55 protein-coding genes and 1 other annotated feature (2 of these 56 running past the window's edge) are annotated in these 57,671 nt (G+C 45.9%); of the genes, 50 read left to right on the top strand and 5 right to left on the bottom strand.

The genetic code is table 11. The annotated features are described in order from the left end of the window. From clpX to AC58QO_RS21495, 3 genes are all read left to right on the top strand, one after another. A protein-coding gene (clpX, locus tag AC58QO_RS21505; protein ID WP_497269069.1) for an ATP-dependent protease ATP-binding subunit ClpX crosses the window boundary here: on the top strand, nt 1–252 show its final stretch. It extends 1,017 nt beyond the left edge of the window; only the last 252 of its 1,269 coding nucleotides appear in the window; its start codon lies beyond the left edge, outside the window; it ends in the stop codon at nt 250–252. Between the two features lie 97 nt (nt 253–349). Then, nucleotides 350–1,450, top strand: a complete 1,101-nt coding sequence (gene ispG / locus AC58QO_RS21500) for a flavodoxin-dependent (E)-4-hydroxy-3-methylbut-2-enyl-diphosphate synthase (RefSeq protein ID WP_497269068.1) — start codon at nt 350–352, stop codon at nt 1,448–1,450. A 212-nt stretch (nt 1,451–1,662) separates the two neighbouring features. Beyond that, nucleotides 1,663–2,466, top strand: coding sequence for a divergent polysaccharide deacetylase family protein (locus tag AC58QO_RS21495; RefSeq protein ID WP_497269066.1), 804 nt, complete (start codon nt 1,663–1,665; stop codon nt 2,464–2,466). A gap of 1 nt (nt 2,467) precedes the next feature. Here AC58QO_RS21495 and AC58QO_RS21490 read toward each other — a convergent pair whose 3' ends face one another. Further along, nucleotides 2,468–3,151 carry an N-acetylmuramoyl-L-alanine amidase family protein gene (locus tag AC58QO_RS21490; protein ID WP_497269064.1) on the bottom strand — a complete coding sequence of 228 codons (684 nt, stop codon included), beginning with the start codon at nt 3,149–3,151 and terminating at the stop codon, nt 2,468–2,470. 194 nt (nt 3,152–3,345) lie between these two features. Here AC58QO_RS21490 and lonB point away from each other — a divergent pair, with 194 nt between their 5' ends. The 15 genes from lonB to hemG all read left to right on the top strand — a co-directional run bounded on the left by lonB (nt 3,346) and on the right by hemG (nt 20,740). Further along, a complete protein-coding gene (lonB, locus tag AC58QO_RS21485) occupies nt 3,346–5,064 on the top strand; it encodes an ATP-dependent protease LonB (protein WP_497269063.1) in 1,719 nt (572 codons plus the stop codon). A 162-nt stretch (nt 5,065–5,226) separates the two neighbouring features. After that, a complete protein-coding gene (gene lon / locus AC58QO_RS21480; RefSeq protein ID WP_497269061.1) occupies nt 5,227–7,578 on the top strand; it encodes an endopeptidase La in 2,352 nt (783 codons plus the stop codon). Nucleotides 7,579–7,595: 17 nt separating this feature from the next. Beyond that, nucleotides 7,596–8,255 (top strand): ribosome biogenesis GTP-binding protein YihA/YsxC, encoded by a 660-nt coding sequence (yihA, locus tag AC58QO_RS21475; protein WP_497269059.1) that lies wholly within the window; start codon nt 7,596–7,598, stop codon nt 8,253–8,255. A gap of 243 nt (nt 8,256–8,498) precedes the next feature. Beyond that, nucleotides 8,499–9,086, top strand: coding sequence for a non-ribosomal peptide synthetase module (locus AC58QO_RS21470; protein WP_497269058.1), 588 nt, complete (start codon nt 8,499–8,501; stop codon nt 9,084–9,086). A gap of 307 nt (nt 9,087–9,393) precedes the next feature. Beyond that, nucleotides 9,394–9,801 (top strand): adenosylmethionine decarboxylase, encoded by a 408-nt coding sequence (gene speD / locus AC58QO_RS21465; protein ID WP_056610310.1) that lies wholly within the window; start codon nt 9,394–9,396, stop codon nt 9,799–9,801. A 116-nt stretch (nt 9,802–9,917) separates the two neighbouring features. Then, a complete protein-coding gene (locus AC58QO_RS21460) occupies nt 9,918–10,454 on the top strand; it encodes an S-adenosylmethionine decarboxylase (RefSeq protein WP_497269056.1) in 537 nt (178 codons plus the stop codon). A 154-nt stretch (nt 10,455–10,608) separates the two neighbouring features. Then, the gene (gene hemA / locus AC58QO_RS21455; RefSeq protein ID WP_497269194.1) at nt 10,609–12,012 is read left to right on the top strand and encodes a glutamyl-tRNA reductase; all 1,404 of its coding nucleotides are present in this window, start codon (nt 10,609–10,611) and stop codon (nt 12,010–12,012) included. A 32-nt stretch (nt 12,013–12,044) separates the two neighbouring features. Then, on the top strand, nt 12,045–12,875 hold the full coding sequence (locus AC58QO_RS21450; RefSeq protein ID WP_497269054.1) for a cytochrome C assembly family protein: 831 nt from the start codon (nt 12,045–12,047) through the stop codon (nt 12,873–12,875). After that, nucleotides 12,866–13,609: a precorrin-2 dehydrogenase/sirohydrochlorin ferrochelatase family protein gene (locus AC58QO_RS21445; protein ID WP_497269192.1), complete on the top strand. Its 744-nt coding sequence runs from the start codon at nt 12,866–12,868 to the stop codon at nt 13,607–13,609. The genes AC58QO_RS21450 and AC58QO_RS21445 overlap by 10 nt, the downstream gene beginning before the upstream one ends. Nucleotides 13,610–13,623: 14 nt before the next feature. Beyond that, nucleotides 13,624–14,568, top strand: coding sequence for a hydroxymethylbilane synthase (gene hemC / locus AC58QO_RS21440; protein ID WP_497269052.1), 945 nt, complete (start codon nt 13,624–13,626; stop codon nt 14,566–14,568). A gap of 5 nt (nt 14,569–14,573) precedes the next feature. Next, nucleotides 14,574–16,118, top strand: a complete 1,545-nt coding sequence (cobA, locus tag AC58QO_RS21435) for a uroporphyrinogen-III C-methyltransferase (protein WP_497269050.1) — start codon at nt 14,574–14,576, stop codon at nt 16,116–16,118. After that, complete coding sequence (hemB, locus tag AC58QO_RS21430; protein WP_497269048.1) at nt 16,115–17,107, top strand: porphobilinogen synthase; 993 nt, start codon at nt 16,115–16,117, stop codon at nt 17,105–17,107. Before cobA ends, hemB begins: the two co-directional genes overlap by 4 nt. A 159-nt stretch (nt 17,108–17,266) precedes the next feature. Next, nucleotides 17,267–18,331, top strand: a complete 1,065-nt coding sequence (hemE, locus tag AC58QO_RS21425; protein WP_497269046.1) for a uroporphyrinogen decarboxylase — start codon at nt 17,267–17,269, stop codon at nt 18,329–18,331. 1 nt (nt 18,332) lies between these two features. Beyond that, on the top strand, nt 18,333–19,280 hold the full coding sequence (gene hemH, locus AC58QO_RS21420) for a ferrochelatase (protein WP_497269044.1): 948 nt from the start codon (nt 18,333–18,335) through the stop codon (nt 19,278–19,280). Continuing rightward, nucleotides 19,277–20,740, top strand: a complete 1,464-nt coding sequence (gene hemG, locus AC58QO_RS21415; protein WP_497269042.1) for a protoporphyrinogen oxidase — start codon at nt 19,277–19,279, stop codon at nt 20,738–20,740. The genes hemH and hemG overlap by 4 nt, the downstream gene beginning before the upstream one ends. Here hemG and AC58QO_RS21410 read toward each other — a convergent pair whose 3' ends face one another. Beyond that, nucleotides 20,741–21,400 carry a Crp/Fnr family transcriptional regulator gene (locus AC58QO_RS21410; RefSeq protein WP_497269040.1) on the bottom strand — a complete coding sequence of 220 codons (660 nt, stop codon included), beginning with the start codon at nt 21,398–21,400 and terminating at the stop codon, nt 20,741–20,743. Between the two features lie 81 nt (nt 21,401–21,481). Between AC58QO_RS21410 and hemL the strand changes: the two genes are divergently transcribed. Further along, entirely contained in the window at nt 21,482–22,780 is a 1,299-nt protein-coding gene (gene hemL / locus AC58QO_RS21405; RefSeq protein WP_497269038.1) for a glutamate-1-semialdehyde 2,1-aminomutase, read from the top strand. Between the two features lie 606 nt (nt 22,781–23,386). Here hemL and AC58QO_RS21400 read toward each other — a convergent pair. Further along, the gene (locus AC58QO_RS21400) at nt 23,387–24,859 is read right to left on the bottom strand and encodes a phosphodiester glycosidase family protein (RefSeq protein WP_497269036.1); all 1,473 of its coding nucleotides are present in this window, start codon (nt 24,857–24,859) and stop codon (nt 23,387–23,389) included. 266 nt (nt 24,860–25,125) lie between these two features. Between AC58QO_RS21400 and AC58QO_RS21395 the strand changes: the two genes are divergently transcribed. The 6 genes from AC58QO_RS21395 (at nt 25,126) to AC58QO_RS21370 (ending at nt 34,764) form a co-directional block, all read left to right on the top strand. Continuing rightward, nucleotides 25,126–26,013 carry an RluA family pseudouridine synthase gene (locus AC58QO_RS21395; RefSeq protein WP_497269034.1) on the top strand — a complete coding sequence of 296 codons (888 nt, stop codon included), beginning with the start codon at nt 25,126–25,128 and terminating at the stop codon, nt 26,011–26,013. Between the two features lie 118 nt (nt 26,014–26,131). Next, complete coding sequence (locus tag AC58QO_RS21390) at nt 26,132–27,205, top strand: LysM peptidoglycan-binding domain-containing protein (RefSeq protein ID WP_497269032.1); 1,074 nt, start codon at nt 26,132–26,134, stop codon at nt 27,203–27,205. 210 nt (nt 27,206–27,415) lie between these two features. After that, nucleotides 27,416–27,677 (top strand) — a binding site (T-box leader). Between the two features lie 86 nt (nt 27,678–27,763). Further along, the gene (locus tag AC58QO_RS21385) at nt 27,764–30,424 is read left to right on the top strand and encodes a valine--tRNA ligase (RefSeq protein ID WP_497269030.1); all 2,661 of its coding nucleotides are present in this window, start codon (nt 27,764–27,766) and stop codon (nt 30,422–30,424) included. A gap of 70 nt (nt 30,425–30,494) precedes the next feature. Next, nucleotides 30,495–31,868 carry a bifunctional folylpolyglutamate synthase/dihydrofolate synthase gene (locus tag AC58QO_RS21380; RefSeq protein WP_497269029.1) on the top strand — a complete coding sequence of 458 codons (1,374 nt, stop codon included), beginning with the start codon at nt 30,495–30,497 and terminating at the stop codon, nt 31,866–31,868. Between the two features lie 55 nt (nt 31,869–31,923). Beyond that, nucleotides 31,924–33,264, top strand: coding sequence for a UDP-N-acetylmuramate--L-alanine ligase (murC, locus tag AC58QO_RS21375; protein WP_497269190.1), 1,341 nt, complete (start codon nt 31,924–31,926; stop codon nt 33,262–33,264). A 165-nt stretch (nt 33,265–33,429) separates the two neighbouring features. After that, the gene (locus tag AC58QO_RS21370) at nt 33,430–34,764 is read left to right on the top strand and encodes an SPOR domain-containing protein (protein WP_497269027.1); all 1,335 of its coding nucleotides are present in this window, start codon (nt 33,430–33,432) and stop codon (nt 34,762–34,764) included. A gap of 54 nt (nt 34,765–34,818) precedes the next feature. Here the strand turns inward: AC58QO_RS21370 and AC58QO_RS21365 are convergent, their stop codons facing one another. Further along, the gene (locus AC58QO_RS21365) at nt 34,819–36,057 is read right to left on the bottom strand and encodes an N-acetylmuramoyl-L-alanine amidase (RefSeq protein WP_497269025.1); all 1,239 of its coding nucleotides are present in this window, start codon (nt 36,055–36,057) and stop codon (nt 34,819–34,821) included. A 164-nt stretch (nt 36,058–36,221) separates the two neighbouring features. On the opposite strand from AC58QO_RS21365, the gene AC58QO_RS21360 reads away from it, so the two are divergent. The 20 genes from AC58QO_RS21360 (at nt 36,222) to AC58QO_RS21265 (ending at nt 52,640) form a co-directional block, all read left to right on the top strand. Then, nucleotides 36,222–36,464 (top strand): DUF4321 domain-containing protein, encoded by a 243-nt coding sequence (locus AC58QO_RS21360; RefSeq protein ID WP_056610348.1) that lies wholly within the window; start codon nt 36,222–36,224, stop codon nt 36,462–36,464. Nucleotides 36,465–36,514: 50 nt separating this feature from the next. Beyond that, entirely contained in the window at nt 36,515–37,117 is a 603-nt protein-coding gene (locus AC58QO_RS21355) for a Maf family protein (protein ID WP_497269023.1), read from the top strand. Nucleotides 37,118–37,238: 121 nt separating this feature from the next. Next, a complete protein-coding gene (locus AC58QO_RS21350; RefSeq protein WP_497269021.1) occupies nt 37,239–37,688 on the top strand; it encodes an RrF2 family transcriptional regulator in 450 nt (149 codons plus the stop codon). 110 nt (nt 37,689–37,798) lie between these two features. Further along, nucleotides 37,799–38,488 (top strand): RadC family protein, encoded by a 690-nt coding sequence (gene radC, locus AC58QO_RS21345; protein WP_497269020.1) that lies wholly within the window; start codon nt 37,799–37,801, stop codon nt 38,486–38,488. A 36-nt stretch (nt 38,489–38,524) separates the two neighbouring features. Continuing rightward, nucleotides 38,525–39,559: a rod shape-determining protein gene (locus AC58QO_RS21340; protein ID WP_497269018.1), complete on the top strand. Its 1,035-nt coding sequence runs from the start codon at nt 38,525–38,527 to the stop codon at nt 39,557–39,559. Nucleotides 39,560–39,580: 21 nt separating this feature from the next. Then, nucleotides 39,581–40,444 carry a rod shape-determining protein MreC gene (mreC, locus tag AC58QO_RS21335; protein WP_497269016.1) on the top strand — a complete coding sequence of 288 codons (864 nt, stop codon included), beginning with the start codon at nt 39,581–39,583 and terminating at the stop codon, nt 40,442–40,444. Between the two features lie 13 nt (nt 40,445–40,457). Then, the gene (gene mreD / locus AC58QO_RS21330; RefSeq protein ID WP_497269014.1) at nt 40,458–40,985 is read left to right on the top strand and encodes a rod shape-determining protein MreD; all 528 of its coding nucleotides are present in this window, start codon (nt 40,458–40,460) and stop codon (nt 40,983–40,985) included. Between the two features lie 72 nt (nt 40,986–41,057). Then, nucleotides 41,058–41,720: a septum site-determining protein MinC gene (minC, locus tag AC58QO_RS21325; RefSeq protein ID WP_497269013.1), complete on the top strand. Its 663-nt coding sequence runs from the start codon at nt 41,058–41,060 to the stop codon at nt 41,718–41,720. Between the two features lie 35 nt (nt 41,721–41,755). Next, entirely contained in the window at nt 41,756–42,550 is a 795-nt protein-coding gene (minD, locus tag AC58QO_RS21320) for a septum site-determining protein MinD (protein WP_497269011.1), read from the top strand. A 7-nt stretch (nt 42,551–42,557) separates the two neighbouring features. Next, nucleotides 42,558–43,706: an FtsW/RodA/SpoVE family cell cycle protein gene (locus AC58QO_RS21315; RefSeq protein WP_497269009.1), complete on the top strand. Its 1,149-nt coding sequence runs from the start codon at nt 42,558–42,560 to the stop codon at nt 43,704–43,706. A gap of 122 nt (nt 43,707–43,828) precedes the next feature. After that, nucleotides 43,829–44,701 (top strand): peptidoglycan DD-metalloendopeptidase family protein, encoded by an 873-nt coding sequence (locus AC58QO_RS21310; protein ID WP_497269007.1) that lies wholly within the window; start codon nt 43,829–43,831, stop codon nt 44,699–44,701. Then, the gene (locus AC58QO_RS21305; protein ID WP_497269005.1) at nt 44,694–45,569 is read left to right on the top strand and encodes a M50 family metallopeptidase; all 876 of its coding nucleotides are present in this window, start codon (nt 44,694–44,696) and stop codon (nt 45,567–45,569) included. Before AC58QO_RS21310 ends, AC58QO_RS21305 begins: the two co-directional genes overlap by 8 nt. 23 nt (nt 45,570–45,592) lie before the next feature. Then, entirely contained in the window at nt 45,593–46,756 is a 1,164-nt protein-coding gene (locus AC58QO_RS21300; RefSeq protein WP_497269003.1) for an Rne/Rng family ribonuclease, read from the top strand. Nucleotides 46,757–46,911: 155 nt separating this feature from the next. After that, nucleotides 46,912–47,223 carry a 50S ribosomal protein L21 gene (rplU, locus tag AC58QO_RS21295; protein ID WP_028555793.1) on the top strand — a complete coding sequence of 104 codons (312 nt, stop codon included), beginning with the start codon at nt 46,912–46,914 and terminating at the stop codon, nt 47,221–47,223. An 11-nt stretch (nt 47,224–47,234) separates the two neighbouring features. Beyond that, nucleotides 47,235–47,588, top strand: a complete 354-nt coding sequence (locus AC58QO_RS21290; RefSeq protein ID WP_497269001.1) for a ribosomal-processing cysteine protease Prp — start codon at nt 47,235–47,237, stop codon at nt 47,586–47,588. A 4-nt stretch (nt 47,589–47,592) separates the two neighbouring features. After that, a complete protein-coding gene (gene rpmA, locus AC58QO_RS21285) occupies nt 47,593–47,907 on the top strand; it encodes a 50S ribosomal protein L27 (RefSeq protein ID WP_036742986.1) in 315 nt (104 codons plus the stop codon). A gap of 193 nt (nt 47,908–48,100) precedes the next feature. Then, a complete protein-coding gene (locus tag AC58QO_RS21280) occupies nt 48,101–48,856 on the top strand; it encodes a Spo0B domain-containing protein (RefSeq protein WP_497268999.1) in 756 nt (251 codons plus the stop codon). Nucleotides 48,857–48,871: 15 nt separating this feature from the next. Continuing rightward, nucleotides 48,872–50,176 carry a GTPase ObgE gene (gene obgE, locus AC58QO_RS21275; RefSeq protein ID WP_497268997.1) on the top strand — a complete coding sequence of 435 codons (1,305 nt, stop codon included), beginning with the start codon at nt 48,872–48,874 and terminating at the stop codon, nt 50,174–50,176. 169 nt (nt 50,177–50,345) lie between these two features. Continuing rightward, the gene (locus tag AC58QO_RS21270; RefSeq protein ID WP_497268995.1) at nt 50,346–51,422 is read left to right on the top strand and encodes an anthranilate phosphoribosyltransferase; all 1,077 of its coding nucleotides are present in this window, start codon (nt 50,346–50,348) and stop codon (nt 51,420–51,422) included. Between the two features lie 240 nt (nt 51,423–51,662). Beyond that, nucleotides 51,663–52,640 (top strand): C40 family peptidase, encoded by a 978-nt coding sequence (locus AC58QO_RS21265; protein ID WP_497268993.1) that lies wholly within the window; start codon nt 51,663–51,665, stop codon nt 52,638–52,640. 57 nt (nt 52,641–52,697) lie between these two features. Here the strand turns inward: AC58QO_RS21265 and AC58QO_RS21260 are convergent, their stop codons facing one another. Further along, a complete protein-coding gene (locus AC58QO_RS21260; RefSeq protein WP_497268991.1) occupies nt 52,698–53,207 on the bottom strand; it encodes an NUDIX domain-containing protein in 510 nt (169 codons plus the stop codon). Nucleotides 53,208–53,403: 196 nt separating this feature from the next. On the opposite strand from AC58QO_RS21260, the gene AC58QO_RS21255 reads away from it, so the two are divergent. From AC58QO_RS21255 to AC58QO_RS21235, 5 genes are all read left to right on the top strand, one after another. Then, a complete protein-coding gene (locus AC58QO_RS21255; protein WP_056610603.1) occupies nt 53,404–53,856 on the top strand; it encodes an ACT domain-containing protein in 453 nt (150 codons plus the stop codon). 28 nt (nt 53,857–53,884) lie between these two features. Beyond that, a complete protein-coding gene (locus tag AC58QO_RS21250) occupies nt 53,885–55,171 on the top strand; it encodes a homoserine dehydrogenase (protein WP_497268989.1) in 1,287 nt (428 codons plus the stop codon). A gap of 76 nt (nt 55,172–55,247) precedes the next feature. Beyond that, entirely contained in the window at nt 55,248–56,225 is a 978-nt protein-coding gene (gene thrB, locus AC58QO_RS21245) for a homoserine kinase (RefSeq protein WP_497268988.1), read from the top strand. Continuing rightward, nucleotides 56,222–57,088 (top strand): prephenate dehydratase, encoded by an 867-nt coding sequence (gene pheA, locus AC58QO_RS21240; protein ID WP_497268986.1) that lies wholly within the window; start codon nt 56,222–56,224, stop codon nt 57,086–57,088. Before thrB ends, pheA begins: the two co-directional genes overlap by 4 nt. 242 nt (nt 57,089–57,330) lie before the next feature. Further along, on the top strand, nt 57,331–57,671 hold the beginning of the coding sequence (locus tag AC58QO_RS21235) for a LysM peptidoglycan-binding domain-containing protein (protein WP_497268984.1). The gene runs 925 nt beyond the window's last position; only the first 341 of its 1,266 coding nucleotides appear in the window; it begins with the start codon at nt 57,331–57,333; its stop codon lies off the right edge, out of view.

Raw genomic sequence — 57,671 nt, 5'->3', positions numbered from 1 at the left:
GTTTCGCTTGAATTTGATGCAGAAGCACTCGATGCGATTGCCAAAGAAGCGATTAAACGGAATACCGGTGCTCGTGGTCTGAGAGCCATCATTGAAAGCATTATGCTTGATGTGATGTTTGAAGTTCCTTCGAGAACGGATGTATCTTCTTGTGTCGTTTCCAAAGAAACGGTACAAAACAAGATCACACCTGTTTTGACAACCAAAGAAGGCGCACAGCCTACTGGTAAGAAAAAAGAAGAAAGTGCGTAACGCACAATTTCATATATGAACACACAGCCTCCAATCCAATTTCCATTTCTGGGAATTGGAGCGGAGGATGTTTGGTGTCATGGGGAGAGAAACCAAAATGTTCCATAGAAGAGATACCAGAGCCGTTCGGGTAGGCGATTTAACGATCGGTGGCAGTAACGAAGTGATCATGCAAAGTATGTGCACAACGAAAACGGCTGACGTTAAAGCGACAGTCGCGGAAATTCTTCGTTTAGAAGAAGCGGGATGCCAGCTTGTGCGTGTGACCGTTAACAATAAAGAAGCTGCTGAGGCCATCAAGGAAATCAAGAAGCAAATTCATATTCCGCTGGTCTCTGACATTCACTTCGATCATCGTTTGGCGCTTGCCGCGATTGAGAATGGGATTGACAAAGTGCGTATTAATCCAGGCAATATCGGTCGCCGTGAGAAGGTCGAGGCGGTCGTTAAGGCATGTAAAGAACGCGGGATCCCGATTCGTATTGGTGTTAACGCAGGCTCCCTTGAGAATCACCTTCTTGAAAAGTATGGGTACCCAACGCCTGAAGCTATGGTAGAAAGCGCGTTATTCCATATCAACATTTTGGAAGAGCTCGATTTCCATGATATCATCGTATCCCTGAAGGCTTCTGATGTCCCTATGGCTATAGCTGCGTATTCACAGGCTGCGAAGGCGTTTAACTATCCGCTTCATCTAGGGATTACAGAAGCTGGTACGCTCTTCACGGGAGCTGTGAAAAGCGCTGCAGGGATTGGAACGCTGCTTAATATGGGCATTGGTAACACGCTTCGTATCTCGCTCAGTGCAGACCCTGTGGAAGAGATCAAAGTCGCAAGAGAGCTGTTGAAGACATTTGGTTTAATTACGAACGCCGCAACGCTGGTTTCCTGTCCGACTTGTGGTCGCTTGGATATTGATTTGTTCTCGATCGCTAATGAAGTAGAGGACTATATTGCGAAAATTAAAGTGCCGATCAAGGTATCCGTTTTGGGCTGTGCTGTGAATGGACCTGGTGAAGCCAGAGAAGCGGATATTGGTATCGCAGGAGCCCGCGGAGAAGGTATGTTGTTCCGTTATGGAGAGATGATTCGAAAAGTACCTGAGGCTGAACTGCTTTCGGAGTTGAAGAAGGAAATTGATATTATTGTGGCTTCCTATGAACAGACCGGGGTCATCCCTGGGCGCAAGCAGCACTAAGTAAATATAATAAATACAAACCGTTAAAGAGCTCAGCTGCCTGAGGTCTTTAACGGTTTTTTTGTATGCCGATGCCTCTACGCATATTTGACGAGGAAGAGAAGCATAATGAGTAAAACTGGAAAGCATGCTCAAATGCAGCAGGACTTTCTTATCGATAGCTGATGCTTACGAAGCCAGTTTTCTGACGAAAACTTAAGGAGGAGTAGAGGTTGAAATTGTTTCCTACGTTTGCACGATGTAGACAGGTGGCTCTTACCCTTATAACAGGATCCATTTTGATCATTAATCCAGGGTATACAGGAGCTGAGCCAAGTTTAAACCCGCAGCAACCTACGGGAGCCGTGACGAAGAAAGTAGCGATTGTCATAGATGACTTTGGCAATAATATGGAAGGTACAGCCGAAATGCTGAAGCTGCCTATTCCCTTCACAGTGGCTGTAATGCCTTTCCTGCCCTCAACGAAGCAGGATGCGCAGTTAGCACATGACAGAGGACTTGAGGTCATCCTACACCTGCCGATGGAGCCTGTGAGAGGAAAGAAAAGTTGGCTGGGTCCTGGTGCAATTACTACCGATTTGTCCAGCGAAGAAATTCATAAACGCATGGTAGCTGCGATCGACGATGTTCCCTATGCCATTGGCATTAATAATCATATGGGCTCCAAGGCGACCGCGGATGAAAGGGTGATGAAGATTCTCATTGAGATTTGCAAAGAACGAAATCTGATATTGCTGGACAGTCGAACAACACCGAAGAGTTTAATTGGCAAAATTGCAGATTCACGTGGCGTACCGCATGCGGACAATCAGCTATTTTTCGATGATTTGTATACCTACAGCCATATTAATAAACAAATGGTTAAGCTGAAGAAATTAATTCATGACAAGGACGAAGTGATCGCCATTGGACATGTGGGTCCTCCAGGAAAGAAGACGGCCCATGTGATTAGTGAGGCAATTCCTAGTATTCAAAAGGAAGCTACCTTTGTCCCCATTTCACAAATGGTCAAATAGATCATTTTGGATGCGTCATCGCGAAATACTGATCAACCGCATGAGTGATCGCTTTGGCAAGCTTTGCTTGATGATGGCTGTCGTTTAGCAGCTTGCGATCTGACTTATTTGATAAAAATCCGAGCTCAACGATGACGGAAGGGCATTTTGTATACTTGAGTACATGATACTTTTTGCCAAGTACAGGAAGCTCTTCCGTGCCATACACTTGATTCAAATCATCTTGAAGCAGGCTTGCTAACAGAATACTGTCAGATTGATTTTGATAAATAACAAGGGGACCGCGTGTACCCGATTTTTTGGACCAATTAATATGCAGGCTGAGCATCATCTTCGGCTTAATCGTATTAGCTAGACCGGAACGCTGTGCCAGATCCTTTCGGTGTCTCCCTCCGTAAGACCAAGTATTATCATCACTCAATGCATAATCCTCGGTTCGGTTTATGATAACGCGATATCCCCTTTTGACAAGTGATTTATACGTTTTTTTGGCGATAGCTAGATTCATATCTTTTTCTTCATACTTGCCAACCATGGTCCCGCTATCGATTCCGCCATGCCCAACATCCAGAATAATATCAGCATTAGGAAGCAAGGGATCACTAGCAGAAGTAGCAGCAATGGTTTGGGAGTTTGGTGCACATAGAAATAGCGCAAGTACGACGATTAACATGTATTGCTTCAAATCCCGCCACATCCTTTTTGCAACAATATCTCCCCCTTATCCTTCTTCCGCAGGGGGGCTATCATACGTGAAGCAAAAGTTTGCATGGATTGGATTAACCTTCTTTTACACGGGAATAATGGAAATTAACAAAGACAGCATGTATAAAATAAGCGTACATAATCGAAGATGACGTGTTTAAGGAGGTTCAACACATGAGTTTAAGTATCATTCTAATGGTCATTCAAGTGTTTTTTGCAGTTGTAATCGGGTTGTATTTCTGGAATTTACTGCGAAATCAACAGACGAACAAGTCTGCAGTGGATAGAGAGTCTAGGAAAGAGTTAGAAAAACTACGTAAATTAAGATCCATTTCATTAACTAAACCATTGTCTGAAAAAACAAGACCTTCTTCTGTGCAGGACATCGTTGGCCAAATTGAGGGGTTGAAGGCGCTGAAAGCCGCACTTTGTGGTCCGAATCCGCAGCACGTGCTTATTTATGGGCCTCCCGGCGTTGGGAAAACAGCTGCAGCACGCGTCATACTAGAAGAAGCCAAGAAGAATCAAGACTCCCCTTTCCGACCTGACTCCAAATTTACAGAAATCGATGCTACGACCGCTCGTTTCGACGAACGAGGTATCGCCGATCCTTTGATTGGTTCCGTGCATGATCCTATCTATCAAGGGGCAGGTGCGATGGGCGTTGCGGGCATTCCACAGCCTAAACCAGGTGCTGTAACGAAGGCGCATGGCGGAATCTTGTTCATCGATGAAATTGGTGAATTGCATGCGACACAAATGAACAAATTATTAAAGGTGCTTGAAGACCGTAAGGTGTTCTTGGAAAGTGCGTATTATAGTTCCGAGGATGCGAATATTCCAGGGTATATTCACGATATATTTCAGAATGGCCTGCCGGCTGATTTCCGCTTAGTTGGAGCTACGACGCGTACACCAAGCGAAATTCCTCCGGCAATTCGTTCGCGTTGTTTAGAAATATTCTTCCGACCGCTACTGCCTGATGAGGTAGGAGAAATTGCTCGGAAAGCTCTTGATAAAATTGGCTTCAAAAAATGTGAAGATGCGATCGAAGTTGTGACCAGATATGCAACGAACGGTCGAGAAGCTGTGAATGTTATTCAATTAGCTGCGGGTATCGCCTTGACCGATAAGCGGGATTCGATAACAGCTGCAGACATTGAGTGGGTTGTGAATTCTTCGCAAATCCCTCCAAGACCAGAACGGAAAGTTCCTGCTCAGCCTCAAATAGGCTTTGTAAATGGCTTGGCTGTCTATGGACCTAATTTGGGTACACTATTGGAGATTGAAGTGACGGCCATTCCAATTGCTGTTGCAGGTACTGGGAAATTCAATATTACGGGTGTTGTGGATGAGGAAGAAATGGGTGGAGGTTCCCGAACCATTCGTCGTAAAAGCATGGCCCGCGGCTCTGTGGAAAATGTGCTGACTGTTCTTCGTAAGCTTGGTTTTAATACGTCGGATTATGATCTGCATATCAACTTTCCAGGCGGTGTGCCGATCGACGGACCTTCCGCAGGTATTTCAATGGCTACGGCGATTGCCTCTGCCATACATAAAATACCTGTAGATAACAAACTAGCCATGACAGGTGAAATGAGTATCCACGGGAAAGTTAAGCCAGTAGGCGGAGTTGTGGCTAAGGTGGAGGCGGCATTTCAAGCTGGAGCTACCCGAGTCATTATTCCAAAGGAAAATTGGCAAGCGCTATTTGTTGATTTACCAGGTGTTGAAGTTGTCGCGGCGGAAACGATTGAAGAAGTGCTGGCAGTCGCGCTGGGCATTGAGCTTCTTGATAATGTAATACCATTACCTTTCTCTATGGAGAGAACCATCCCTACTACAACTTTACCCATTCTACATGCCAATTCACAGCATACAATTGACTCTTAAAGGGAGGCTTTGCGTTACCTTACATAACGCGTAAGCTCTCAATTGGTGTTTTGTTTAGAGTTTTGTTAAAATGTAAAGGGCAACGCAGGGAGAAAATCCCACAAAGACAAGGTGAGACTTAGAACTTAGGTTCAAGGATCCCTATAATTGGAGGTGCAGAGGATGGGACCTGGAAAAATTAAGGTGCGCAGATTGCCGTTATTGCCTCTTAGGGGACTGCTGGTCTATCCGAGCATGGTTCTACACCTAGATGTAGGGCGAGAAAAATCGGTGAAAGCACTCGAGCGGGCAATGGTGGATGATAGCATGATTCTCCTCTGCTCTCAATCAGAGATCAACATAGAAGAACCAACGAAAGAGGATATTTATCGCATCGGAACCATTGCCAAAGTGCGGCAAATGCTTAAGTTACCGAATGGTACGATTCGTGTTCTTGTAGAAGGCGTATTACGTGCTGAAATTGTTGAGTATTTGACGAATGACGAGTATTACGAGGTGACGGTAAAGGAATTGCCGGAGCAAGAAATTTCGGATCCTGAGATCGATGCTTTGATGAGAAGCGTTCTTAGTCAATTCGAGCATTATATCAATTTATCCAAAAAAGTGACGCCAGAAACACTTGCCGCGGTATCCGATATAGATGAGCCTGGTCGCCTGGCAGATGTGATTTGTAGTCATTTATCGCTGAAAATCAAAGATAAACAAGATATTCTCGAGACCGTTGATGTACGGGAACGGCTCGAGAAAATGCTTAATATTTTGAACAATGAGCGAGAAGTACTTGAACTTGAACGCAAGATCAGTCAGCGCGTGAAGAAGCAAATGGAGAAAACGCAGAAGGAATATTATCTCCGTGAGCAGATGAAGGCGATTCAGAAGGAGCTTGGGGATAAAGAAGGCCGTGCTGGTGAGGTTGATGAATTACGTAATCAGCTTGCCGAAGCGGAGCTTCCGGAGAAAGTACGCGAGAAGGTCGAGAAAGAAATTGATCGACTGGAGAAAATGCCTGCAACTTCCGCAGAGGGAGGCATTATCCGCAATTACATCGATTGGTTGTTGGGGCTTCCTTGGCACAAACAAACGGATGATGATTTGGATCTGGATAAGGCGGAAGAAATTCTAAATGAGGATCATTTTGGTCTTGAGAAGCCGAAGGAACGGGTATTGGAGTATTTGGCCGTTCAGAAGCTGGTTAAGAAGCTTAAAGGTCCGATTCTTTGTCTAGTAGGTCCTCCGGGCGTAGGTAAAACCTCAATTGCTCGCTCTATTGCTAGATCGATGGGAAGACAATTTATACGAATTTCACTTGGCGGCGTCAGAGATGAAGCTGAGATTCGCGGACATCGCCGTACTTACGTAGGCGCAATGCCGGGTAGAATCATTCAAGGAATGAAGAATGCAGGTGCGAACAATCCTGTTTTCTTGTTAGACGAAATTGACAAGATGGCGATGGATTTCCGCGGAGATCCTGCCTCGGCCCTGCTTGAAGTTCTGGATCCTGAACAAAATAGCACTTTTAGTGATCATTTCATTGAAGTACCTTTTGATTTATCCAACGTGATGTTTGTGACCACGGCAAATGCTGTGCATAATATTCCTCGTCCTCTGTTAGATCGGATGGAGGTTCTATATATTCCAGGGTATACGGAGATTGAGAAGCTCCAAATTGCCAAGAAATATTTACTTCCTAAGCAGAAACGTGACCATGGTCTAGAAGAAGAGCAGCTTATCGTTGATGAGGGCGCTCTGATGAAGATTGTGCGCGAATATACGCGTGAAGCAGGCGTGCGTAATCTAGAACAGCAAGTTGCAGGCATGAATCGGAAAGCAGCCAAAAAGATCGTATCCAATCCTGAGACACCTGTTCATGTGACAGAAGAAAACCTGAGCGACTATTTAGGTCCGGTCAAGTTTAAATATAATGTCGCTGAAGAGAAAGATCAGATAGGAGCCGTCACAGGTCTTGCTTGGACGGAAGTGGGCGGAGATACGCTTGTCATCGAGGTATCTGTATTGCCTGGTACAGGTAAGTTGACCTTAACTGGTAAGTTAGGCGACGTTATGAAGGAATCCGCACAAGCGGCTTTCAGTTATACACGTTCGCGAGCTGACGTCCTAGGCATAGCTCCTGATTTCCATGAGAAAAATGACGTTCATATCCACATTCCTGAAGGAGCTATTCCGAAGGATGGCCCATCAGCGGGTATCACGATGGCTACCGCATTAATCTCTGCGCTAACGAACATCCCAGTCTCGCGCTTAGTTGCCATGACTGGCGAAGTAACGCTTCGCGGCCGCGTGCTTCCTATCGGCGGTTTGAAGGAAAAGGCACTAGCTGCACATCGTGCAGGGATTCGTACGATCCTTCTTCCTCAGGACAATGAGAAAGACATTATCGAAATTCCAGAAAGTGTCCGCGCAGAGATGACATTCATCCCTGTCAGTCACATGGATCAAGTGCTGGAACATGCACTTATCAAAAATAAGCCGACAGCTAACGTCGGATCGACTTAGAAAGTAGTTGAACATTCATGAAAGTCAATCAAGCTGAGTTTATCATCAGTGCGGTTGGACCTAGCCAATATCCAGAAGATGCCTTGCCAGAGATTGCTCTGGCAGGGCGTTCTAATGTCGGGAAATCGTCACTCATTAACTGTTTGATTTCTCGTAAAAACTTAGCTAGAACCAGTTCACAACCGGGCAAAACGCAAACTCTTAATTATTACAAAGTCAATCAGGACTTATACTTCGTTGATCTTCCCGGGTACGGCTACGCGAAGGTATCCAAAACCAAGCGTGAGCAATGGGGCAAATTTATTGAAAGCTATCTATTGAATCGTGAGCCTTTGCGCCTTGTAATGCAGCTTGTGGACCTCAGACATCCGCCGTCCAAAGATGATCAAGCAATGTACGAATGGCTTCGTCACATGGATGTACCTGTTCTTGTTGTTGCGACCAAAGCGGACAAGATCCCCAAAAGCAGATGGCCAAAGCACATGAAAATTGTGCGTGAAACATTAGGGATGGATAAAGGAGTTCAGCCATTAATGTTCTCTTCCGAGCTAGGGCTTGGCAAAGATGAACTATGGGGAATTCTCGAGCAAGCGATTGCTTATGGCGAGTCGGAGCCTCAAAAGTCTCAAACCGACGAAGAGCTGCCAACCGCCGCAACCGAGCTAGAGCCGTCCTAATTCAAGGGCGGTTTTTTGCGTATTTTTGAGGTAACCGTTAAAAGATAGAGGAAATCCAAAAGAAGTATACGGGAAAGCGAGGTAAACTGGGGGAAATTTGATGGCATTCCAGATTATCAAGCTTTTTTCAGAATATTTGGCTGATTATCATGAATTGCAGGCAGGAATATTCGCGACTCATGTAGTATAATAATAAACAAGGTAATAGTTAATGGCTTGAAAACAAAGAATCGAGGGATTTTTATGGCACAAAGGTTAGCGACTGAATATGTCAAAACCTGCCTCCAGTTAACAGAAGCCGATATGTTGAAGTTTTTTCAAATGTTTGTGGACCATCAAGTGACACTGCAAGTCAAAGTTTTGGAAAACGGGAATCAAGAAGTTGTTTTTCAAGATGGCGAAGGTCAAGAAATTGTCCTATCATTTGAAAAGAAATCGGGCCTATATGAATGCACAGGATCCTGCAGATTAAGTAATACCTTATTAGCTAATTTAATGCGTAAAGCAGTATCGGAATTCAAAGGCAGCGCAAAGGTCAACCGGATTTACCCAAGCTACACTATGGTTTATTATTATGAACGCGGAACCGTTGTGAAGATCGAGGAAATCAAAGGTCAATTATTAACGATTGTCTATGAGCACAAAGATACCATTGGTCTCATGCAGATGATGTTCCAGAAGAGAGAAGTTGAGCAAGAAATTGAAATGATCTACGATCAAATCAATCATCTTCTTGATATGCGTAACATGCTGCAGGCTAGGAATGAACACGAAGAAATCGACATTCGCCTCAATGAGCTTACACATCGTTTGTTCGTTTTGGAGGCATAATCACTCATACATGACTTATTATTGGAGACCCATTTTTGGGTCTCTATTTGTTTTGACGCACACGTAAAGGCTGATCGACATAATTTAGATATGGCGTAAGTGTGACAGATGATGTTTAACAAAAAAAACTATTGCATTTATCGTCGATAGATGTTATTTTTATTCTCGTTGAAACAATATAGGAACCAGGATTCACTCAGGACATTGAATGTTGCGAGAGATTATACCCTCGGGAAGTGAATGACGTAGGTCCTAGCGGATGAAATTTTTTTCACACATTTTATTCCTAGGAAGGGGGAACCGAAAGATGGAAACAGAATACTCAACTTTCGGAAGACACGTTGCTGTTGATACTTGGGGGGTAGATTTTGAACTTCTGAACAATGCAGAATGGCTGCAAGCTCAGATGGTTGAAGCTGCCGAGGTATGTGGAGCAACTGTTTTATCTGTACAATCCAAGCAATTCGAACCACAAGGAGCAACAGTTCTTGTTATGTTGTCCGAGAGTCATCTCTCCATTCATACTTATCCTGAGAGAGGTTTTGCCGCACTTGATTGTTATACATGCGGTGAGACAGTCGACCCTCAATTAGCAATCGACTTTATGGTATCCGTACTAAAACCAGAAACGTTCTATGCGAAGAAGCTTGTTCGCGGAATGGGTGAATTGCAAGTAGAAACTCCTGAAATAAAGCAAGCAGAGCTTGTTAAATAAAATTCTGCAAATAATAACGATAACCACGGAGAAATCCGTGGTTATTTGTTTGTTCAGACACCCATACAATGATATTGGTGATACATGTCCAATTCATTTGGAGTGGGGGAAGAAGATTGAAACAAAAGTTTATCAGAAAAACAGTGTTATATATTGTTGTTCTCTTTCTAATCATTTGGCCTATTTATCAACTTACCCAAATGTTAGGTCATCAAAAGGAAGATCACGATGCCACACATTTACTGTTCCAAGTATCCTTATTTCAAATGGAAATATTGAAGAGCAGTTTGGAAGAAGCTTCTCAGCTTAAAAATACGAATGAGCTAGATCGAGTGAAACAAGCGCTGTATTCAGCGGAATATACGCATGAACGTCTTGTACTTGCAGCAGGCGGCAGCGAGGAGTTGACCTCCCTCAGTTTCATGAGCCAATTAAATCAATATATCCAAAGGCTGCAGTTAGGCGGAGGCAGAGCCATGAAGGCAGACGAGACCCAAACATTGAAGGAAACCCAGAAGCAATTTGGCAGCATGTATGAGGTGTATGAGAAATTGATGGCATCTAACGGCGATATTATTTCATCCCAGAACGAAGAGCTATCGAAACTAGATCGCGAGTTGGCGACTTTTTTAAGAAAAAAAGGGCTCCAATAGGGGATTCTGGCTATCCTAGGTATAGACGAGCACAGAGCTGTTAAAACTAACGATCAGTACCAAAGCATTCATAATTTATTCAAATATTTTGTCGGAATGTCTGTTTCGCTGTGTTATAATGATTCTTAAATAGAAGGAAAGGCAGGTGGTAACGTTGCATATTATTGCTGTTGGCTTGAATTATCGGACAGCCCCGGTGGAGATTCGTGAGAAGTTTGCATTCTCCGATCAAGATTTACCGAAGGCAATTGCGGAATTGAAAGAGACGAAGAGCATTCTAGAATGTGTCACTGTTGCCACCTGCAATCGCACTGAAATTTATGCCGTCGTGGATCGGCCTCAGCTGTGCAGTCATTATTTGACGCATTTTCTTGAGCGATGGTTCCATGTGAAGAAGGATCAGTTCCAGAAACATTTATATACGTATGAAAATGAAGAAGCGATCGAGCATTTGTTCCGGGTAACAACGGGGTTGGACTCGATGGTCATCGGGGAAACTCAGATCTTGGGGCAAGTGCGGGATGCTTTTTTAGCGTCCCAACAATTGAAAGCAACAGGATCTTATTTCAACACCCTATTTAAACAGGCGATAACGTTAGCGAAGAAAGCACACTCAGAGACGGGCATCAGCAATAATCCAGTCTCGATCAGCTATGCTGCGGTTGAACTCGGTAAGCGGATTTTCGGCACCTATGTGAACAAGACCATCATGATTATCGGTGCTGGCAAGATGAGTGAGCTGACGGTGAAGCATTTGTACGCGAATGGGGCGAACAAAGTGATCGTTGTGAATCGTACCTTGGAAAGAGCCTTGGATTTGGCCGGTAAATTCAACGGTGTGGCTTGTACACTAGAGGAAATACCTAAGTATTTACCTGAGGTGGATATCATCATCAGCTCGACTGGAGCCCCAGGCTACGTATTAACTAAGCATGATATTCAGTCCTATGTGCAAAAAAGAAAGTCTCGTCCGCTCTTCATGATGGATATCGCTGTTCCGCGTGATCTAGATCCACAAATTAGCGGCCTGCCTAATGTGTTCCTTTACGATATTGATGATTTGGAGAATATTGTAGATAAGCATTTGCAGGAGAGAAAGAAAGAAGCGGCAAAGATTGAGGTCATGATTACGTCGGAAATCGCCGCTTTTGAACAATGGACGAAGACACTTGGCGTTAGTCCGCTGATTAGTGCTCTGCAAACGAAAGCGAATCAGATTCACGAAGAAACCATGGAAAACATGCTGAATAAGCTGACTGATCTGGATGAACGTGAAATTAAGGTGATTCGTAAATTAACCAAAAGCATCGTGAACCAGGTGCTCCGTGATCCGATTCTACGAATCAAAGAAATGGCTGGCGAGCGTCATGGCGACGATGCCCTTGAAATTTTCACGAAACTTTTTGCATTAGAAGATACGCTTAAACAACAAGAACAGGCAGATCAAATAGCACAAGAGCTAGAGACTGGCTTTAACAAAGTGGAAAGTAAACAAACGTTGGATGATAAGCTGTCCGTTCGTGGTTTACAGAACACGGATGTTCTAGCCCCATCTTGATAAAAAGGCGCTAACCGCCTAGGAGAGGTGCCATGGTAACACGTAGCTGGTTGTTTGATGCGATGATTTATATGTATGCCCTGAGCCTACTGTTTTACTTTTCGGATTTCGCGAACGCGAGCCGAAGTGCGAAACGGATGGGGACGGGGCTGCTTTTGTTTGTATGGGTTTTGCAAACCGCTTACTTGGCTATCAGTTTGTATGGTCATTTGACGGAATGGGCTTTCGGACGGTCTGACGTCCTATTCATGTTATCGTGGTTAATTGTCACGATTTCGCTGATTATTAACCGGTTTTTCCGTATTGAATTGTTTGTGTTCTTTGTGAATGTGTTTGGTTTTGCGATTCTCGCCCTAAATATATTTGGAAATCCACATGTCATGCCAATCAAATCCGATTGGGACATCAACGATGAGCTATTATTCATTCATATTTCGTTAGCGATTGGCAGCTATGCCGCATTTTCGATTGCTGCTATCTTTTCAGGCATGTATATATTTCTACATAAAAGGTTAAAGAGTAAAAATTTCTCTCAGGCTGTCATGAGACTGCCGTCCCTTGAGAAAATTGAGCATTATACGTATTTGTCGGTCATTATCGGGGGGCCGCTGTTACTTATGGCATTAAGTCTTGGCGTGGTTTGGGTTGTTCTTGAGGGAGATCGGAATCTGCTTTTCGATGCCAAAGTCATCAATTCCTTCTTCGTCTTAGCAGCCTATGCGTTTTACTTATTTCAACATAAATCCATGCAGATTTCGGGCAATAAGCTAGCAGTATGGAATTTAGCAGCCTTCTGTATCGTCGTGTTGAATTTTGTTGTCTCGAATCTTGTTTCTGATTTCCATGGTTGGATATGGAGCTAAATGGCTGGCAACATCCTTATCCGATTATGATGAATTTAGCAGGTCGCCAGTGCCTGATCGTCGGTGGTGGGCAGATTGCGGAACGGAAATTACGCTCGTTTCTGGAGGCAGGTGCTGATGTGACGGTGATCAGTCCAGCATTCACGGATGGCATTCTGGAGCTGGCACTTCGCCCTGGTGTGGTCCTTATGAAACAGCCCTATGATCCAACGATATGGGGGACCGAGGGCGAGGCGCGCTTTGCGTTGGTCATCGCGGCAACGAACGATGCTTACGTTAATGAGCAGATTGCACAGGATGCGAGCAGGCATGAGTTGCTCATCAATATTGTCGATAAACCCGAGTTGAGCTCGTTTATTTTACCTTCCGTAGTTCGTCGGGGCAAGTTGGTGATTACGGTTTCTACAGGTGGTGCTAGTCCATCAGCTGCACGTAAGATTGCCAAGGAAATCGACAAAACATACGGGGATGAGTATGAAACCTATTTGGATTTTCTAAGTGAAACTCGCTTGCTGATTCAGCGGCAGGTGAAGGATAAAAAAGCTAGGCAGCGCTTGTTTAAAGAAATGCTGGCATGGGATCTCATGCCTTTGATCCGTGAAGGAAAGTTTGAAGACTGGAAAGAGAAGTTTGACATCGCATTACAGGGCGCCGCTTGGATGCAAACGCAAGAGCAGGTTGAGATAGAACTGCCTTCTTGGTCTTTCATCAATGAGATTGGGCAGCATGTTTAGGAGGCGGAGACGAAATGAAAACGATTATTGTAGGGACAAGACAGAGTGCCTTGGCACTGACTCAAACGGGACAAGCCGTGGATCTGTTGAAGCAGCTTGCCAAAGAGCATGGCATCGAATGTCAATTTGAAATTAAGAAAATTGTAACGAAGGGCGATCGGATTCTGGACGTCACGTTATCCAAAGTTGGAGGCAAGGGCTTGTTCGTGAAGGAAATCGAGCAGGCGTTGACGGACGGAGAGATTGATATCGCCGTCCATAGCATGAAGGACATGCCCTTCGAGCTGCCCGAAGGTCTCGTTGTAGGCGCGATTCCACAGCGCGAAGATGCGCGCGATGCGTTGATCACGCGCGGCGGCAGTTCCTTGGACGAGCTGCCGCAAGGCGCCCTCGTCGGCACCAGCTCGCTGCGCCGCGCAAGCCAGCTGCAGCACTACCGCCCAGACCTCCGGATCGAGTCGATCCGGGGCAACATTGATTCGAGGCTGCGCAAGCTCGAAGAAGAGAACTTCGATGCGATTATGCTTGCCGCCGCCGGTCTCCACCGGATCGGCTGGCAAGGTCGCATCACGGCGTACTTGCCGCCCGAGGTATGCCTCCCTGCCGTAGGGCAGGGAGCGCTGTGCATCGAGTGCCGCGGCAACGACACCTTCGTGCTGGACTTGCTGGGCAAGTTCCAGCATGAGCCTACGGCGCTCGCCGTGCGAGCGGAGCGGGCCTTCCTCGGCAGACTCAACGGAGGCTGCCAGGTGCCGCTCGGCGCATACGCGAGCGTCGAGAACAACAGCGGGGACGACGCCCCGCTGTTGACCTTGACTGGCATGGTCGGGACGCCGGATGGCGTGACCATGCTGAAGGAAACGGCTTCCGGGCATGATCCGGAAGCGTTGGGTGCGCTAGTCGCAGAGAAGCTCATCGCACAAGGAGCTGAAAAGATTCTAGCTGAGGTGAGGGAGTGATTGCTGTGAACAAAGGAAGAGTTTTTCTTGTTGGAGCGGGTCCTGGCGACCCTAAGCTTATCTCGGTTCGTGGAATGGAAGCCATTCAGAGAGCAGACGTTATCGTCTATGATCGTCTTGCCAATCCACGCTTGTTGAAGCATCGTAGACCAGAAGCAGAACTCATCTTTGTCGGCAAGCTGCCTGATAAACATATTTTAAAGCAAGAAGAGATCAATCAGTTGCTCGTGGATTTGGCTTTACAAGGGAAGGTAGTCACACGTCTTAAAGGCGGAGATCCGAGTGTTTTTGGACGAGTCGGTGAAGAAGCTGAGCTTCTGGTAGATAACGGGATAACGTATGACATTATCCCAGGAATCACCTCTTCGATTGCCGTTCCAGCTTATGCGGGTATTCCCGTTACACATCGCGACTTCACATCGTCTGTTGCGATTGTAACAGGCCATGAATACCCAAACAAAACCTATTCCAGCCTGAACTGGGAGCATCTGGCCAAAGCGATTGGCACGATGGTATTCCTGATGGGTGTTGCTAACTTAGAGCAAATATGCCGTGAATTGATTCGCTGCGGGAAGCCGCCAGAAATGCCCGTTGCCCTAGTGAGATGGGGAACTTGGGCGGATCAAGCGACAATTACGGGTACACTTGCAGATATCACAGAAAAAGTAAGAGAAGCGAACTTTAAATCTCCAGCCGTCATTATTGTGGGTGAGGTTGTTAAGCTTCGTGAGAAGCTGGCTTGGATGGAGAAGAAGCCGCTGTTTGGTAAACGCGTGCTCGTTACGAGAGCTCGCAGCCAAGCAAGTGAACTTGTAGATCTCATCGATGATTTGGGCGGAGAGCCGGTTGAATTTCCAGTCATTCGGTTACAACCGCCAAGTCGTCCTGAAGCCCAGCAAGCGCTGGATCTCGCATTAAATAGGCTGCAGGAATTTGATTGGATCTTACTTACGAGCGTCAATGGCGTTGAGTTCTTCTTCCGCAGGATGCGTGAACTGAGCATCGATGTCCGCAGAATGGCGAACGCGCGAATTGCTGCTGTAGGTCCTAAGACGGCTGAAGCGCTCGCTGAGCGTGGTATCCTAGCAGACGTCCTACCGGCTAAGTTTCAGGGGGAAGGCATCCTAGATGCCATTCAAGGGGATTTGAACGCTGGTCAGAAGGTGCTGTTGCCAACAGCGGACTTGGCTCGGGATTATTTGCCTTCTAAACTGAAGGAGCTAGGCCTCGAAGTTACGGAAGTGGATGTATATGAGAATGTGCTGACCACCGATGACGGAGACGAGATCATTCACCTTTTACAAAATCAAAGCATTCATATCATCACTTTTACAAGCTCGTCTACCGTTACGAATTTACTCGAAGCGCTCAAGCAGCTCGGAATGGAAGATCCATTATCGTTACTGCAAGGCGTGGAGATCGCTGTTATTGGTCCCAAAACGGCAGAAACCGCAGTTCAAGCGGGCCTGTCGATCACATATATGGCTGAAGAAGCGACTGTTGCTTCTTTGGTACAAAGCATGATTCAAGGAGGCGGAAATCCATCATGAGTTTTCCAATTGTTCGTAACCGCCGCTTACGCGGAAATGCAGCCATTCGTAATCTTGTTCGTGAAAATCAAGTAACGGTTAACGATGTTGTTCAACCGATTTTTGTTACTCACGGTACGAATGTAAAATCAGAAATTGCTTCGATGCCTGGCGTGTATCATTTCTCGCTAGACCGTTTGAAAGAGGAAATTGATGAAATCACGCAATTAGGCATTCAAGCGGTTCTTTTATTCGGTGTACCTGATTTTAAAGATGCAACAGGAACTTCCGCATTTATGGATGATGGCATCGTGCAGCAAGCTACACGTTTTATTAAAGAGTTGAACCCTAACTTGCTAATTATCGCCGATACGTGCTTATGCCAATTTACCGATACAGGTCATTGCGGTGTTATTCATCATCACCCGATTACAGGTCATGCCGATGTAGCGAACGATCCTTCCTTGGAGCTTCTCGTTCGTACAGCGGTATCCCAAGCCAAAGCTGGCGCTGATATCATCGCCCCTTCGAATATGATGGATGGCTACGTGCAGGCGATTCGTTCTGGTTTGGACGAGGCTGGTTACGAAAACACACCAATCATGGCCTATTCCGTCAAATATGCATCAGCCTATTATGGTCCTTTCCGTGATGCTGCGCATTCTACCCCGCAATTTGGCGATCGGAAAACGTATCAAATGGACCCGGCTAACAGCCGTGAAGCGCTTCGTGAAGCGTCAAGCGACGTCATCGAGGGAGCGGATTTCCTTATGGTGAAGCCAGCGCTTGCTTACATGGATATTATCCGTATGCTGAAGGATAACTTTGACTTGCCAGTTGTGGCTTACAATGTGAGCGCAGAATACGCCATGGTGAAGGCCGCTGCGAAACAAGGCTGGGTCAATGAAGAAGCGATTGTCATGGAAACGATGACGAGCTTTAAGCGCGCAGGAGCGGACATTATTTTAACGTATTTCGCGAAGGATATTGCACGATACTTGCAAAAGTAAAAAGTCAGTGAACCATTTGTCCTCTGTGATCCGGATCAGAGTTCGAGTGGTTCTTTTTGTCATACTTTTGTCGCAATAGGGAAGCTTACCTTGGTTGTGAGAGGGGTATAATTAGGGCATAATGGATGAGAATAGATGGAAACAAGAGGAAGGTGCCTCATGAGTTATAATGATAATTTTATTAAAGCATGCCGAAAAGAACAAGTAGATACCCTCCCAGTGTGGTATATGCGTCAAGCAGGTCGCTACGATCCCGATTACCGTAAAATCAAGGAAAAGTACTCCTTGCTCGAAATTTGTCAGCAACCAGAGCTTGCAGCTGAAGTAACGATGATGCCGATCAAAAAGCTTGGCGTAGATGCCGCGATTTTGTACTCGGATATCATGAATCCAGTGGCTTCGCTTGGTGTTGATTTTGATATTGTCAAAGATATCGGTCCTGTTATACATACGCCGGTTCGCACGGCTCAAGATGTGGAACGTCTACGTCCAATCGATGTGGAGAAGGATTTGTCTCACATTTTACAAACGATTCGAATTCTAGATAAAGAACTGGAAGTTCCACTGATTTCATTTGCGGGTGCTCCTTTTACGATCGCCAGTTATTTGATTGAAGGAAGACCATCCAAAAGCTATATTCGTACGAAGCAAATGATGTATTCGGAGCCAGCGGTCTGGTTCGCGTTAATGGATAAGCTCGGGGATATGGTCATCACGTATCTACGCTCACACATTGCCAATGGGGCAAAAGCCGTTCAAGTATTCGATAGCTGGGTGGGTGCTCTCTCTCCGGCTGATTTTGACGTCTATGTGCGGCCTACGATGATGCGAATCTTCAAAGAGCTGTCCGACTTGAAAGAACCGAAAATTTATTTCCCAGGCGTTAGCTCGGGTGAATTACTGCCGTATCTGACGACGATTCAAGCCGATGTGATTGGATTGGACTGGCGTGTACCGATTTCTGTTGGTCGCGAAAGACTTCAGAACCGCTATGCGGTGCAAGGTAACCTTGATCCATATATTTTGACAGCGCCGATGAGCGTGATTGAAGCGCAAGCGAAAGCGATCATGGATGATGGGATGAAGCAGCCAGGGTTCATTTTCAACTTAGGACATGGCCTGTTCCCAGAAGCATCGCTGGAGAAATTGAAAGAATTAACAACATTCGTTCATACTTATTCTCATTCCGTTTTAACCCAGCAAGCAGGAAAGAGTGGTGTTTAATATGAGCCAAAAGCGCATTGGTGTGTTAGTCATGTCGTACGGTACGCCGGAAAGCTTGGATCAAGTTGAAGCGTACTACACACATATTAGACGGGGCCATCCGCCGACTCCTGAGCAATTACATGAATTAACGACGCGTTATGAGGCTATTGTTGGTGGCTTCTTCCCGTTGCGTGAAAATACGAATAAACAAGTAAAAGGACTTGAAGCAACGCTGCGTCAAGAGCATCCTGAGCTTGAATTCGTCTGCTACCAAGGCCTTAAGCACGCACAACCCTACGTAGAAGACGGCGTTGAGGAAATGGTCAAAGACGGCATTACAGAGGCTGTAGGGATCGTTCTGGCGCCTCACTACTCGACGATGAGTGTCGGCGGCTATGTGAAAAGAGCGAAGGACAAGGCGGAAGCGCTAGGTCTTAACATGACTTTCGTGTTGGATTATCACCTACATGCGAAGCTGCTGGATGCTTTGCAAACACGTGTAGAGAACGCTTTGGGGAAATTTGCTGAGGCGGATCGTAATCAAGTACGGGTTATCTTTACAGCGCATAGCTTGCCAGAGAAAATTCTAGAAATGAAGGACCCGTATCCGGATCAGTTGCTGGCTACGTCCAAAGCACTTGCTGAGCGGGTTGGTCTTACGAACTGGCAGTTCGGTTGGCAGAGTGCTGGACAGACGGCTATGCCATGGTTAGGTCCGGACATTTTGGACGTGATGCGCACGATCAAGCAAGAAGAAGGCGTGGATAAAGTATTACTTTGTCCTATTGGTTTCGTTTCCGATCATTTAGAGGTTCTTTACGATATCGATATCGAAGCGCAAGCGTTGGCGAAAGAGCTGGGCGTGCATTTGGAACGAACAGAGTCGCTTAATACCGATCCTCTATACATGGAAACCTTAAGTGATGTTGTATACAAAAAATGGCAAGAGGCAGCGAGTTCGAAATGAGTACACCAGTGCCTCATTATATGATTATAGGCGGCGGTATTACGGGGTTAAGCGCTGCTTTTTATTTGAAAAAGCAGATGGAGGCGAGTGGTGCCCCTTTTCGTATTTCTGTGGTAGAGAAATCTCCTTTGTTCGGCGGGAAAATTCACACGATAGAGCGAGATGGATTTGTCATTGAAAAAGGTCCAGATTCCTTCCTTGCCCGTAAACGCCCGATTATCGATTTGGCGTATGATCTTGGCATGGAAAACGAGCTGACGGGTACGAACCCGAAAGCCAAGAAAACCTATATCGTACGTGGTCGAAAGCTGCATCGCATGCCTCCGGGCTTGGTATTAGGGATTCCGACGCAAATGTCGCCCTTCATGAAGACAGGCCTTATTTCCCCGATGGGCAAGCTTCGAGCTGCGATGGATTTGATTCTGCCGAAGCGGGATGTCGCAGATGATGAGTCGCTTGGACATTTTCTGGAGCGTCGACTCGGCAAGGAAGTGCTCGAGCGCATTGTTGAGCCGCTGCTTGCAGGGATCTATGCGGGAGATACGTATAAGCTGAGCTTGAAGTCCACATTCCCGCAGTTTCGAGCTATGGAGCAGAAGAACCGCAGCTTAATTCTGGGGATGATGGCGAGTCGCAAGAATGTGACTGAGGAAAGCGCGCATTTGCCTGCGGCTGTTCGCAACTCGGTGTTTGTGACCTTTAAGCGAGGATTGCAATCGTTAGTGAATGGCTTAGTAGACGCTTTAAGTACAGTGGATTTACGTTCGGGTGTTGGTGTTGTCTCAGTGCACAGCGTAGCAGAGGGACAAACAGAGGTTGTCTTTGAGGACGGTCGTCGTGAGATCGTCCACGGTGTTATTGTGACGACGCCAACGTATCAAGCTGCGAAGCTGCTTGCGGAGCTGCCTGCAGCAAGCAAGCTTGCGAAGATTGATTATATTTCGGTAGCCAATGTGATTATGGCTTTTGAACGTAAGGATATTCCCTTTGAACTGGATGCCTCCGGTTTCCTTGTACCTAAGTATGAGGGGTACACCATAACTGCTTGCACATTAACCTCAGCGAAGTGGCTGCATGCTGCTCCTGATGGCAAAGTGCTGCTGCGTTGTTATATAGGTCGTGCTGGCGAACAGGAATGGCCGGCATGGTCTGATGAGCAGCTCATAAGTAAAGCGCGCCACGATATTAAAGATTTACTAGGGATTACGGCGGAACCTGGATTCGCAGAAGTAACCAGGTTAATGCATTCTATGCCGCAATACCCTGTTGGTCATTTAGAGGAGATCGCTCATTTCAAAAAAGAGCTTACTTCAGCAATGCCGCGAGTCCTGGTCACAGGTGCAGGGTTCCATGGCGTCGGACTGCCCGATTGTATACGACAAGGAAAAGAAGCTGCGAATCGGCTTGCCGAGATTGTCCTTGTGGAGTCGCATCTGGATGCAACTGCAACTGTAAGATGATTAGCGGAGCTTGGTCAACTCCAAGGTGAATTCGGAGGCAGAAATCGTCAGGATTTTCTTCTCTTCAAGGTCACGAATGACTTGCATGAGCGTTGATTTCTGAACACCAGCCAGCTGTGAGATTTCATCAAAGTTCAGCACTAGCTTAATGACGATGGTTGTCCCTTTACGCAGGCCATGCGAATTCGCCATTTTGATCAAGGTTTTGATGACGCGTGTTCTTGCATCAAGGAAGGTTAAATCGGAAACTTGTTGATTCGTATCTCGTAGACGATTACTGAGCTCTTGCATGATACCTAAGCTGATGTCAAAATGAGTACGAAGTAATTCAAGGAAGCTATGGCCGGTTATCGTAAGAAGTATGCATTCTTCTAAGGTTTGAGCAGAGGCAGAACGAGGCTTGCCATCTATGAGTGAAAGCTCGCCGAAGCTTTCGCTGGTTTTGCAGATCGAGAGTATCTTCTCCTCACCTGAATTGCTCGTCGTGTAGATCTTAACAGAGCCGCTAAGAACCATATAGAATACAGAGCCGATTTCTTTTTCTTGAAATAAGATCGTGCCCGCTTTATAAGTACGTGTTGTACAAATTTCAACAAGGGCGTTCAATTGATGCTCGTTTAGTTGGGCAAATAAAGGAACTTTTTTGATAAGCTCTAGCATTGGTTGTACCGCCTTTGTAGGTAGTTAAGGGTAGGATATGACCTCATTTTATCACAAGATCACGTTATTGGGGGCTAAATAATGGTAAATTCGAGCAGAATCGACAAACGGTCAGCGGCTGCTTTTCAAGAATCAAGAAAGCTGATTCCTGGAGGCGTGAACAGTCCGGTTCGCGCTTTTAAATCGGTTGGCTTAACACCTTTATTCATGGAGAGTGGGTCAGGCTCTCGCGTAATGGATATTGATGGCAATACCTTTATCGATTATGTAGGTTCATGGGGACCGTTAATCGTAGGCCATGCTCATCCCAAAGTATTGGAAGCGATTCAAACTACAGCCATTAAAGGGACAAGCTTTGGAGCTCCGACGTTGCTCGAAACCGAAATGGCAAAGCTTGTGATTGAGCGCGTACCATCCATAGAGATGGTTCGTATGGTTAATTCAGGTACAGAAGCAACGATGAGCGCGTTGCGACTTGCTCGTGGATTCACGAAGCGCGACAAAATTGTGAAGTTCGAAGGAAGTTATCACGGGCATGCAGATGCCTTGCTTATCAAGGCTGGGTCTGGGGTTGCTACGCTTGGACTGCCTGATAGTCCTGGCGTGCCGAGCAGTGTGGCATCGAACACGATCACAGTGCCATATAATGATTTGGATAGTGTGAAGCTGGTTTTCGAAAAATTCGGTGAAGAAGTCGCCGCGCTTATCGTGGAACCTATTGCAGGGAATATGGGGGTTGTTCCTCCGGCGGCAGGCTTCTTGCAAGGACTTCGTGATATCACGAAGAAATATGGCGCTTTGTTAATTTTCGATGAGGTTATGACCGGTTTCCGCGTACATAAGAACTGTGCACAGGGTCTATATGGCGTTACGCCTGATTTGACTTGCCTAGGTAAAGTAATTGGTGGTGGGCTTCCTGTAGGCGCTTATGGCGGACGCTTGGACATCATGGAACAGATCGCCCCTGCGGGTCCGATATACCAAGCGGGTACTTTATCGGGAAATCCACTTGCGATGGCGGCGGGCTTTGCGACCTTATCCTTACTAGGCGAGCCGAATGTATATGAAGAGCTAGAGCGAAAGTCGGCTAGACTTGAAGCAGGCTTCACAGCGAATGCTGCGGAATTCGGTATTGAGAGTACCATCAATCGGGTTGGTTCGATGGTGTGTCCATTTTTCACAGAACTGGCTGTGACGAACTACGACTCAGCCAAAACATCCGATCTAGGTCGTTTTAATGCCTACTTCGGTCATTTGTTGGATTTGGGTGTTTCCGTTGCACCTTCGCAGTTTGAGGGCATGTTTGTATCTACTGCTCACTCCGATGAGGATATTGAAACAACGATCGATGCACATCGTGAAGCTTTGAAACGATTATAAGATAGATAAATGATGCCCCAAAAGTAACTATTTTGGGGACAGATCCATTCAGTTAATAGTGAGAAGTGCACGCATGTGCGCTTGCAGGATAGCTTAAGATAAGGTGATAGCATCATCTTATTTTGGGCTTTTTCTTTTTGGGGGAAGCGAAGCTACCCCTTATGTATGTTCGGTTCTCAGGTTGCAAAATTGAAAAAGAGCATCCTTTTCATAGGAATTCACTTCAACATTTTAAATGAATGCAAAAAGGCATCTTTTGGGGTCGGAATGTCTAAACAGAGCTGAAAATGCAGAAATTGATGCCTTTTTGCATCAATTTTATCTGAAATCGTGTATTTGATTGAGAAAGGTTGCACTATTGCATTTATTTTCTAAAGATTCCAGAATTTATTAGTTTTCACTTAATAAGATAGATATAAATGCTCTAAAAACGCTCTCGTCCTTGAAGGAATACGCAGCCAATTATTTGGACACAGCAGCTCAAGCGTAATTTTCACCGGAGTTGGATTGATCCGTGTAGTTCGATTTTACCCTTCATTCTGATCAAAAAAAGAAGAGGTGTCCCTCGGTCATTTTATGACTTTGGAACACCCCTTTGCATCCATATTAGTTTGGTTTAACGGTTGGTGATGTAGTGTTAGTCGGTGAGACTACGGTTCCATTCGTCGATGGCTTAGGTGAGACACTTGGTGTCGGCGTCGACGTCGGCGTTGGTGTCGGTGTTGATGATGCTGGTGTTGACGGCTTCGTAGTACCACCAGTTGGATTCCCATTTCCAGGCGTTGGTGTAGATGTAGGCGTAGGATTTGATGAATTTGATGGTGTTGCTGAAGAATTCGGTTTATCTGTTGTATTCGGTTTGGTCGATTCTGTACTTGATGGAGAAGTTGATCCGCCAGGTTTGCCTGCTTCAGCCGTATTTTCTGGCTTCACGGACGGTGTAGGCGTTGCTTTAGGCGTTGGAGTAGGTAATTTACCTTGTGCCTTCAGCGCGGCTTGCTCCTTCAAGAAATCTGGGTGATCATAGGCACCGCCTGGATCAATCTTTGTAAGTCCTTCCCAAATGTTCTTCACGACGATATCATCAGGGTTATCAAATACCAAGAAGGCTGATGGCAAGCGACGCTCGCCGTAACGACTTGAAGGTTTGGTAATCAATTCGTTATTGTAAACCATTTCGGAAGAAGCTCCGCCATCAAGGAATCCGGCATTAATAACGCCATCTTCTAAGAATAAATCCTGTACTTCTTTCAGTGTCGCACCGACACTTGAGGTTTGACGACCATCGATGACGATAAAGATGACGGTTCCGTCTGCTTTTTGACCTACAGCTGTTCGCGGCGCGCGTCCCCAGCCACCATCACCGCTTGTAATAAGCGGCTTACCATTCGCGATTACGCGAGGGTAGAAAGAAACGGCTTCTGTGACACCGAGCACCAACAGTTCGTTGATCGAGTATTTTCCGATAATAAGCGTGCCTTCTTTGGTAAAGCCAACAATTTGTTGTGGATTGCTTCCTTCTTGATCGGTATAAAGAATGTTGCCACCGGACATAATAGCACCGATTGGGGCAAATCCGTTCCCAAGTCCGTCAGGATCGTTAAACCCGCCGCCATTGACGCCGGCAACTGCACCAGTTCGCTGAACCATGGACGTGATTCTCTCACCTTCACCTTGCTTACCTGGTACAACTACACGAATCGTCCGCGGATCATAGACATACATCCGCTTGCCTTTCCAGAATGTACCTGAGATATCTTCCACCTTGACAAGACTTTCGATGGGGCGTTTTGTATTAAATTGCACAGCCTCCAAATCTTGCTTCTCTATGGAGTTGACCTCTGTTAGATTCTGCATTTCCAGAACCATCTGATCCCTGCGTTGCGCACCTACGAAAATCCATGCCCAATCACGATGCTGTGTGGTAATGACTGTTTTGGCCAGATACTCACGAATGTAGGTCCCCGGCGGGGTTAGAAATAAAAAGGTAGTACTTAAGAATGTACATACAGCTATAACGAGTAAAGTCCGCTTCAGCCAACTATAATTTCGAAAATGATTTGCAATTGAACTACCCAAGGTAAACCTCTCCTGCTCTATTAATAAATTGATAGAAAATGTCGAAAAAAAACAATACAAGAATAATATTATCATATTTGTACATGCAATTGGTATTGGTAATTGTTAAAATAAAGTGTACATAATCCCTGCCTTGTTAAGGAGCTCGTTCTACATATGAAACGTTATTACTTTTTTGATTTTCCAATCGATCTAATGGCGATTATTTTGGTGTTTCTACTTATTCTGCTAGCAATCTTTCTATCATTTCGTAAAGGCATGAAATCATGATGAATTGGTCACGAGATGGAGAATGGCTGCATCTACCACTTCCGAACGAGCATTGGAAACCGCTTAAACCAGGTGCAGTTGAAGAGTTAGCGGTTTTCTTGCCTGTACCTCGTAAATTTTTTCTACGCTTAGCTTCACAGGGACTTATTCGTGTTGAAGGCAATACGATTCGGCTAAAGGTATTTCCTCAGGAGAAGGCGGCGTTTAAACCTGAGTCTTATCCATTAGACGTCTTATTTGAAGATGAGTTCACTCTAGTCGTGAATAAACCAGCTGGTAAGTCTGTCCATCCAGCTGAGGTTGGACAAGGAGGAACGCTTGCTAATGCGGTTGCTCACTATTATGAAGAGACTGGACAAGCGTGCGGCGTTCGTCATATTCATCGTCTAGATCAAGATACGACAGGCGTTGTACTTTATGCCAAAAATGAATGGGCGCATGTCCTGTTGGATGAAGCCATGCGAGAGAAGCAAATTGATAGGCGGTATGTGGCGCTGGCTCAAGGTATTTTCAAAGCAAAAGAAGGATGGATTGATGAACCGATCGGCAAGGATCGTCATCAGCCTGGGAAACGAAGAGTAGCCTCAAATGGGGATCAGGCGCTTACGCACTATCGTGTTCTTCAACAACTGAAAGCTGCGGCACTTGTGGAAGTAGAATTAGAGACAGGCCGAACGCATCAAATTCGTGTGCATCTCAGTTATTTGGGACATCCCTTGGTAGGAGACACCTTATATGGAGGTTCTTCACGGTTATTTCAAAGACAAGCTCTTCATGGTGAACGGCTAGTATTTCAGCATCCGATTACACAACAAGAGGTCGAAGTTCATGCGCCTTATCCACTAGATTTCAAGTTATTATTGGAGCAGATGTCCGCAAACTGAAAAATGTAGTCATGCCTGGCCTCCTCCACCCATATACTTTTAGAGACAATCAAGTATATCACCCAACAATTCGGAGCTGATTTATGTTTCGAGTTAACGGAAGGGAGGAAACATTTCTGTGTCTGAACAACAACCAGGGTTACGATTTGATATTTATGAACGTGTGCATTTGCAGGAAAATTTGGCGGCGATACAAGAATTAAATGAAGTAGAATTGCTTCCGCATATTCAAGTAATAACGCTGGATGATCAAGCGATCTTAAAGGGGAATTTACTACTTACGGGTAATTACTTTAGTGACGAAGGCGGCAGTCCTCGCACACTTGAGCATTTGATTCCTGTCGAAATCACGCTGCCCTTGAATCGCATTCATCGTGTAGAAGATATTCAGGTGGAAATCGAGAACTTTGATATCGACCTCTTATCGGCTCGCAGCTTGAATGTTACGGGGGTTCTTTCCCTGCAAGGTGTAGAAATGGTTTCTGCACCGCAAGAGAGCTGGCGGGAGGAAGAAGAGGTCACATTTGTTCATCAAATTGACTATCCGCGCTCTGAGCCCGTCATTCCCTACGCAGCTGCACCCGCACAATTTATACCGGCAGTGCAAGAACCGCAGATTCCACAGATGATCCAACCACCGCCGACACCAGTACTTCCTACACCGCTTCCTACACCATCTCCTACTCTGATTGCAGCTGCACCTGAACCAGCGGTCATTGCGGCTCAACCAGTCTCGCATGGCGATGACACATTTGGTGTAGAAGTGGAACAAATCGAGCTGAAGGTAACTCCGCATGCCGATAGTACCGTCGTTACGGAGGAGAAAAAGGAGCTTAAAGTTGCCTTTGGCAAGAAGGCTGCTGACGCTGTGGAGGTTAACCCGTATGGCATCAAATCGTTATTATCAAAGGCAGGCTCGTATCTTTCCGACAAGCGGATTGCGGAAGCAGAGGCGCAAGCGGCTCTTGAGGCGGAATCGCGGATAGATGCTGTAGAGTGGAGACGATTATTTCTCCAGAGCAGATCGGAGTCGCAAGAATTCAAGAAGCTCAAACTATGTATCGTTCAGAAGGAAGATACGTTAGAGTCAATTGCCAAGCGATATCAACTGACAACGCGTGAGATTCAATTGATGAATCGATTGAGTGATCAGGATATTACAGTGGGTCAAGTTATTTATCTTCCCAGATAGTAACCGATACATAGGCAAGAGCCTCTGGCTGCTAATAGCGGCCGGGGGCTCTTTATGTTTGTGGGATATGGGTTGAAGTGAAGCTTAAGGTATAAGTTCCACCATTTCGCCCAATACTAGAAAATAATCCTAATAAAAGGCGCCGAAATTATTGACTATGTGTAAATAATTCGATATCATATAGTGTAAATCATTTTCAAACCAACATATGGAATTGCAAAGATAGGGAGTAGTAGTCGGAACGCCCTTCAGAGAGTGGAACTGCAGCGCTGAGAGGTTCCTCAGGAAACATCCGATCGAAGTCGCCCTGGAGCAGTAAATGTGAGTGCAATCGCGGAAGTTTCGTTTCTCGCTTGCATTAGCATTTTCCGGTCGCAGCCGTTATCTGTTATAAGTGTCATGTTATTTGCTATTGGGGCAAGTCACATGAAATGAAGGTGGTACCACGGAAGCTATACCTTTCGTCCTTTTTTGGGCGAAAGGTTTTTTTGTGTTTATTTGCTCATTCTTACTTTTTTGCAATCACAATAACATCTAACCAGATATGGAGGTACTTTTATGACCGAAACCAAATTGCAAACTGAAATGCCTACCACGTACGACCCGAAAGAAGCGGAGCGTAAATGGTACGATTACTGGATTAAGAATGATTTTTTCAAAGCGGGCAACCGTCCAGATGCCGAAACGTACACAATCGTAATCCCGCCGCCGAACGTAACAGGTATGCTGCACATCGGGCATGCGCTTGATTTTACACTGCAGGATATTCTGATTCGTACGAAGCGTATGCAGGGCTTTGACACGCTGTGGCTGCCTGGCTCTGACCATGCAGGGATTGCTACTCAAACAAAAGTTGAGCAGAAGCTTCGCGAACAAGGGCAAACGCGCTATGATCTTGGACGCGAGAAGTTCTTGGAGAAAGTCTGGGAGTGGAAGGAATTATATGCGGATACCATTCGCGAGCAATGGGCCAAAATGGGCTTCTCGCTTGATTATTCCCGTGAACGCTTCACCCTAGATGAAGGACTTTCACAAGCGGTGCGTGAAGTTTTCGTTAGCTTGTTTGAAAAAGGCCTGATTTATCGCGGCAACTATATTATTAACTGGGATCCGGCGGCACGCACAGCCCTTTCCGATATCGAAGTTGAATACAAAGAAGTTCAAGGCGCGCTGTATCATTTGAAATATGAAACAACAGACGGGACAGCTTCCATCGTAGTTGCTACGACGCGTCCTGAAACCATGCTTGGCGATACGGCGGTTGCTGTTCATCCGAAGGATGAGCGTTACAAGCACCTCATCGGGAAATCCTTGCTGCTGCCGATTGTGAATCGTGAGATTCCGATTATTGCAGACGACTATGTTGAAAAAGAGTTCGGAAGCGGCGCGGTCAAAATCACGCCTGCGCATGATCCGAACGATTTCGAAGTAGGTAAACGTCATAACCTGCCGCAAATTCTTGTTATGGACGAAAGCGGAACGATGAACGCGAATGCGGGTCCGTACCAAGGGCAAGACCGTTTTGAATGCCGCAAGCAAATCGTAGCTGATCTGAAAGAACAAGGTGTTCTGATCAAAATTGAAGAGCACGTTCACCAAGTTGGCCACAGCGAACGCAGTGGTGCAGTTATTGAACCTTATTTGTCCACACAATGGTTCGTGAAAATGCAGCCGCTTGCGGATCAAGCGATTGAAGCGCAAAAATCAGGCACTGGTGTTAATTTTGTACCAGATCGCTTCGAGAAAACATACCTGAACTGGATTGAAAATGTCCGTGACTGGTGTATTTCCCGTCAGCTATGGTGGGGACACCGCATTCCTGCTTGGCATTGCGCGGATTGCGGTCAAGTGACCGTTACGCGTGAGGATGCGACAGCTTGCTCCCATTGTCAAAGCACGAATCTTAACCAAGATAACGATGTTCTGGATACATGGTTCAGTTCGGCATTATGGCCTTTCTCTACATTAGGCTGGCCGAATGATTCTGAAGACATGAAGCGTTTCTATCCGACGAGTGTACTCGTTACTGGCTACGATATCATTTACTTCTGGGTAGCTCGGATGATTTTCCAAGGACTTGAATTTACGGGACAAATTCCGTTCAAGGATGTGCTTATGCATGGTCTTGTTCGTGATTCCGAAGGCCGCAAAATGTCCAAATCCCTTGGCAACGGGGTTGATCCTTTAGAAGTTATCGAGAAATACGGCGCGGATGCCATGCGTTATATGATTTCTACGAGCAGTACGCCAGGTCAAGATTTGCGCTTCCGTTGGGAGCGGGTTGAGCAAGCTCGTAATTTTGCCAATAAGATTTGGAACGCATCCCGATTCGCTCTGATGAATTTGGAAGGTGTAACTGCAGCAGATATCGATTTGACGGGTCAATTAGGTACCGCTGATCGTTGGATTTTGCATCGTTTGAATGAGACGGTTCGTGACGTGACTCGTTTGATCGACAGCTACGAATTCGGTGAAACAGGACGTCTGCTCTATAACTTCATCTGGGATGATCTCTGTGATTGGTACATTGAGTTCAGCAAATTGAGCTTGTACGGCACAGATGCAGCCGCGAAGAAGCAGACACAATCGGTTCTAGCTTATGTACTTGATCAAACACAGCGTTTGATTCATCCGTTCATGCCGTTCATCTCAGAAGAGATCTGGCAGCACTTGCCGCATGTTGGCGATACGATTACGCTGGCGGCGTGGCCGACAGAGAACGCAGCCTTCGAAGCGCCTGATGCGATTCGTGAGATGGAGCTGTTGATGGAAGCGATTCGTTCGGTTCGTAATATCCGTGCTGAAGTGAATGTGCCGATGAGTAAGAAAGTGGAACTGCTGATTAAACCAGCAAGTGCAGAGACACAGGAGATTCTTCGCAAAAATGAGGAATACTTGAAACGCTTCTGCAACACGTCACTACTTGAAATTGATCTTGCAATGTCAGCACCAGACAAAGCGATGACAGCTATTATCACAGGAGCTGAATTGTACTTACCTTTAGCAGGTCTGATCGATATCACGCAAGAGCTTGCTCGTTTGGACAAAGAACTGCAATCCTTGCATGGTGAAGTAGAGCGTATTGAGAAAAAGCTGGGCAATGAAGGCTTTGTAGCTAAAGCACCAGCGAAGGTTATCGAAGAAGAGAAAGCCAAGCTTGCTGATTATGCAGATAAGCGGGATAAAGTTATCGCTCGATTAGCGGAGTTAAAGGCGTAATGCACGGAAATTATACGATTGCCTAGGTTCGTCTACAAGGTGATTCATATAGTAAAAGAGGATGAGAACAATGGATGAAATCAAGAACACGGCGGGTGCATTCCAAACCGCACAAGAAGCCGTTGATTGGATCGTTGGACGGATGGAGAAGCTCGGTATGAAGCCGGGCCTCCAACGTATGCAGCTATTAATGGAAAAGCTGGGTAACCCTGAACGCAGGCTGAAGTTCATTCATGTGGCAGGTACGAATGGAAAAGGCTCAACATGTGCTTATTTAGCTTCCGTGCTTGTGGCTTGCGGCTATGATGTAGGCACGTTTACGTCGCCGTATTTGGTGAGATATACCAACCGTATTCAAGTGAATGGTGCGGATATTGAGGATGACGTCCTGCTGCGATTAGTGAATGACTTGAAGCCGATTGTGGAGGAGATTGCAGCCACAGAGGTTGGCCCGCCAACGATGTTTGAAATTTCGACTGCACTTGCGATTCTTTACTTTGGAAAAGTAGCATATCCCGATTATGTGGTATGGGAAACAGGACTCGGGGGAAGGCTGGATAGCACGAATATTGTGAATCCAATCGTTACCGTCATTACGAATGTTGGCCATGATCACATGGATATTCTGGGTGATACGCTGGAGCTTGTAGCAGCGGAGAAAGCAGGGATTATTAAAGCGGGGGTTCCAGTCATTACGGCTGTTGAGCCTGCTGCGATTTGGAGTGTTATAGATCAAACGGCGAAGGCGAAGAAAGCCACGCTTTACTCGCTTGGCGATCAATTTTCGTTGAGTGATGTGAATAGTGAGCTGGATCGTCAAAACTTCCAATTTAACGGACCTTTTCGACCTATTCCGGATTTGTCCATCACGTTGAACGGTGAGCATCAATTGAAAAACGCCGCCGTAGCCGTCATGACACTGGAAGTTCTTCGTCAATATTACGCCACCATCGTGGAAGACGTAGACTTGCAGAAGGGTCTAGAGGGCACGAAATGGCCGGGTAGGCTGGAAATGGTTTCACAGGAGCCGCGCATCCTTATCGATGGCGCTCATAACCCTGAAGGGGCTGCTACACTGGCTGCAGCACTTCAAAATGTCTATAGCTACAAGAAGCTTCATATGATGATTGGAATGCTAGCGACGAAGAATCATACAGGCTACTTAAGGCATATACTACCATTGGTGGATACACTCATTATTACAGAAGCAAATTTTCATAAAAAAGGGGATGCTTCCTTGCTCGCAGATATCGCAAGCGGTTTGCTGCGAGAGATGAATCGTGAAGTTGACATTGTCGTAGAACGCGATTGGAAGCAAGCTTTAACTTTATTAACAAATAGAACTGAGCAGGATGATCTGGCGGTCGTATCTGGCACGCTGTATTTAATCTCTGATGTTCGTTCTTGGATAACCTATCAAACCGATTCTGAAAAAGGATGGTGAGAACGGCGTGAGTCAAGCAGAACACGTACATTTTATAGGAATCGGCGGATACGGCATGAGTGCCATTGCCAAAGTCATGCTCGAGATGGGATACCGCATTTCGGGATCAGATCTAGCACAGCAAGAGCTTACTGATAAACTGAAAGCCAAAGGTGCTCAAGTTTTTATTGGTCATGAGGCGAACAACGTATCAGGAGCCGATTTGGTTGTATATTCAACGGCGTTAGCCAAAGATAATGTGGAAATGCAAGCAGCAGAGCAATTGAACATTCCCATTATTCATCGTTCACAAATGCTGGGAAGGTTGATGAATGAACGGAAAGGGATTGCCGTTGCAGGTGCCCACGGGAAGACAACTACCTCTTCCATGATTGCATTGGTGATGGAGATTTGCGGGATTGATCCAACGTATATTATCGGTGGAGAGATCATGAATGTCGGCAGCAATGCCAAAGCTGGCAAAGGCGAGTACGTTGTTGCGGAAGCGGATGAGAGCGATGGCACGTTCCTTCAATATCACCCGACCCTTGCCTTAGTGAACAATATCGAAGCCGATCATTTGGAAAATTACAATGGCGATTTCGAAAATTTGAAAAAAGCGTACAAACAATTCCTTAGTCAAGTAAGACCTGGCGGTAAAGCAATCGTATGTCAAGATGATGAATTCCTGCGTGAAATGATACCGGAAATTCAAAGTCAAGTGATTACGTATGGGATTGAAACGGAAGCGGATTATATTGCGCGTGACATCTCGCTGGGTGACCGCAAAGTAACCTTCACGGTAGAGTTCAAAGGTGCATCCTTGGGTCAAGTTAGCTTGTCAGTGCCAGGTAAACATAATGTGTACAACGCGCTTGCGACATTGATTACTTGCTTGGAAGCTGGTCTGTCTTTTGAACATATTGCGGAAGCTATTCAGGAGTTTCGGGGAGCAAAGCGTAGATTTCAAGTGCTTGGCGAAGTCGAAAATATTTTGGTCATTGATGACTACGCACATCATCCAACCGAAATCCAAGCAACGATTTCTGCAGCGAAAGCAACAAGAAAACGTATCATTGCTGTGTTTCAGCCGCAGCGTTATACGCGAACCTATTATCTGTTTGAGCAATTTAGCCGTTCCTTCCTTGAAGCGGATGAAGTGATTATTACAGATATTTATTCACCGGCAGGTGAACAACGAATTGAAGGCGTTGACTCTGCAAAGCTAGTTGAGCTGATTCGCAGCAACAGCAACCCGAACGTTCAGCATATCGCGACGCGTGAAGAAGTGCTGACTTATTTGGTTGATCACGTTCAACCAGGCGACCTCGTCCTTACGATGGGGGCTGGCGATATCTGGAAGGCAGCAGATGGATTAGCTAAATCGTTGCGCAAAAAATACGAAACACACTCATAGAGAAAAGATCGCTGTAGCCAACGGGCTGGAGGCGGTCTTTTTTTCTTGACCAAGGAATCATATTAAGGTTCTCTCTCTCATACTCTAGTAACAGAAGATTGGGACAAGATGATACGGCATTGTGCCTGTTTCCAACATACATGCGATGAGGAGTGTGGGAAGAGAATGAAAAAAGCTAGAATCACTTATCGATTCGACCCCAAGGAGGGGGCAGAATCAACACGCAGAGCGGCACGGGTTCATGATCAAGAGGAGAATGTCATTCCACTCTATCAAGAAGAGTTTAAAGTTATAGACACGAAGCTCGATCGCAGTCCAAAGGAAGTTACACCTTATGAGCAAGCAGAGAGGGAGCAAGTGGAATCCTTATTTGAACCTCATGCGCTGAATACGTTTACGACGGATTTTGGGAACTGGAATAGTCCGATTGAATCGGAAGGAGAGCGTGTAGAGCGGATTATTCGTGAAACGCAGATTTCCAGAGAGCAGCAGAATTCCTCGAAACCTTCTCCAGTCCGAAACGATGTGGAGCCACCGGATAATCGGAATGAATGGTCGACCTGGACAGCGAAGGAGCCATACAGAGAGCCAGGAACAGGAGGAGCTCGTTATGCCAAATCGTCAAGCACCCCCTGGATTCGTATTGCAACCTCCGTGGCTGGTGCAGTAGTAACGGGAATCGCGTTTGGATTCTTCGTCCTCTCCATGTTCTCCTCGGATCGAGATACAAGTGTAGCGACATCCACTTCCAATCCGACGAAAATAACGGTACCTTCTCCTAACACGCAGGCTGCGGGATCAACTACCAAGACACAAACTGGTGTTGGGGAAGCTGCGCTACCTGCAACAACAGCAGCTGTCACACCTGTTCAAATCCCTGCGAAATCATATACCTTCTTGCAAAATGGTGTGTTTAGTTCCATGCAGGGCGCTCAGGCCGTTCAGGACTCACTGAGTAAGAAAGGGCTTGCGTCAGCGGTAGATAATTCCGATAAGCTTACTGTGTTTGTTGGTTTTGCTAAGACGAGGGATGATGCCATTGCGCTGAGACAAGGTGTGCAAGCAACGGATAAAACCATTGAGGTCTTTATGAAAAATGTGGAGTTCCCAGCGGTAACTGGCATTCGTTGGTCTGGCGCAAAGCCAGAGTCAGTGGCCAATTATATTGCTGATGGCGATAAGCTCGTGAATACCATTAGCGGATTGACACTGATCCATCTGGCAGAGACGAAGCCAACGGCACTCACAGATGCATCGTTGCAGACGATCCGTACATCGCATCAGGCCCTCATTACGCTAGGCACAGGGCTCACCGATGGAGCGGGTGATGATGTTAAGCAGTCACTGCTTAAGATGACTACAGCGATCAATCGCGCTGTTCAGTCGATGGAAGAGTACAAAAAAACACCATCTCAAGCCTTGATGTGGCAAGCGCAATCTTCCTTGATGCAGTATATTATTGCTCAGAAAGAGCTGCTCAAAATCATTACAGTCGCTTAACAGAAAAGCCGTGTAGCTGAACTCTTTGTGAGAGTTAAGATACACGGCTTTTTCTCATTTGGTAACGTATCGATCAAGCAGGGCAGCAATTTCAGCCCTTGTCATCGTTTGATCCGGCATAAAAGAGGTGTCCGTTATGCCATTAATGATGCCTTTCTCTTTCAACGTGTTAATCGCTGAAGCACTCCAAAGCGATTTGGGTACATCATCGAATGCTGATTGATCTGTTGATTGCTTGGTTGGCGAAATCATCTGCAGAAGTTGATTGAATAAATAAGCAACTTCCCCGCGCGTAATCGCCTGATTGGGACGAATTGTTCCGTCTGCGTAGCCTTGAAGGAGGTTTAACTTCCCTGCTTTGGTGAAAACAGCATTAGCCCAATGTGAAGCAGGTAAATCAGAGTAGCTTTTCGCAGCAGGTCCAGTCCCGCATCCATAAACGTTAGTAGTGACACTTCCGGTGGAGGAACAAGCGGCCGGTAGTTTGTCGAACGAGAATACGCGATCCATCAGCGTAAGGAATTCTGCTCTCGTTAACGCGCGATTAGGCTCATAGTTATTCCCGACGCCTTCGATTATATTTTTGTTTTTCATGCGTAGAACGGCAGGTCTAGACCAATGAGCCAGCACATCCGTAAAGAGAGGCGGTTCATAAGCACTTATTCCATTGGCGATTCCGATCGCCATTTTGGAACGCATAGCATCGCTAGCTAGCAAGGCTGCATCACTTTTATTCGTGAGAAAAGCGGTCTCTACTAGAATGCTTGGAATTGTTCCCATTCGGGCCACATAAACTGCGCTCGGTGTCAGACCTAAGTCTTTGGTTCCGGATTGAGCAAGCAAAGCGTCTTGTACATGCTGAGCCAAATCTTTGCTGTAAGGCGTTAATTTGGTCATTGTGCTGCTCGCTGGATAATCTTCTTGCGGGTAGGCGTTGTCATAGTAGAGCACCATGGTGCCATTGGCTTTGCTGCTCGAATGCGCATTGGCGTGAATGGATACGAACAAATCAGCTTGCTGTTCGTTCGCGAATTCTACTCGCTGAGCGAGTGACAAGAAAGTGTCATTGGTACGCGTTAAGATGACCTCATAGCCCCGATCAAGCAGCGCTTGCCGTACCTTTAGCGTGATGTCCAAATTGACATCTGTTTCACGGAGTCCGCCAACACCAATTGCGCCAGGATCACTTCCGCCATGCCCGGGATCTAGCACAACCTTGTAAGCAAATGCATGATAGGGGAACGCGATTGTAAGTAATAAAGTGAATAGAATGAGTCTTTTGAGTAGAGTCATAGTTGAAATTACCTCCGGTAACTATCTTACTAGGATTGGTCTATGCTGTAAGCAGGAAAGAATCGCCATTGATTACATAAACGACGCAGCTGCTTATTTTTCATGGAAAAAAGAGGTGATTCCCCTTATAATAGGCTTGTACATACATAGGGAGGATGACAGGAATGAAAAAAAGCACGTTCACATTAATCATTTTTCTAATCGTCGGGTTAATTACTGGGATTATTATCGGCCAGCTGCTGGCGCCCGTTCCTGCTCTCGCATTTCTAACCAAATCAGTACAAATTTCATGGGAGCCTAAAGCGGATTTGCAAGTTGTGAAATACGAATTTCATCTTTTGGTGAAGCTAAACCTATGCAGCATTATTGGATTAGTAGGAGCCTATCTCCTTTATCGGAAACTTTAGTACGTTTATGAACTTCAAACCTTAGAATTATTAGTTAGGAGCTGTTGATAGTGAAAACCACAGAACAACAACGACTTATTCTTGCTTCATCGTCGCCGCGGAGGCAGGAGCTCATCCAATCGTTCGGACTACCCTATATTATTCGGGTGAGTGACGCGGATGAGACCGTCGAACAAAAAATAACCCCCTCGGAGCTCGTTGAGCTGCTCTCTTTGCGCAAAGCATCTACAGTTCGAGAAATGTTAGAAGAGCAAGATAAACACGGAATTATCATTGGCTCGGATACAGTTGTCGTGCTGGACGGGGAAGTCCTTGGCAAACCGGTTGATGAACAAGACGCCTTCCGGATGCTGAAAGGACTCCAGGGTAATACGCATCAGGTATATAGCGGTGTGGCCTGTGTGGACGCAGCAACGGGTCGACAAGTTGTCTCACATAGCATGACCCACGTGCGGATGAAGCCGATGTCTGACGAGCAGATTTTGCGCTATATTGCTACAGGGGAACCGAATGATAAAGCCGGCTCTTACGCCATTCAAGGAATCGGTGCAACGATCATTAGTGGGATTGAAGGGGATTATTTCACGGTTGTGGGACTCCCGCTTTCTTTGTTAAGTGAGTTACTTCTTACTTTCGATATACAAGTTCTGTAAAGTAATTTCCAAACCTATCCATTCTAGTCCAAAATAGGGTAATGAGATTGACTGAGCAATCTGTAACGGTTACAATGACAGTAAGCGACATGACTTCGCATTCTTCTGGGAGGTATCTACCATGAACAGCGAATTTACAATTGCCGTCCACAGCCTCGTTCTGTTAGCCCACTTGCCGGATCATATGGCAACCAGCGAAGAAATTGCAGCGAATGTGTCAACGCATTCTGCACGAATTCGTAAGGTCATGGGTTTTCTGCGAAAAGCAGGCTATGTGTCTACCAAGGAAGGCATTGGCGGCGGGTTTATTTTGAGTTGTAAGCCTGAGGAAGTCACACTCGGGGAGATTTACCGATTAACATGCCAAGGTACGCTGAAGCCAAGCTGGTGCTCAGGTGATGAGTCCAAGCCATGTATGATTTCATCCAAGATGGATCGATTGATGAGTAAGGTGTTCACCGATGCTGAGAAGCAAATGGAGAATTACTTTGAAGGTCATACTATCGGCAGCATGCTTGAACAAATAAGGAATTTAGAATGTCCCAAATCGCATACGGAATCTCCATCCTAGAAGCCCTCGGATCCTATAATCCGAGGGTTTTATGTTGTCTTTAGGGGCATAACCCGCATGCATGGGATAGCAATAAGTAACACAACCTACATTACGAAAGAGGGGAAAACATGGAAAGCTCAAGCTTAATGCTGCGAGAAGTTCCGATCGAAGAAAGACCGCGTGAGCGAATGCTCCAATTGGGGGCGGGGGCTTTAAGTCATGCTGAGTTGCTAGCAATCTTATTAAGAACCGGAACAATATCTGAATCAGCCATTCATTTGGCAAGCCGGATTCTAAGTGAAAGCGGCGGACTGCGCAGCCTTGTCGATATGAGCAAGGACCAGCTTACACAAATTAAGGGTATTGGTGATGCGAAGGCACTTCAAATTCTGGCGGGTATTGAGCTTGGCCGCAGGCTGGCCAAAAGCACATACGAGGAGCGGATCACGATTCGTTCTCCCAAAGATATCGCAAATTTAATGAGCGAGGATCTTCGGTATTTACAAAAGGAGCATTTCGTCTGTTTGTTTCTGAATACCAAAAATCATGTCCTTGCACAAGAAACGTTATCGATGGGCAGCTTGAATGCTTCCATTGTTCACCCTAGGGAAGTGTTCCGAGCTGCCATTAAACGGAGCAGTGCTTCGATCATTTGTGTACATAACCATCCAAGTGGAGATCCCACCCCAAGTCCGGAAGATATTAGTCTGACAGGGCGATTAGTAGAAGCTGGAGCAATAATTGGTATTGAAGTGTTAGATCATGTTATCATTGGAGATCAGAGATTTATAAGTTTGAAGGAACAAGGCTTTATGTAATATAATAGAACACGCAACAGGAAAGGAGCCGTTTGTATGTTTGGTGGTTTTACGAAAGATCTTGGAATTGATTTGGGTACCGCGAATACGTTGGTGTATGTGAAAGGCAGAGGAATTATCGTTAGGGAGCCTTCGGTGGTTGCCCTTCGTACAGATACGAAAACAATTGAAGCAGTGGGTGAGTCTGCCAAGAAGATGATTGGGCGCACACCTGGGAATATCCGTGCAGTACGTCCGATGAAAGATGGCGTCATTGCCGATTTCGACACGACAGCAACTATGATTCGTTACTTTATTCGCCAGGCGCAGAAGCAACGTTGGTTATTTCCGCGTCACCCGAATGTCATGGTTTGTGTGCCATCTGGAATTACAGCTGTAGAAAAACGAGCTGTTGAGGATGCAACGAAGCAAGCTGGAGCCCGAGAAGCCTACACAATCGAGGAGCCGTTCGCAGCTGCGATTGGAGCAGATCTTCCAGTTTGGGAGCCTACAGGCAGCATGGTCGTGGATATTGGCGGGGGTACGACGGAAGTTGCTGTTATCTCACTTGGCGGCATCGTAACCAGCCGATCCATTCGTATTGCAGGCGATGAAATGGATGAAGCCATTATTCAATACATTAAACGTACGTACAATCTCATGATCGGTGAACGAACAGCGGAAACGCTGAAGATCGAGATTGGTTCAGCGCTCAATACAGATAAGGCGGAAACGCTCGAAATTCGTGGCCGTGATCTTGTTAGCGGCTTACCCAAAACAATGACTGTAACCTCGGTCGAAATTACAGAATCGTTGTCTGACACGGTAAGTGCTATTGTGGATGCTGTGAAGGTTACGCTTGAGAAATGCCCGCCGGAACTATCTGCGGATATTATGGATCGCGGTATTGTGTTGACTGGCGGAGGCGGTTTGCTCCGTAATCTGGACCGTCTTCTGGCTAAAGAAACGGGAATGCCCGTTATGGTTGCTGAGAATCCGCTCGATTGCGTAGCAATTGGAACGGGACGCGCCTTAGAAAATATTCATTTATTTAAGAACAAATCAGGATCTGGTTCGAGGTATAAGGGTTAATTTTCGTTAGAAGGTGCTAATTTGTTTAAATTCATGGGAAATAAACGACTCATTTTTCTTATGTCCGGTTTAGTCTGTTTCTTTATTTTAATGGGACTAACACTTGGGAATCGAGGGCCAATGACATGGCCTGAGAAATTTGTCAAAGATTCGGTTGCATGGACGCAAGGACTCTTGTACAAGCCCGCTGCGCAGGTAGCGGGTTTCTTCGAAGATATCAGACAGTTGCGAGTCATTTATGAGGAAAATAAAACATTAAAGCTGACACTCACGCAGTATGCGCGTGATACACAGCGATTGAACGAGCTTGAATCGCAAAACAAACGACTCATGGAAGCGCTTGGCTTCACAGAACGTCAGCGTGAAGCTAACAATTATACGTATCGCATTGCAGAGGTCGTCACCATTGACCCAGACCCGTACAATAGCACCGTCACGATTAATTTGGGTGATAAAGACGGGATTAAGGAAAACATGGCGGTCATGACGGTTGATGGCTTAGTAGGAAGAGTGAGTAAAGTATTTGGGTTTCACTCCAATGTACAGCTTCTTACCGAGACCAATGATACGGATAACAACTCGAAAGCGATTGCCGTTACAGTTAAAGGAAACGAGACTCAGCCATTTGGGATGATCGAAACGTATGATCCCAAAGTAGGTGAACTGGTGATGAACAAGGTCGAACATGCGGACGACATGAAGGTCGGCGATACGATTATTACGTCAGGCTTGGGGCAGGTTTTCCCTAAAGGGATAGAAGTAGGAACGATCTCATCCATCGGACCTGGGGAATTCGGCATTACCTACAAGGTAATGGTGAAACCGAGAGCATCCTTTAATCGGATCCGTGAAGTGTTCGTCGTCGAAGTTCCGGAAGTGAAATGAGGTGAGCCGACAAATGAATAGACAAGTCTTATGGCTCATCCTGTTCGGATTGTTTATCCTTCAAGGCAGCTTAGTGGTATGGCTCTTGCCAGCCTCATGGCAATCGATCGTTGTTGTAACACCGCACTTAACCTTGGTATTCATTATGTTTATCGGACTTTTTCATCATCGTCATGCGGCACTACTTTATGGACTTCTATTTGGATTACTACATGATTTCACTTACTACGGAGCTATGCTTGGCGTATACTCCTTCAGCATGGGGCTCGTAGGGTATTTGGCGGGGCTAGCGCAGCGGAAGCAGCCTAACTTAATTTTTTACAACTTGCTCATCACGAGCTTAGGATTGTTAATATTTGAGTTTCTCAATTATGGGATCAACCGGTTATTCAAACTGATTGCGATTGATTTGAATTTTGCTCTCACCCACTACATGCTCCCAAGTGTTCTCTTTAATTTACTTGTGGCCTTGATTTGTTACGTTCCCATTCGCAAGCTGCTTGAAGGGAAGCGACTCGCAACTTCAGCGAAGGAAGATTAATTTTCCAGGCGATAAGCAGGAGAAATTAGAACAAGGGCCGAAATGTATAGGTTGGGAGGTCGTCATGCCATTATGTCTGTAGCGAAGCACCATGTGATGATAAAAGGGGTCAAAGATGGCCTAGTTTTTTTACTAAATGACGCATGCGATTGGCAAGAGCTGTTGCAAGAGCTGCAACATAAGCTTGAGAAAACGCATCAACAAATATTAACGGGACCCATTATTCATGTGAATGTCAAATTGGGTACCCGTGAGGCCACGGATGAACAGAAGGAAGAGATTCGAGCTGTGATTAAGCAGAAGGGGAATCTCTTGATTCAATCGATCGAAAGTGAACCTCCGAAGATCGAAGCTCCACCCGAGCCCAAGGCCTCGATGACGACGCTAAGAGGGATGATTCGTTCCGGACAAACCCTTCACAACGAAGGTGATTTACTTTATTTAGGTGATGTTAACCCGGGCGGAATTATAACCTCCACAGGGAACATTTACATAATGGGTTCACTTCGCGGCATGGCTCATGCGGGGTCTGAAGGGGATGAGAAAGCGATCATCGCGGCTTCTCATATGCGTCCTACACAATTACGAATTGCCGGCGTCATCAGCCGTTCTCCCGATGAGTGGGGAATCGAAGAGGCATTCATGGAATTTGCTTATGTCAAAGAAGGTAAAATGGAAATTGATAAGCTGCATCAGCTTCATCGGATTTGGCCGGATGCTCCTGTCAAATTGTGATTTTGATCAAAAAAACTGTGTCTGGGGTGAGGAATATGGGAGAGGCTATCGTTGTCACCTCAGGTAAAGGCGGCGTTGGTAAAACAACGACTTCCGCTAATCTGGGGACTGCACTTGCACTTCTTGGGAAGAAAGTATGCATGGTGGATACGGATATTGGTTTGCGTAATCTGGATGTGGTTATGGGGTTGGAGAATCGGATTATCTACGATCTTGTGGACGTTGCGGAAGGACGCTGCCGATTGCCGCAGGCCTTAATTAAAGATAAGCGGTTTGATGAGCTTTATTTGTTGCCAGCCGCGCAAACGAAAGACAAACATGCCGTATCTCCGGAACAGGTGCGGGCGATTATTTTGGAACTCAAAAACGATTTCGAGTACGTCATTATTGATTGTCCGGCTGGGATCGAGCAAGGCTTCAAAAATGCGGTTGCAGGCGCCGACAAAGCGATTGTCGTGACGACACCAGAAAATGCTGCTGTACGTGATGCGGATCGGATTATTGGCTTGTTGGAGAATGAGAAAATATCTTCACCGAAGCTCGTCATTAATCGCATTCGCCCTCAGATGGTGAAAAAAGGTGAAATGCTGGACATCGATGAAATCTGTTCGGTACTTGCGATTGATTTGTTAGGGATTGTGCCGGATGATGAGCATGTCATCAAGGCTGCTAATTTAGGAGAACCAACGGTGATGAATCCTTCATCGCGCGCAGCGATCGCCTATCGGAATATTGCCCGACGTATTGTTGGGGATACGGTGCCACTCATGCAGCTTGAGGATAAGACCGGTTGGGTCAAACGAATGAAAAAGTTTATTGGAATAGGATGATTGTTCTGTGTTTGCCAAGCTGAAAAACATTGATATTCCTATCGTTGTCATTCTGTTCGCTTTTATGGTTATAAGTACGATGTTGGTCTACAGTTCATCTATCGATCATCCGACGATTAATATCAGTATTACGAAAATTCTGATCTTATATGCGGTAGGATTAGTCGCTTTTCTTGCTTGTAGTTTATTTGATTACCGTGTCCTTATTCGGATTGCTCCGTACTTATATGGGATTGGGATTGTGTCGTTGATTGCTGTTTATTTTTTCGGCAAAAAAATTCATGGTGCACGCGGCTGGTTTGAGCTCCCCGGTGGGTTGACTTTTCAACCTGCGGAGCTCGTCAAGCTGATCCTCATCATTTGCATTACAGCACTTCTCGCCAAACGCGGAGGAGACCTGCTGCTAGTTAAAAATGACATTATTCCTGTAGGAATAGCCGTTCTAATCCCGTTCGTGCTCGTGCTCATTCAGCCGGATTTAGGGAATGCGATCATCTTTATCATTATTTTGCTAGGGATGCTATGGATCGGGAATATCAAATATTCGCAAGTTTTGATAAGTATCCTTATCGTGGTCGGGGTAGGCTTCCTGACACTTACCTTATATAAACATTTTCATGATACCTTGTTCGAGATGCTCAAGGGCTATGGCTTCAGCCACTGGATGGACCGGATTGATACGTTCCTCTATCCGTCAGAAGTGTCGGATGATGATAATTATCAGGTACGTAACGCAGTGAGGGCCATTGGTTCGGGCGGCTTAGAAGGAGAGGGCTTCTTGCAGGGGACTTCCGTGCATAGTAATTTTATCCCCTTCGCCTATTCCGATTCGATCTTCGTTGTTGTCGGAGAAGAGTTCGGCTTTCGTGGATCTGCTGTTTTATTGCTTATTTATTTCTTGCTTATTTACCGGATGATTCTGATCTCTATCCAAAGTTCTCATTTGGGTGGAGCTTATATCGTCGTTGGCGTTGTATCCATGTTCGTGTTTCAAATATTTGAAAATGTCGGTATGATGATCGGTATTATGCCGTTGACCGGTATTACGCTCCCCTTCGTGAGTTATGGGGGAACTTCGCTCCTGATCAATATGCTCTCACTTGGTTTAGTCATGAGTGTGAAGCTGCATCAAGAGCGTGCCCCTGAATTATTTTAATAGTTAATTTTCTAACAAGCTGCCGTGAGGCGGCTTGTTTTTTTGTGCGTTGGTATAGTCACATAATCTTGTCCATACACACATAGTCTGTATTAATGAAACTTTATAAGGAGGGGGATTCTATGGTTATAAAAGATAAAGTCAAGCAACGCCGATTAGAACGACTTCGCCATTTGCGAGAATCGTCGGAAGTAACACTCGGGCATGGTGGGTCACTCTCCTCTCAGTCGGCCGAATTCCTCTTGCCTTCACGTCAGAACGACGAAATGCCGCTATATGCGGATCCTGACTGGAGAAGGCGGATGGAAGATCCAGAATTCGCCTGGAGACAGAAGCTAATGATGGATAGAAATCATAATGATCCGGAAAAAGGGTTATTCACACCCCCATCTCCGCGCAAGGTCGCCTTCAAGCTGCTTATCAGCGGTATGATATTTGCGGCTGTTTATGGCATGTTTCAGTTAGACAAGCCCTGGGCAATTCAAGGAAAGCAGTATATTACAGCAGCGCTTACGAAGTCTTATGACTTTACGGCTTTCTCCGCCTGGTATACCGATAAGTTCGGAGGCTCGCCCTCCTTTATTCCTAGCTTTAATCGTACAGGAAATGAAGCTGTTATCGTAAGTACCTCGAAGCGCACGTTGTTCGCGCCAGCGAAAGGGAATGTGGTGATTAGATACGACGGGACTCTCCATAAGGGAGTCAATTTGAACACAGCGGAGTATGCTCCGGTGTATGCGATGGATACAGGGCAGGTCATTTTCTCGGGCAAAGCCGCGGATACTGGTTTAACGATCATGATTCGTCATCCGGGAGGACTGGAGTCCTTATACGGAGGGCTTAGTGAAGCAAGTGTCACCGTGGGGGACTGGATGAAGGTTGGAGAGCCCATTGGCAAGGCATCTGCTAAAGATCCTGCGAAAGGGACGCTGTACTTTTCAGTGATGAAAGCGGGCGTGACGATCAACCCAGAGGGTGTGATCACCTTTGATTAAATGGGCAGGGACGAAATACCGTTTTCATCCTTTATTTACGTTGATTATGATAGGTTGTGCCTTCACAGGTTATTTTCTAGAGGCAATCACCTTGTTTGGCATTGTACTCATCCATGAGCTCGGACATTTAACCGCGGCCAAGGGGTTCGGTTGGCGGGTTCAGGAAGTGCAGCTGCTTCCCTTCGGCGGTGTTTTGATTGTTGATGAGCTTGGAACGACTTCCACACGCGAGGAATTGATTGTCGCTTTAGCAGGCCCATTGCAGCACGTATGGATGATCTTAGTGGCGTTGTTGATGAAATCATTTGATATCGGAAGTGGCAGCTGGTGGGATTACTTCATTGAAGCGAATCTCATGATTGGTTTATTCAATCTGATCCCCGTTATGCCGCTTGATGGCGGAAAAGTGATGCAAGGGTTATTAGGTTATATCATGTCGTACCATAACACGATTCTTTATTCCGTTTGGATTAGTATGATTATTAGCTTCTCGATCATCGTTATGGCGATTATTCAGCTCATACAAGGTCAGCTTCCGATCAATATCCTCGTTATTGGCTTGTTTCTGCTTGTGTCGAATTGGTATGCCTACCGGCAAATACCGTACCATTTTCTTCGTTTTCTAATGGGGCGCGGTTTCCGAGTGGGGCAGCTGTTGAGCCGCGGAACGAGAGCGCAGCCGATTGTCATCACTAGACAGCTTACGATGGCTGATACCTTGAAGCTTTTTATGCGTGAGAAATATCACTTGATCTACGTTGTGAACGACCTAGGGCGCATCCAAGCGGTGTTGCCCGAGCAGCAAATCGTCGGCGGTTATTTAGATGGGAAAAAACCGGGGAGTGCAGTTTCCGATCTTTTCATGTAAAATAACTGGTGAGGTGAACGTGTATGAAGCAACTGATAATTCACAGCGCCCCCGAGCTTACACAAGCGGCATTGCTAGAGGATGGTCGTCTTGTGGAGTATGATACGCAGTATCCGCTTGAAACTCAACGGGCAGGCAGCATCTACATGGGCCGCATCGTTAATGTACTTCCTGGCATGCAAGCGGCATTCGTCGATATTGGACTTGCGAAGAATGCCTTTCTTTATATAGACGATCTCCTCCCCGTTCATTTGGACAAGCAGCCGAAGATCAAGCCTTCCATTACGGATATTGCTGAAGTGGGTCAAACACTGATGGTCCAAGTTAGCAAGGATCCGCAAGGTACCAAAGGGGCGAGAGTGACTACGCACGTTTCGATTCCGGGCCGTTGGATTGTTTATATGCCAGATGCTGATTATATTGCGATTTCACGTAAAATTGACATTGAAGCTGAACGACAGCGTCTAAAGCAGCTTGCAGAAGGTAACCTTTTGCCAGGTGAAGGCGTCATTATTCGTACAGGTGCGATAGGTCAGAGCGAAGAAGCCATTCGAGACGATTTGCAAAATTTACGCGATGTATGGAGTACCATTCAAGCTAAACGAGAAGAGACCCATGTACCTGCACAGCTCTATCAGGACCTCGATCTTCTGCCCAAGCTGGCTAGAGATGTGATATCCGATGAGGTTCAAGAAGTATGGATGAGCAATAATAAAGTCTTTGAAGAGATGAGAACTTTACTTCGCAAACAGCAACCAAGTTGGCGAGGCCGCATTGCTTTCTATGATCGTAGAACACCTATGTTCGATCATTTCGGCGTTACGGAAGAGTTGAATCAGAGCTTCCGTCGGAAAATTTGGCTGCCTAGCGGCGGATACTTGATCATCGATCAAACAGAAGCGCTGACGGTGATTGATGTCAACACGGGACGTTACACGGGTTCTATTGATTTAGAGCAGACCGTTACAGATATTAATCGGGAAGCAGCCGTTGAAATTCCTAGACTATTGCGGCTTCGTAATCTAAGAGGCATCATTATTGTCGATTTTATTGATATGCACGCAGAAGATAATCGAGCGAAAGTCATGGCTAACATGGCGGAAGCTGTGCGCAAAGATCGTTCTAAGACGACGATTGTTGGCTGGACCAAGCTTGGTTTGTTGGAAATGACTCGGAAACGCAAATAAAAGGTTTGCATATGAATTTATATCTGTGATATAATACTCGAAGTGTGTTGTTTAGGCATGCTGTAACCGCACGAAACAGGTCGAAGTACGCGAAGGGATTCACTCTTTTCCGTCACCTGCACAAGGCGAGTCTGAGACATGAGGAGGTAATGAAAATGTACGCAATTATTGAAACAGGTGGTAAACAGTACAAAGTTCAAGAGGGCGATGTTCTTTACATCGAGAAATTGAACGCTGCTGAGGGTGAGGTTGTTTCTTTTGACCGTGTGTTCTTGGTTTCCAAAGAGGATGGCCTAGTAGTAGGTGCTCCATTGGTTGCTGGTGCTTCAGTTTCCGCGAAAGTGGAGAAACACGGCAAAGGCGCAAAAGTCATCGTTTATAAGTACAAGCCGAAAAAGAACTATCACAAAAAGCAAGGTCATCGTCAACCGTACACAAGAGTAGTAGTTGAGAAAATCCAAGCGTAAGAGACAAGCCTATGATCTACGTGACCATAGAACGTCTTGCACCGGATTCACCTCAAATTCTTTCTTTTGTAGTGGAAGGCCATGCTGAATATGACGTACCTGGCAAAGATTTGGTCTGCGCCGCGGTATCAGCGATATCCGTTGGTACATGTAATTCGATAGAATCCTTAACCGGTGTGATTCCGATTCACGAAATGGAGCCTGGACTGCTGGATGTAACCATCCCGGATAGTGCGCGTGCCATCCCGGAAACTTGGAATCAGGTACAGTTAATTATAGAATCGATGGTCGTTATGTTACAAACGATTGAACAAACTTACGGTGATTATATAACGATTGAAACAATCTATCACAAAGGAGGATAACACCATGTTTTTGAAATTGGATCTCCAATTATTCGCTTCCAAAAAAGGGGTAGGTTCCACAAAGAACGGTCGTGACTCGCACTCTAAGCGCCTTGGCGCTAAACGTGCTGACGGTCAAACTGTTACTGCGGGAAGCATTCTCTACCGTCAACGCGGTACGAAAATTCACCCAGGAACGAACGTAGGCATCGGTTCGGATGATACACTTTTCGCTTTGGTACAAGGCGTAGTGAAATTCGAGCGTTTGGGCCGCGATCGCAAAAAAGTGAGCGTATACCCAGTTGATGTAGCTCCAGTAGCTGCAGCTCTAGAAGCGTAATTAGAATCCCTGGTGAGCGACAGTTCATCCAGGGATTTTTTCTCACAACAATGTATGGAAAAACCTCTAACCGTGATCACTCATTTCGGATGGTCGAGGGCAGAGGTTTTCTCGTTTGTTTGGTGAAGTTTTCCAGCCAGCATGATATACTGGATGAACGGTTATTAAGCAGGGAGAACGGGGCGGGCGGATAATGAAGCAATTGGGCAGCGCGCAGGTCTATTTATTAGTACTTGTGCTCATAGGATTGACTGGCATGTTGGTTACAGAACCGTGGATCATTAGAGTGGCTTTTTTACTAATTATCCTAATAAGCGGGTATACGGCTTGGAGATTAGAAGCGAGTAGAGTGGAAGAAAAGTGGCGTTCTAAGCTGAAAGAGCAAGAACAATACGATCATCTTAAGTTGATTGCCGTTGTTAATCGCTTACGGCATGATTGGATGAATGATGCCCAAATTTTATTTGGTTATATTCAAATGAAGAAATTTGATAATTTACCGCCTTATATGGAAAAAATAAAAATGACTATGCAGCAGGAAAGCAATCTCTCCAAGCTGGGGATCCCATCTTTCATTGCTTACTTGCTTCAATTCCGTGTTCAGTCGAAGACACTAGAGCTGAATGTGGAAGTCGAACAAGAAATTAATCTTGGACAACTCCCGATTCAGCGTGGACTGATTGAACGATTGGTTCGTCAAGTGGTGGCTTGCATCCAAGAACACACAGCATTCGATGATGGGGAAAGCGGCACGCTCAGCTTGGAATTTGATGTCCAAGAAGATTGCTTACTGCTTGATTTTGTATATCAAGGCCCCTATAATCGGGTGCAACTTGAGCAATCGGTTTTAGCACTATTTTCATCGCAAGGTTCCCAGTATTCGCTTGAGCAGGATGAATGGGATGAGGAAGAAGCAGGTATTACAATACGATTGCCGTTTCATATATAAAGTTGAGGTGTAGAAATGTTTGTTGATAAGGCAAAGGTTTTTGTTAAAGGTGGCGACGGTGGTGATGGGTTAGTTGCTTTCCGTCGTGAGAAGTACGTTCCAGAAGGCGGTCCTGCCGGTGGTGACGGAGGTAATGGTGGAGATGTCGTTTTCCGGGTAGATGAAGGCTTGCGGACGTTGATGGATTTCCGTTATCAGAAGCACTTCAAAGCGGAACGCGGCGAGAAAGGCCGCAACAAATCCATGCATGGCGCTAACTCGGAGGATTTGGTTGTACGTATTCCGCCTGGAACGACCATTATTGATGATGATACGCAAGAAGTCATTGCGGATTTAACTCGTCATGGACAAGAAGTAGTCGTAGCTAAGGGTGGCAGAGGCGGAAGAGGGAATACTCGTTTTGCTACTGCACGTGTAACAGCTCCTGAGATTGCGGAGAACGGTGAAGAAGGCGTCGAGCGTTGGGTTGTCCTAGAAATGAAGGTCATGGCTGACGTTGGACTTGTTGGTTTCCCGAGTGTTGGTAAATCCACGCTATTGTCTGTCGTTTCGGCCGCGAAACCGAAGATTGCTGCTTATCACTTTACAACGCTAACCCCGAACCTGGGTGTGGTTGATGTTGGAGATGGCCGCAGCTTCGTCATGGCGGATCTACCAGGCTTGATCGAAGGCGCGCATGAAGGCGTTGGCCTTGGTCATGAGTTTCTGCGTCACGTAGAACGGACGCGTGTTATTGTACATGTCGTAGACATGTCGGCAGCCGATGGACGTGATCCTTATGAGGATTTCATCAAAATCAATGAGGAAATCAAGCTGTATAATGCGAAGCTGGAGCAACGTCCACAAATCGTTGTAGCCAACAAGATGGATATGCCGGAGTCCGAGGATAACTTGGCCCTGTTCAAGGAGCAGTTAGCTGCTGACGGTAAAGAATTTGAGGTTTATCCGATTTCGGCATTAACACGCGGTGGTGTTCAGGAGTTGCTGTATAAGATTTCTGACATTGTAGAAAGCATTCCGAATGCCCCAGAGGTTGAAGGAGTGGCTGAGACCCAAGAGCGTAAGGTATACCGCTTCGAGAAGCGCGAAGAGAATGATTTCACGATTCGTCGTGACAATGATGTATTCGTTATTGAAAGCCCGTCGATTGAGAAATTGATCAAACGGACGAATTTCACAACGCAGGATGGGATCGCGCGTTTTGCTCGTATTTTGCGTAACATGGGCATTGATGACGAGTTGCGTAAACGTGGCGCTGTTCATGGACAGACGATCCAAATCGGTGATTTTGACTTCGAGTTCGACGAGAACAATTTATAATACAAGGCACTTATCCTAACAGGATAGGTGCTTTTTTTTGTTATGCTCGAATTAATGTCACAATACTTGACATGTAGTTTTAAAAGCATTACCATTTTAGATATACCACCTCGATTATGTCAGTAAATATAACATTGAAGGAATGCAAAAAAGCGAGAAAGGAGGGGGCATGATGAAGAGATGGATTCAAGCGATGGGTTCAGATCAGACGCAGATGCGGAATTTAACCTACGATGAGGCTGTGGAAGCCGCCAACGAAATGGCGAAAGGAGACTCGACAGATGCGCAATGCGCGGCTTTCTTAATGGCGTTATGTATGAAGGGGGAAGCAGATGACGAGTTGATGGCTTTTATCGATGTGTATCGCAGCTACTCCTTGAACTACCATGCTCAGCCTAACTCGCTTCATTCAACAGGGCCAACGGAGGGTAGGAAGCGATTCCCCATCACGCTGCCTGTCAGCCTATTGCTGGCATCCGTGGGATTCACACAAGTGATGCAAGGTGGAGAGGCTCTTCCTGCACGACAAGGGACATCCCTACAAGAAATCGTAGAAAGCTTAGGTGTGTCCATACATCTTTCTGTGAAGGCTTGGCAATCCATGTTATTTCAACTGCACATCGGTTTTCTCCCTACGGAGCAGTTGTGTCCCCCCATTGGAAGACTGAAGCAGGTCCGGGAACAGCTTGGTATTCGAACTGTCATCGATACCATCGAGCGAGTATTGAATCCTGTGCTTTCCGCGAATTTAATTATCGGTGTACAGCAACGGAAAACCATGGAGTCCCTCATTCCCATTTCGATCCGATCTGGCTTTCAACAGGCCTATATTGTCAGTGGGATTGATGGCTCTGAGGATTTGCCCCTATATGAGCACAGTGCGATTCGCATTGTGACGCCATGGGGGGATGAGTCCCGTGTTGTTGACCCGCTGAAGTTTGGATTCTCAAGTACACCCTTACCCTTACTTGACAAAGAAGATCAGGTCACCATGGTGAAACGAATTATTGCTGGTGAGGATACGGCGGAAGTAAAACGCGAACGCGATCATGTCATTTTCAATACAGGCTTACGACTGAAATGGTTTGACAAAGTAGATAGCTACGAGGAGGGATTTCAACTTGCTGAAGCTTTATTACAGCGGAAAGAAGCACTGAAAATGATGCAGCGCTGGATTGATCAGAGTCAATATTTGAAGCTGCAGGATCTGGCTGATAACGACGATTCCTCAACAAAAATCGGATGAAGACCTTACCATGAAGCTGGTTTAGACAGCGAATGGGGGGTCTTTTTTTTAATATAGCAACACGATAATTTGTCTATATTTTTAGATAAACGCACCCGCCCAAGTAGGACGGAGCAGCTGTTTATTTTATGGGGGTAGGAGAATTGGTAGATGTTACAGCTAAAACTTAATCAATGGATATGTTACCATTTACTAGTGCCATCATGATTCGTAAGTACAAAACGCTAGGAGGCCTACAACATGAAGAAACAATTACTTGCTTTTGCCCTTATCCCATCACTTATTTTTGGTGCTATTACAGTGCCATTACCTAAAGCAGCGTCTGCTGCAACCACTGGTGAAGTTGTTAGCAGTGTGAGTTTCCGCCAAAGTCCTGATGAGAATTCACCCCGCATTCGCTATTTAAAAGCTGGGGAGCCTGTCTCCATTATTGAGAAAGTAAATGCTTATTGGTATCGAGTCCAAGTTACGAACGGTCAAATCGGTTATGTCTCAACGAGTTCGAAGTACATAAAAGCCAACGGTCAAACCACTACACCAGCATCTGGAACTGGGCGCATCGTCGCAAGCGTGAGTTTTCGTACCGCAGCTGATCAGAATGCGACTCGCATTCGTTATCTGAAAGCCGGAGAAACCGTACAAATTCTCCAGAAAGTAAATGCCTATTGGTATAAAGTCAAAGCTTCGGATGGTCGTGAAGGCTACGTTAGTACAAGCCCTACATATATTTCAACTTCAGGTGTAACATCTCCTGCTCCGAATACAGGGGGGTCAGCTAGTGAAAAGATTCAAAAGGTGATTGCGGCAGGAAAGAAATACATAGGAACGCCATATGAATATGGTTCCAGTCGTGATAATACGGCAACGTTTGATTGTTCGGATTTTGTACATCAGGCTTTCTTGGATGGCATTGGACTGAAATTACCGACCGACTCTAGAGGCCAAGGCGCTTTTGTAAAATCACTTGGACACAATGTCACGGATTGGCATAACCTCAAGGTTGGCGACCTCATGTTCTTTATGTCATACAAAGGGACAGCGCAGTCCAATTATGCAGGCATAAATAAGGCTACACAAACGATTACGCACGTTGCCATTTATTTAGGCAATGGTCAAATATTATCAACCTATTCGAAAGAAAGCGGCGGTGTCCGCATTGATTCCATCGCGAATCGACACTGGGAATATCGTTTTCTCTTCGGAGGAAGCGCACTATAAGAACGACACGCAAAGAGCAGACCACGAGAAATCGTTGTCTGCTCTTTTCCAAATCATTTAGATTTGCAGCGGATCCAACAAAGGGTTCCAATGAATCGTAGGTTTATCTGTTTCTGAATCAATCCCTGCTGAGCCAATCCATGGATGCGAGGTAGGGCCAACTGTGAAATAATGCTCGAGTAAACAGCGGAAAATATAGGGCATCGGACGGTCTAAGACAGACGCTTTGGGAATCCAATGCAAATCACCTTCAGCCGTAACGATCCGTGGATTCACATCCGTCTTGCCTACATAGAAAAATTGCTGTCGTATTTCTTGGCCATTGAGCCGTATGAGGACATATTGCAGATGTAAGTCCTGGATTTCATCCTGTTCAATGCCCGTTTCTTCCCATACTTCACGGAAGCAGGCTGATCTTGGTTGGCTAATTTCATGTGGTTCGAGATGACCGCCAATAGCCGCCCATAAGCCAGGAGAGAGCGTGCGGGTTAAAGCACGTTTCATCATTAGGAGCTCGTCATGCTTGTTCCATAAAAGTGCAGTAGACATCATTCGTAAGGTAATCATGGAGAGGACCCCTCCCTTCTGGGTTCCGTTTTAGCTTATCATAGAAAGGGAATGGCCAGCAAAGGCGAATGCTTGGATGCATTTTGCCTATTGCTTCACAAGGCACGATTCGATATAATGTCCTCTATAGAGAAACATTAGTCTTTTTGGAGAGGACGGTAGTTAGGTGCCGGAGAGCAAAGAGTTTCTTCCTAGCATGAAGCACATCGGACCTGAAAGGTACTACTTAGTCCGTGAGGACATTCTTCCAGAAGGTGTTCTTAAGACAGCACAGGCCAAAGAGTTGCTTGCACGGGGTGAAGTGAAGACGATTCACGACGCTGTCGAACAAGTTGGGCTGAGCCGAAGCGCCTTCTATAAGTATAAAGATGGCATTCATCCACTAAGTAAGCTGGAACGCGAACGAATTATTACGATTTCAATGGATTTAGAGCACAGGTCTGGGATATTGTCCCGCGTACTCGCACTTATCGCTAATTTGGATGGCAATGTATTGACCATTCATCAAACGATTCCATTACAAGGTATGGCGAACGTTGTTATATCATTAGAAATTTCATCCATGGGTGAAGAGATCCGGGAAATCGTGGATCGCCTCGGGGCGCAAGACGGAGTTAAGCGTGCCATGGTCATCGGTCAAGGCAGTTAAGATAGCATACAATTCAGGAGGTAATGAAATGAAGCCCATCAAGGTAGGTTTACTAGGACTAGGTACAGTTGGAACAGGTGTCGTCCGTATTGTTGAAGGACATCAAGAGGATTTGCAGCGTCAAACAGGTTCAGCCATCGAAATTGCCAAAATTCTTGTGCAGGATAAAGCGAAGCATCGTAACATCTCTGTGGATGCCGATAAGCTGACGGAGAATGTGTGGGATGTGATTGGCGATAGTGAAATCGATATCGTCGTTGAAGTTATGGGCGGTGTTGATGCAACGAAGGCCCACATTCTAACAGCGCTTGGAAATGGCAAGCACATCATTACAGCCAATAAGGATCTTATGGCGATGCATGGTGCGGAAATTCTAGCCAAAGCGGCTGAGAACAATTGTGATGTGTTTTATGAGGCGAGTGTTGCTGGTGGAATTCCAATCATTCGTGCGCTAGTGGAAGGCTTCTCCTCTGATCGCATTACGAAGATTATGGGGATTGTGAACGGAACAACGAACTATATTTTGACGAAAATGAGTCAAGAAGGCGCGGCGTATGCAGATGTGCTGAAGGAAGCACAGGAATTGGGCTATGCGGAAGCAGATCCGACATCCGATGTCGAAGGTTTAGATGCTGCTCGTAAAATGACGATCTTATCGACACTTGGTTTTCATGCCAATGTAGCTTTAAGTGATGTAGAAGCGAAGGGTATTTCCAAGGTATCGAAGGAAGATATTCAATACGGTAAGAAATTGGGTTACGAAGTGAAGCTGCTTGGCATCGCAGAGAATCATGATGGACATATCTCCGTCAGCGTTCAACCTACGATGGTCAAAAATACACATCCGCTAGCATCCGTAAATGGCGTATTCAATGCGGTATACGTAACTGGTGAAGCAGTTGGTGAAACTATGTTTTACGGCGCAGGAGCAGGCGAGCTGCCAACTGCAACATCCGTTGTAGCTGACCTAGTAGCAGTCGTTCGTAATTTGAAATTAGGTATCAATGGACGTACTGTACAAGCTCCTTACAAAGAGAAGAAGCTTAAATCAGACGAACAAATCGCGTCCAAAAACTTCATCTTACTTCATGTTGAAGATAAAGCGGGTGTGCTTGCCCAAATTACTCAAATTTTTGCGGAGCATGAAGTTAGCTTGGAATCCGTCTTCCAACATCCGAATAAATCGAATCCGAAGGCTGAAATTATCATTATTACGCACGATGCGAATCAAGCTAGCATGAAAAAAGTATTGAATCAATTTCAATCGATGGACGTTATTCATGCCATTAAGAGCGTATATCGTGTAGAAGGCTAGAAATACGGTTAACGCACTCGTCCTAGGAAGAGTGCGTTAGACGTTTATTTTGAGTGAAGAGAGGCGCAATTTCGAAATGAGCTACAAGACAGAACGAAAGGTAAGAGTGAAAGTACCGGCAAGTACGGCAAATCTAGGTCCCGGCTTTGACTCTTTGGGGATGGCCTTGAACTTATATGCTTGGATTGATATGGCGATCTCTGATCAGACTCGCATTCAATTGATTGGCGATCAGATGAGTGGAATTCCTACGGATAAGTCCAATTTAATTTATAAGGTAGCTCAAATGGTTTTTGATAAAGCCGGGGTTTCACATCCAGAGCTTGAAATTTCTATGTATAGTGAAATTCCGCTCACACGAGGCTTAGGAAGCAGTGCTTCCGCCATTGTAGGTGCGCTCGCGGGAGCGAACGCCCTAATTGGGAATCACTTCTCAACCTATGAGCTATTTCAAATCGCTTCGCGACTAGAGAAACACCCTGACAACGTGGGTGCAAGCTTATTCGGCGGCATCATAGTCGCGTTCTGGGATGATGTGAAGGCGGAATCGATCCGAATTGAGCCTGATCCTCATTTGGAGGTTTTGGTAGCAATACCCGCCTTTCAGCTATCGACAGAAAAGGCGCGAGGCGTAATGCCACAACATGTATCCATGAAGGATGCTGTGTTTAATCTCAGCCACTCTTCTTTGCTCGTTGCTGCGCTTAGCACAGGTAACCTTGGTATGATCCGACATGCGATGAAGGATAGATTGCATCAGCCCTACCGCGCAGCACTTATTCCGGGCATGAAGACTTTATTAGATGAATGTGAGCAACATGGTGCGCTTGGCGTTGCTTTGAGCGGAGCGGGACCTACGATGCTTGCGCTCGTCGATGCGCGCAGTGAGAAGAAAGCGGAGCTGGAGGCATTCCTTCAAGGCACGTTGGCGAAGGAGAGCATAGAAGCAAAGCTTCTATGGCTGAAGCCAAGCCAAGCTGGAGTAACGACAACAGAGCTTCGTAGCGGGGATGAGGGTCTGCTTGCCTTAGTAGAAAGAGAGGTGCTGGCATGAAACGAGTTGCCATTCTTGGGCCAAGCACGTTCTCTGAGGAAGCTACGCGCCATTTTCTAGGTGAGAATTTTACCTATGTGTCGTATAAGTTGATTTCGGAAGTTTTCAATGCAACAGCATCGGGTGAAACGGACTTGAGTGTTATTCCGATTGAGAACACGCTCGAGGGCTCTGTGCATCTACATGTGGATTGGCTCGTTCACGAAGTTGATCTTCCAATTCGAGCAGAATGGGTCTTCCCGATTGATATGAATCTCATTGGATATCCGAATCCCAATGCGGAAATAGATGCCTTGAATCCCTATCAGCACATTCGTAAAGTATTGTCTCATCAAGTTGTGCCAGCGCAATGCAACCAATTTATGAAGCAATATCTGCGTGAGGCCGAGTTTGAGCAAGTGAGTTCTACAGCTGAAGGGGTACGTATTGTCGCTTCGCTTCAGGACCCAACCATCGCTGCGATTGGCACGGCTATCGCCTCAACGAATTATGGCGTTCCTATGCTGCAGCGGGAGATTCAAGATCATAAGGATAATATGACTCGCTTCTTGCTTGTGGGCAAGGAGGCGCCTGAGCTGATGTCATCAGAGGACATGAAGACGACGATTCTTGTTACACTGCCAGAGGATTATCCGGGTGCCCTGCATCAGGTGCTTTCGGCTTTTGCATGGCGGAGAATCAACCTGTCCAAGATTGAGTCCAAGCCGACGAAGAAGAAGTTGGGCAATTATTATTTCTATATCGATATTGCTGGCAATATGGACTCAGTCCTGCTGCCTTCTGCCATTCAAGAAATTGAAGCGATTGGGTGTCAAGTGCGAATTCTGGGCTGCTATCCAAGCTATTCTTATCAAGGTTCTTAGTGCAAATCCCTTGCGTTTATGACGCGAGGGATTTTTTTTGTGCGACAGGGGCAAAAGCCTAGGAACGCGCATAAACTGTAATATCATTATTGTGAATAAGCGAATGCGATCGCGGCCAAATTTCTGGCAAAAGGAAGGGACACGCGAAGAAGCTGCTTACGAAACTAGTTTTTCTATCGAAGAACGCTAAGTTGATGCTTACGAAGTGAGTTTTCTGAAGAAAACTTAAAGGAGGTAGGGTTTTGAAAATCCATATTGTCAAAAAAGGCGATACCCTGTACGAGCTCGCAAAAAAATACCACACCACCCTAGACCAGATTATTGCGCTCAATCCGCAAATAGCTGACCCGAATCAGATTGATATTGGGATGAAAGTGAAGATTCCATCTACGCATAAACCGGTAGATCCACCAGCATCTGACTTTGTGTATAAGCACGTTGTGCAGCAAGGTGACAGCTTGTGGAAGCTTGGGAAAGCATGGGATGTGCCATTGCAGGCGATGATTAAGGCGAATGCGCACCTCAAGAATCCCAATGTACTTATGACGGGGGATATTGTCTTTGTCCCCAAAATGCAGCATGG

This window comes from Paenibacillus sp. J31R30 (assembly GCF_059692115.1).
The sequence above is the reverse complement of the archived record's forward strand: the minus strand, read 5'-3'. Positions and strand labels throughout refer to the sequence as shown.

What these genes read in the sequence shown, in the direction of transcription:
- AC58QO_RS21300 (WP_497269003.1), top strand. Translation starts at nt 45,593, where the DNA reads ATGAAGCAACTGATAATTCACAGCGCCCCCGAGCTTACACAAGCGGCA.
- AC58QO_RS21395 (WP_497269034.1), top strand. Translation starts at nt 25,126, where the DNA reads ATGATGAATTGGTCACGAGATGGAGAATGGCTGCATCTACCACTTCCG.
- yihA (WP_497269059.1), top strand. Translation starts at nt 7,596, where the DNA reads ATGAAAGTCAATCAAGCTGAGTTTATCATCAGTGCGGTTGGACCTAGC.
- rpmA (WP_036742986.1), top strand. Translation starts at nt 47,593, where the DNA reads ATGTTTTTGAAATTGGATCTCCAATTATTCGCTTCCAAAAAAGGGGTA.
- hemE (WP_497269046.1), top strand. Translation starts at nt 17,267, where the DNA reads ATGAGTTATAATGATAATTTTATTAAAGCATGCCGAAAAGAACAAGTA.
- obgE (WP_497268997.1), top strand. Translation starts at nt 48,872, where the DNA reads ATGTTTGTTGATAAGGCAAAGGTTTTTGTTAAAGGTGGCGACGGTGGT.
- hemH (WP_497269044.1), top strand. Translation starts at nt 18,333, where the DNA reads ATGAGCCAAAAGCGCATTGGTGTGTTAGTCATGTCGTACGGTACGCCG.
- AC58QO_RS21380 (WP_497269029.1), top strand. Translation starts at nt 30,495, where the DNA reads ATGGATGAAATCAAGAACACGGCGGGTGCATTCCAAACCGCACAAGAA.
- hemC (WP_497269052.1), top strand. Translation starts at nt 13,624, where the DNA reads ATGAAAACGATTATTGTAGGGACAAGACAGAGTGCCTTGGCACTGACT.
- AC58QO_RS21410 (WP_497269040.1), bottom strand. Translation starts at nt 21,400, where the DNA reads ATGCTAGAGCTTATCAAAAAAGTTCCTTTATTTGCCCAACTAAACGAG.
- mreD (WP_497269014.1), top strand. Translation starts at nt 40,458, where the DNA reads ATGAATAGACAAGTCTTATGGCTCATCCTGTTCGGATTGTTTATCCTT.
- AC58QO_RS21470 (WP_497269058.1), top strand. Translation starts at nt 8,499, where the DNA reads ATGGCACAAAGGTTAGCGACTGAATATGTCAAAACCTGCCTCCAGTTA.
- AC58QO_RS21260 (WP_497268991.1), bottom strand. Translation starts at nt 53,207, where the DNA reads ATGATTACCTTACGAATGATGTCTACTGCACTTTTATGGAACAAGCAT.
- ispG (WP_497269068.1), top strand. Translation starts at nt 350, where the DNA reads ATGTTCCATAGAAGAGATACCAGAGCCGTTCGGGTAGGCGATTTAACG.
- minD (WP_497269011.1), top strand. Translation starts at nt 41,756, where the DNA reads ATGGGAGAGGCTATCGTTGTCACCTCAGGTAAAGGCGGCGTTGGTAAA.
- hemG (WP_497269042.1), top strand. Translation starts at nt 19,277, where the DNA reads ATGAGTACACCAGTGCCTCATTATATGATTATAGGCGGCGGTATTACG.
- AC58QO_RS21310 (WP_497269007.1), top strand. Translation starts at nt 43,829, where the DNA reads ATGGTTATAAAAGATAAAGTCAAGCAACGCCGATTAGAACGACTTCGC.
- hemB (WP_497269048.1), top strand. Translation starts at nt 16,115, where the DNA reads ATGAGTTTTCCAATTGTTCGTAACCGCCGCTTACGCGGAAATGCAGCC.
- AC58QO_RS21280 (WP_497268999.1), top strand. Translation starts at nt 48,101, where the DNA reads ATGAAGCAATTGGGCAGCGCGCAGGTCTATTTATTAGTACTTGTGCTC.
- AC58QO_RS21445 (WP_497269192.1), top strand. Translation starts at nt 12,866, where the DNA reads ATGGAGCTAAATGGCTGGCAACATCCTTATCCGATTATGATGAATTTA.
- AC58QO_RS21340 (WP_497269018.1), top strand. Translation starts at nt 38,525, where the DNA reads ATGTTTGGTGGTTTTACGAAAGATCTTGGAATTGATTTGGGTACCGCG.
- murC (WP_497269190.1), top strand. Translation starts at nt 31,924, where the DNA reads ATGAGTGCCATTGCCAAAGTCATGCTCGAGATGGGATACCGCATTTCG.
- AC58QO_RS21365 (WP_497269025.1), bottom strand. Translation starts at nt 36,057, where the DNA reads ATGACTCTACTCAAAAGACTCATTCTATTCACTTTATTACTTACAATC.
- radC (WP_497269020.1), top strand. Translation starts at nt 37,799, where the DNA reads ATGGAAAGCTCAAGCTTAATGCTGCGAGAAGTTCCGATCGAAGAAAGA.
- AC58QO_RS21265 (WP_497268993.1), top strand. Translation starts at nt 51,663, where the DNA reads ATGAAGAAACAATTACTTGCTTTTGCCCTTATCCCATCACTTATTTTT.
- minC (WP_497269013.1), top strand. Translation starts at nt 41,058, where the DNA reads ATGTCTGTAGCGAAGCACCATGTGATGATAAAAGGGGTCAAAGATGGC.
- hemL (WP_497269038.1), top strand. Translation starts at nt 21,482, where the DNA reads ATGGTAAATTCGAGCAGAATCGACAAACGGTCAGCGGCTGCTTTTCAA.
- pheA (WP_497268986.1), top strand. Translation starts at nt 56,222, where the DNA reads ATGAAACGAGTTGCCATTCTTGGGCCAAGCACGTTCTCTGAGGAAGCT.
- lon (WP_497269061.1), top strand. Translation starts at nt 5,227, where the DNA reads ATGGGACCTGGAAAAATTAAGGTGCGCAGATTGCCGTTATTGCCTCTT.
- AC58QO_RS21370 (WP_497269027.1), top strand. Translation starts at nt 33,430, where the DNA reads ATGAAAAAAGCTAGAATCACTTATCGATTCGACCCCAAGGAGGGGGCA.
- AC58QO_RS21360 (WP_056610348.1), top strand. Translation starts at nt 36,222, where the DNA reads ATGAAAAAAAGCACGTTCACATTAATCATTTTTCTAATCGTCGGGTTA.
- lonB (WP_497269063.1), top strand. Translation starts at nt 3,346, where the DNA reads ATGAGTTTAAGTATCATTCTAATGGTCATTCAAGTGTTTTTTGCAGTT.
- AC58QO_RS21250 (WP_497268989.1), top strand. Translation starts at nt 53,885, where the DNA reads ATGAAGCCCATCAAGGTAGGTTTACTAGGACTAGGTACAGTTGGAACA.
- thrB (WP_497268988.1), top strand. Translation starts at nt 55,248, where the DNA reads ATGAGCTACAAGACAGAACGAAAGGTAAGAGTGAAAGTACCGGCAAGT.
- speD (WP_056610310.1), top strand. Translation starts at nt 9,394, where the DNA reads ATGGAAACAGAATACTCAACTTTCGGAAGACACGTTGCTGTTGATACT.
- AC58QO_RS21290 (WP_497269001.1), top strand. Translation starts at nt 47,235, where the DNA reads ATGATCTACGTGACCATAGAACGTCTTGCACCGGATTCACCTCAAATT.
- AC58QO_RS21255 (WP_056610603.1), top strand. Translation starts at nt 53,404, where the DNA reads ATGAAGCACATCGGACCTGAAAGGTACTACTTAGTCCGTGAGGACATT.
- rplU (WP_028555793.1), top strand. Translation starts at nt 46,912, where the DNA reads ATGTACGCAATTATTGAAACAGGTGGTAAACAGTACAAAGTTCAAGAG.
- AC58QO_RS21385 (WP_497269030.1), top strand. Translation starts at nt 27,764, where the DNA reads ATGACCGAAACCAAATTGCAAACTGAAATGCCTACCACGTACGACCCG.
- AC58QO_RS21270 (WP_497268995.1), top strand. Translation starts at nt 50,346, where the DNA reads ATGATGAAGAGATGGATTCAAGCGATGGGTTCAGATCAGACGCAGATG.
- AC58QO_RS21450 (WP_497269054.1), top strand. Translation starts at nt 12,045, where the DNA reads ATGGTAACACGTAGCTGGTTGTTTGATGCGATGATTTATATGTATGCC.
- AC58QO_RS21350 (WP_497269021.1), top strand. Translation starts at nt 37,239, where the DNA reads ATGAACAGCGAATTTACAATTGCCGTCCACAGCCTCGTTCTGTTAGCC.